This is a genomic window from Pseudomonas sp. NMI760_13 (assembly GCF_021283245.1).
Classification (GTDB): Bacteria; Pseudomonadota; Gammaproteobacteria; order Pseudomonadales; family Pseudomonadaceae; genus Aquipseudomonas; species Aquipseudomonas peradeniyensis.
This window is the reverse complement of the sequence record NZ_JAJSRC010000038.1, coordinates 1-49202: the sequence shown is the minus strand read 5'-3', so window position 1 is coordinate 49202 and position 49202 is coordinate 1. Positions and strand designations below refer to the sequence as shown.

The 49202-nt window shown below is 60.2% G+C and carries 54 protein-coding genes and 2 tRNA genes; 54 read left to right on the top strand and 2 right to left on the bottom strand.

Going from position 1 to position 49202, the window contains the following annotated elements; translation table 11 throughout:
• The 45 genes from tuf (LU671_RS26690) to bfr all read left to right on the top strand — a co-directional run.
• The coding region (gene tuf / locus LU671_RS26690) for an elongation factor Tu (protein ID WP_232857410.1) at positions 1–1080 on the top strand (1080 nt) is incomplete at its 5' end.
• A 54-nt stretch (positions 1081–1134) separates the two neighbouring features.
• Positions 1135–1210 (top strand) — tRNA-Trp (locus LU671_RS26685).
• Between the two features lie 43 nt (positions 1211–1253).
• Positions 1254–1622, top strand: a complete 369-nt coding sequence (gene secE, locus LU671_RS26680; protein ID WP_011531879.1) for a preprotein translocase subunit SecE — start codon at positions 1254–1256, stop codon at positions 1620–1622.
• 9 nt (positions 1623–1631) lie between these two features.
• Positions 1632–2165 (top strand): transcription termination/antitermination protein NusG, encoded by a 534-nt coding sequence (gene nusG / locus LU671_RS26675; protein WP_232857408.1) that lies wholly within the window; start codon positions 1632–1634, stop codon positions 2163–2165.
• A 119-nt stretch (positions 2166–2284) separates the two neighbouring features.
• Positions 2285–2716 (top strand): 50S ribosomal protein L11, encoded by a 432-nt coding sequence (rplK, locus tag LU671_RS26670; RefSeq protein WP_028692261.1) that lies wholly within the window; start codon positions 2285–2287, stop codon positions 2714–2716.
• Entirely contained in the window at positions 2716–3411 is a 696-nt protein-coding gene (rplA, locus tag LU671_RS26665) for a 50S ribosomal protein L1 (RefSeq protein WP_023628747.1), read from the top strand. Before rplK ends, rplA begins: the two co-directional genes overlap by 1 nt.
• 197 nt (positions 3412–3608) lie before the next feature.
• On the top strand, positions 3609–4109 hold the full coding sequence (rplJ, locus tag LU671_RS26660) for a 50S ribosomal protein L10 (protein WP_008089133.1): 501 nt from the start codon (positions 3609–3611) through the stop codon (positions 4107–4109).
• Between the two features lie 78 nt (positions 4110–4187).
• On the top strand, positions 4188–4553 hold the full coding sequence (gene rplL, locus LU671_RS26655) for a 50S ribosomal protein L7/L12 (RefSeq protein WP_003255496.1): 366 nt from the start codon (positions 4188–4190) through the stop codon (positions 4551–4553).
• A 50-nt stretch (positions 4554–4603) separates the two neighbouring features.
• The gene (locus LU671_RS26650) at positions 4604–4792 is read left to right on the top strand and encodes a hypothetical protein (protein WP_203649989.1); all 189 of its coding nucleotides are present in this window, start codon (positions 4604–4606) and stop codon (positions 4790–4792) included.
• Positions 4773–8846 carry a DNA-directed RNA polymerase subunit beta gene (gene rpoB / locus LU671_RS26645; protein WP_232857407.1) on the top strand — a complete coding sequence of 1358 codons (4074 nt, stop codon included), beginning with the start codon at positions 4773–4775 and terminating at the stop codon, positions 8844–8846. The genes LU671_RS26650 and rpoB overlap by 20 nt, the downstream gene beginning before the upstream one ends.
• A 64-nt stretch (positions 8847–8910) precedes the next feature.
• On the top strand, positions 8911–13110 hold the full coding sequence (rpoC, locus tag LU671_RS26640; protein ID WP_203649994.1) for a DNA-directed RNA polymerase subunit beta': 4200 nt from the start codon (positions 8911–8913) through the stop codon (positions 13108–13110).
• 211 nt (positions 13111–13321) lie between these two features.
• Positions 13322–13693 (top strand): 30S ribosomal protein S12, encoded by a 372-nt coding sequence (gene rpsL, locus LU671_RS26635; protein WP_003255492.1) that lies wholly within the window; start codon positions 13322–13324, stop codon positions 13691–13693.
• Positions 13694–13799: 106 nt separating this feature from the next.
• Positions 13800–14270, top strand: coding sequence for a 30S ribosomal protein S7 (gene rpsG, locus LU671_RS26630; RefSeq protein WP_003246741.1), 471 nt, complete (start codon positions 13800–13802; stop codon positions 14268–14270).
• 30 nt (positions 14271–14300) lie between these two features.
• A complete protein-coding gene (fusA, locus tag LU671_RS26625) occupies positions 14301–16445 on the top strand; it encodes an elongation factor G (protein WP_232857405.1) in 2145 nt (714 codons plus the stop codon).
• A 27-nt stretch (positions 16446–16472) separates the two neighbouring features.
• A complete protein-coding gene (gene tuf, locus LU671_RS26620; protein ID WP_003255489.1) occupies positions 16473–17666 on the top strand; it encodes an elongation factor Tu in 1194 nt (397 codons plus the stop codon).
• A 141-nt stretch (positions 17667–17807) separates the two neighbouring features.
• Entirely contained in the window at positions 17808–18119 is a 312-nt protein-coding gene (gene rpsJ / locus LU671_RS26615; RefSeq protein ID WP_003186070.1) for a 30S ribosomal protein S10, read from the top strand.
• 80 nt (positions 18120–18199) lie between these two features.
• Entirely contained in the window at positions 18200–18835 is a 636-nt protein-coding gene (gene rplC / locus LU671_RS26610) for a 50S ribosomal protein L3 (RefSeq protein ID WP_011531887.1), read from the top strand.
• 12 nt (positions 18836–18847) lie between these two features.
• Positions 18848–19450 carry a 50S ribosomal protein L4 gene (rplD, locus tag LU671_RS26605; RefSeq protein WP_003255485.1) on the top strand — a complete coding sequence of 201 codons (603 nt, stop codon included), beginning with the start codon at positions 18848–18850 and terminating at the stop codon, positions 19448–19450.
• Positions 19447–19746, top strand: coding sequence for a 50S ribosomal protein L23 (gene rplW, locus LU671_RS26600; RefSeq protein ID WP_003255484.1), 300 nt, complete (start codon positions 19447–19449; stop codon positions 19744–19746). The genes rplD and rplW overlap by 4 nt, the downstream gene beginning before the upstream one ends.
• Before the next feature lie 14 nt (positions 19747–19760).
• Positions 19761–20585: a 50S ribosomal protein L2 gene (rplB, locus tag LU671_RS26595; RefSeq protein ID WP_027915105.1), complete on the top strand. Its 825-nt coding sequence runs from the start codon at positions 19761–19763 to the stop codon at positions 20583–20585.
• Positions 20586–20601: 16 nt separating this feature from the next.
• Positions 20602–20877 (top strand): 30S ribosomal protein S19, encoded by a 276-nt coding sequence (gene rpsS / locus LU671_RS26590; protein ID WP_003255482.1) that lies wholly within the window; start codon positions 20602–20604, stop codon positions 20875–20877.
• A gap of 11 nt (positions 20878–20888) precedes the next feature.
• Positions 20889–21221 (top strand): 50S ribosomal protein L22, encoded by a 333-nt coding sequence (gene rplV, locus LU671_RS26585; protein WP_003103908.1) that lies wholly within the window; start codon positions 20889–20891, stop codon positions 21219–21221.
• Positions 21222–21234: 13 nt separating this feature from the next.
• On the top strand, positions 21235–21921 hold the full coding sequence (gene rpsC, locus LU671_RS26580) for a 30S ribosomal protein S3 (protein WP_003255481.1): 687 nt from the start codon (positions 21235–21237) through the stop codon (positions 21919–21921).
• Positions 21922–21933: 12 nt separating this feature from the next.
• Entirely contained in the window at positions 21934–22347 is a 414-nt protein-coding gene (gene rplP / locus LU671_RS26575; protein ID WP_009397508.1) for a 50S ribosomal protein L16, read from the top strand.
• Positions 22347–22538: a 50S ribosomal protein L29 gene (gene rpmC / locus LU671_RS26570; protein WP_002555481.1), complete on the top strand. Its 192-nt coding sequence runs from the start codon at positions 22347–22349 to the stop codon at positions 22536–22538. The genes rplP and rpmC overlap by 1 nt, the downstream gene beginning before the upstream one ends.
• A 2-nt stretch (positions 22539–22540) precedes the next feature.
• Positions 22541–22807, top strand: coding sequence for a 30S ribosomal protein S17 (gene rpsQ, locus LU671_RS26565; RefSeq protein WP_003255478.1), 267 nt, complete (start codon positions 22541–22543; stop codon positions 22805–22807).
• Between the two features lie 23 nt (positions 22808–22830).
• Complete coding sequence (gene rplN / locus LU671_RS26560) at positions 22831–23199, top strand: 50S ribosomal protein L14 (protein ID WP_008089810.1); 369 nt, start codon at positions 22831–22833, stop codon at positions 23197–23199.
• 11 nt (positions 23200–23210) lie between these two features.
• Positions 23211–23525: a 50S ribosomal protein L24 gene (gene rplX / locus LU671_RS26555; RefSeq protein WP_003255476.1), complete on the top strand. Its 315-nt coding sequence runs from the start codon at positions 23211–23213 to the stop codon at positions 23523–23525.
• 20 nt (positions 23526–23545) lie between these two features.
• Positions 23546–24085 carry a 50S ribosomal protein L5 gene (rplE, locus tag LU671_RS26550; RefSeq protein ID WP_003255474.1) on the top strand — a complete coding sequence of 180 codons (540 nt, stop codon included), beginning with the start codon at positions 23546–23548 and terminating at the stop codon, positions 24083–24085.
• A gap of 13 nt (positions 24086–24098) precedes the next feature.
• Positions 24099–24404, top strand: coding sequence for a 30S ribosomal protein S14 (rpsN, locus tag LU671_RS26545; protein WP_011531890.1), 306 nt, complete (start codon positions 24099–24101; stop codon positions 24402–24404).
• Positions 24405–24613: 209 nt separating this feature from the next.
• The gene (rpsH, locus tag LU671_RS26540; protein WP_028690236.1) at positions 24614–25006 is read left to right on the top strand and encodes a 30S ribosomal protein S8; all 393 of its coding nucleotides are present in this window, start codon (positions 24614–24616) and stop codon (positions 25004–25006) included.
• Positions 25007–25018: 12 nt separating this feature from the next.
• Positions 25019–25552 (top strand): 50S ribosomal protein L6, encoded by a 534-nt coding sequence (rplF, locus tag LU671_RS26535; RefSeq protein WP_110739044.1) that lies wholly within the window; start codon positions 25019–25021, stop codon positions 25550–25552.
• A 10-nt stretch (positions 25553–25562) separates the two neighbouring features.
• A complete protein-coding gene (gene rplR, locus LU671_RS26530) occupies positions 25563–25913 on the top strand; it encodes a 50S ribosomal protein L18 (protein ID WP_023629183.1) in 351 nt (116 codons plus the stop codon).
• A gap of 3 nt (positions 25914–25916) precedes the next feature.
• Positions 25917–26417: a 30S ribosomal protein S5 gene (gene rpsE / locus LU671_RS26525; RefSeq protein ID WP_011531894.1), complete on the top strand. Its 501-nt coding sequence runs from the start codon at positions 25917–25919 to the stop codon at positions 26415–26417.
• Between the two features lie 2 nt (positions 26418–26419).
• The gene (gene rpmD, locus LU671_RS26520) at positions 26420–26596 is read left to right on the top strand and encodes a 50S ribosomal protein L30 (RefSeq protein ID WP_011531895.1); all 177 of its coding nucleotides are present in this window, start codon (positions 26420–26422) and stop codon (positions 26594–26596) included.
• A 3-nt stretch (positions 26597–26599) separates the two neighbouring features.
• Positions 26600–27034 (top strand): 50S ribosomal protein L15, encoded by a 435-nt coding sequence (gene rplO, locus LU671_RS26515; RefSeq protein ID WP_011531896.1) that lies wholly within the window; start codon positions 26600–26602, stop codon positions 27032–27034.
• On the top strand, positions 27035–28366 hold the full coding sequence (gene secY, locus LU671_RS26510; protein ID WP_003255459.1) for a preprotein translocase subunit SecY: 1332 nt from the start codon (positions 27035–27037) through the stop codon (positions 28364–28366).
• A 30-nt stretch (positions 28367–28396) separates the two neighbouring features.
• Positions 28397–28513 (top strand): 50S ribosomal protein L36, encoded by a 117-nt coding sequence (rpmJ, locus tag LU671_RS26505; RefSeq protein ID WP_002555468.1) that lies wholly within the window; start codon positions 28397–28399, stop codon positions 28511–28513.
• 131 nt (positions 28514–28644) lie between these two features.
• On the top strand, positions 28645–29001 hold the full coding sequence (rpsM, locus tag LU671_RS26500) for a 30S ribosomal protein S13 (RefSeq protein WP_003255457.1): 357 nt from the start codon (positions 28645–28647) through the stop codon (positions 28999–29001).
• A gap of 18 nt (positions 29002–29019) precedes the next feature.
• Positions 29020–29409 (top strand): 30S ribosomal protein S11, encoded by a 390-nt coding sequence (rpsK, locus tag LU671_RS26495; protein WP_003255454.1) that lies wholly within the window; start codon positions 29020–29022, stop codon positions 29407–29409.
• A 15-nt stretch (positions 29410–29424) separates the two neighbouring features.
• Entirely contained in the window at positions 29425–30045 is a 621-nt protein-coding gene (rpsD, locus tag LU671_RS26490; protein WP_023629185.1) for a 30S ribosomal protein S4, read from the top strand.
• Positions 30046–30067: 22 nt separating this feature from the next.
• Positions 30068–31069: a DNA-directed RNA polymerase subunit alpha gene (locus tag LU671_RS26485; protein ID WP_003255452.1), complete on the top strand. Its 1002-nt coding sequence runs from the start codon at positions 30068–30070 to the stop codon at positions 31067–31069.
• A 42-nt stretch (positions 31070–31111) separates the two neighbouring features.
• A complete protein-coding gene (rplQ, locus tag LU671_RS26480; protein ID WP_003255451.1) occupies positions 31112–31498 on the top strand; it encodes a 50S ribosomal protein L17 in 387 nt (128 codons plus the stop codon).
• Between the two features lie 170 nt (positions 31499–31668).
• A complete protein-coding gene (locus LU671_RS26475) occupies positions 31669–33108 on the top strand; it encodes a catalase (RefSeq protein WP_203650001.1) in 1440 nt (479 codons plus the stop codon).
• A gap of 163 nt (positions 33109–33271) precedes the next feature.
• Positions 33272–33736 carry a bacterioferritin gene (bfr, locus tag LU671_RS26470; protein WP_050703558.1) on the top strand — a complete coding sequence of 155 codons (465 nt, stop codon included), beginning with the start codon at positions 33272–33274 and terminating at the stop codon, positions 33734–33736.
• Between the two features lie 135 nt (positions 33737–33871).
• On the opposite strand, the gene uvrA is transcribed toward bfr, so the two are convergent.
• Positions 33872–36706 (bottom strand): excinuclease ABC subunit UvrA, encoded by a 2835-nt coding sequence (gene uvrA, locus LU671_RS26465; protein WP_232857404.1) that lies wholly within the window; start codon positions 36704–36706, stop codon positions 33872–33874.
• Between the two features lie 129 nt (positions 36707–36835).
• Here uvrA and LU671_RS26460 point away from each other — a divergent pair, with 129 nt between their 5' ends.
• Both LU671_RS26460 and LU671_RS26455 read left to right on the top strand, forming a co-directional pair.
• A complete protein-coding gene (locus LU671_RS26460; protein WP_232857403.1) occupies positions 36836–38230 on the top strand; it encodes an MFS transporter in 1395 nt (464 codons plus the stop codon).
• A gap of 9 nt (positions 38231–38239) precedes the next feature.
• Positions 38240–38788, top strand: coding sequence for a single-stranded DNA-binding protein (locus LU671_RS26455; protein ID WP_203650014.1), 549 nt, complete (start codon positions 38240–38242; stop codon positions 38786–38788).
• Between the two features lie 115 nt (positions 38789–38903).
• On the opposite strand, the gene LU671_RS26450 is transcribed toward LU671_RS26455, so the two are convergent.
• A complete protein-coding gene (locus tag LU671_RS26450; protein ID WP_203650017.1) occupies positions 38904–39401 on the bottom strand; it encodes a GlcG/HbpS family heme-binding protein in 498 nt (165 codons plus the stop codon).
• A 254-nt stretch (positions 39402–39655) separates the two neighbouring features.
• On the opposite strand from LU671_RS26450, the gene fdnG reads away from it, so the two are divergent.
• The 7 genes from fdnG to LU671_RS26415 all read left to right on the top strand — a co-directional run bounded on the left by fdnG (position 39656) and on the right by LU671_RS26415 (position 48863).
• Complete coding sequence (fdnG, locus tag LU671_RS26445; RefSeq protein WP_232857402.1) at positions 39656–42724, top strand: formate dehydrogenase-N subunit alpha; 3069 nt, start codon at positions 39656–39658, stop codon at positions 42722–42724.
• Positions 42724–43674: a formate dehydrogenase subunit beta gene (fdxH, locus tag LU671_RS26440; protein ID WP_203650021.1), complete on the top strand. Its 951-nt coding sequence runs from the start codon at positions 42724–42726 to the stop codon at positions 43672–43674. Before fdnG ends, fdxH begins: the two co-directional genes overlap by 1 nt.
• A complete protein-coding gene (locus tag LU671_RS26435; RefSeq protein ID WP_232857401.1) occupies positions 43671–44327 on the top strand; it encodes a formate dehydrogenase subunit gamma in 657 nt (218 codons plus the stop codon). Before fdxH ends, LU671_RS26435 begins: the two co-directional genes overlap by 4 nt.
• Positions 44328–44331: 4 nt before the next feature.
• Positions 44332–45252, top strand: coding sequence for a formate dehydrogenase accessory protein FdhE (fdhE, locus tag LU671_RS26430; RefSeq protein WP_232857400.1), 921 nt, complete (start codon positions 44332–44334; stop codon positions 45250–45252).
• Positions 45253–45414: 162 nt separating this feature from the next.
• A complete protein-coding gene (gene selA, locus LU671_RS26425; RefSeq protein ID WP_232857399.1) occupies positions 45415–46842 on the top strand; it encodes an L-seryl-tRNA(Sec) selenium transferase in 1428 nt (475 codons plus the stop codon).
• Positions 46839–48761, top strand: a complete 1923-nt coding sequence (gene selB / locus LU671_RS26420) for a selenocysteine-specific translation elongation factor (RefSeq protein ID WP_232857412.1) — start codon at positions 46839–46841, stop codon at positions 48759–48761. The genes selA and selB overlap by 4 nt, the downstream gene beginning before the upstream one ends.
• A gap of 6 nt (positions 48762–48767) precedes the next feature.
• Positions 48768–48863, top strand: a tRNA-Sec gene (locus LU671_RS26415).
• Positions 48864–49202 lie beyond the last annotated feature (339 nt).

Sequence of the window (49202 nt, the reverse complement as noted above, 5' to 3'; positions counted from 1 at the left end):
GTTTTCGGTTCGGCAATCGTTGAGTTCGACAAGATCGACTCGGCTCCGGAAGAAAAAGCACGCGGTATCACCATCAACACCGCTCACGTTGAGTACAACTCGACCATTCGTCACTACGCTCACGTTGACTGCCCAGGTCACGCTGACTACGTGAAGAACATGATCACCGGTGCTGCCCAGATGGACGGCGCGATCCTGGTTTGCTCGGCCGCCGATGGTCCGATGCCACAAACCCGTGAGCACATCCTGCTGTCCCGTCAGGTTGGCGTTCCGTACATCGTGGTCTTCCTGAACAAGGCTGACCTGGTAGACGACGCCGAGCTGCTGGAACTGGTCGAGATGGAAGTTCGCGACCTGCTGTCCACCTACGACTTCCCAGGCGACGACACTCCGATCATCATCGGTTCCGCTCGTATGGCCCTGGAAGGCAAAGACGACAACGAAATGGGCACTACCGCTGTCAAGAAGCTGGTAGAGACTCTGGACAGCTACATTCCTGAGCCAGTTCGTGCCATCGACCAGCCGTTCCTGATGCCGATCGAAGACGTATTCTCGATCTCGGGTCGTGGTACCGTTGTTACCGGTCGTATCGAGCGTGGTATCGTCCGCGTTCAGGATCCGCTGGAAATCGTTGGTCTGCGTGACACCACCACCACCACCTGCACCGGTGTTGAGATGTTCCGCAAGCTGCTGGACGAAGGTCGTGCTGGCGAGAACTGCGGCGTTCTGCTGCGTGGTACCAAGCGTGACGACGTTGAGCGTGGCCAGGTTCTGGTCAAGCCAGGTTCGGTCAAGCCGCACACCAAGTTCACCGCAGAAGTCTACGTCCTGTCGAAGGAAGAAGGCGGCCGTCACACTCCGTTCTTCAAAGGCTACCGTCCTCAGTTCTACTTCCGTACCACTGACGTGACCGGTAACTGCGAACTGCCGGAAGGCGTTGAGATGGTAATGCCAGGTGACAACATCCAGATGACTGTCACCCTGATCAAGACCATCGCGATGGAAGACGGTCTGCGCTTCGCCATCCGTGAAGGCGGTCGTACCGTCGGCGCCGGCGTCGTAGCGAAAATTATTGAATAAGTAGTTGATTTACTTGATCAGGCCGGTATAATGGCCGGCCTGATACAGCGTTATAGGTCAGTAGCTCAATTGGCAGAGCGACGGTCTCCAAAACCGTAGGTTGGGGGTTCGATTCCCTCCTGACCTGCCATTCACCTCGGTGTGATGGCTTTCTTCTCACAGGATCCTCCTCGATGACTCCCAAAACTGAAGCCCAAGAATCGCGTTTTGATCTGTTCAAGTGGCTCGCTGTTGTCGCATTGGTAGTCGTTGGTGTCGTGGGTAATCAGTATTACTCCGCTTCTCCGATCCTGTATCGCGTACTTGTCCTGCTTGCCCTGGCTGCTGTCGCTGGCTTCGTTGCCCTGCAGACCGCCAAAGGCAAGTCGTTCTTTGCGCTGGCGAAGGAAGCTCGTACCGAGATCCGTAAAGTCGTGTGGCCGACCCGCCAAGAAACCACTCAGACCACGCTGATTGTCGTGGCTGTAGTTCTGGTCATGGCGTTGCTGTTGTGGGGTCTTGATTCCCTGCTCGGCTGGTTGGTCTCCTTGATCGTTGGCTAAGGGTGTCTCGTGGCTAAGCGTTGGTATGTTGTGCATGCTTACTCGGGTTACGAGAAGCATGTAATGCGCTCCCTGATCGAGCGCGTCAAGCTGGCTGGCATGGAAGACGAATTCGGCGAGATCCTGGTCCCGACCGAAGAAGTCGTCGAAATGCGCAATGGCCAGAAGCGCAAGAGCGAGCGTAAGTTTTTCCCTGGCTATGTATTGGTCCAGATGGAAATGAACGAAGGGACTTGGCACCTTGTCAAGGATACCCCTCGAGTCATGGGTTTCATTGGTGGTACCGCAGACAAGCCTGCGCCGATCACCGATAAAGAAGCTGAGGCCATCCTGCGTCGCGTTGCCGACGGCAGTGACAAGCCGAAGCCGAAGACGCTGTTCGAGCCGGGTGAAGTGGTTCGCGTCATTGACGGTCCATTTGCCGACTTCAATGGCAGTGTCGAAGAAGTTAACTACGAGAAGAGCCGCCTGCAGGTTGCAGTGCTCATTTTCGGTCGCTCCGCCCCGGTGGAGCTCGAGTTCAGCCAGGTCGAAAAGGTCTAGCGGAACGCAGTATCCCATACCCCGCAGCCCTATGTGCTGCGGGGTTTTGTCGTCACTGGGATAAAACGCAAGTCATACGGGGAGCCATCAGGCGTTCGTACCCGAATTTGGAGTAGCTCATGGCTAAGAAGATTCAGGCTTACATCAAGCTGCAAGTAAAGGCCGGCCAGGCCAACCCAAGCCCACCCGTTGGTCCAGCACTGGGTCAACACGGTGTGAACATCATGGAATTCTGCAAGGCCTTCAACGCCCGTACCCAGGGTCAAGAGCCAGGTCTGCCGACTCCAGTGATCATCACTGTCTACAGTGACCGTAGCTTCACCTTCGAGACCAAGAGCACCCCTGCCTCGGTTCTGCTGAAGAAAGCTGCTGGCCTGACCAGCGGTTCGGCTCGTCCGAACACCGTCAAGGTCGGTACCGTTACCCGTGCTCAGCTGGAAGAGATCGCCAAGGCCAAGCAGGCCGATCTGACCGCCGCTGACATGGACGCTGCTGTACGCACCATCGCCGGCTCCGCCCGCAGCATGGGCCTGAACGTGGAGGGTGTGTAATGGCTAAGCTGACCAAGCGCCAAAAGGCTATCGCCGAAAAAATCGAAGCAGGCAAGGCCTACAACTTCGAAGAGGCCGCAACCCTGCTGGCTTCGCTGCCGGCCGCCAAGTTCGTCGAGTCGTACGACATCGCCGTTAACCTCGGTGTAGACCCGCGTAAATCCGACCAGGTCGTTCGTAGCGCTACTGTGCTGCCACACGGCACTGGCAAGACCGTACGTGTTGCCGTCTTCACCCAGGGTCCAGCTGCTGAAGCCGCTCTGGCTGCCGGCGCTGATCGCGTAGGTATGGACGACCTGGCTGCCGAAATGAAAGGCGGCGACCTGAACTATGACGTCGTCATCGCATCGCCTGATGCCATGCGCGTTGTGGGTCAGCTGGGTCAGGTTCTGGGTCCTCGCGGCCTGATGCCTAACCCGAAAGTTGGTACCGTGACCCCAGACGTAGCCACTGCCGTGAAGAACGCCAAGGCTGGTCAGGTTCGCTACCGTACCGACAAGAACGGTATCATCCATACCTCCGTTGGCAAGATCGGCTTCGAAGCCGGCAAGCTGAAGGAAAACGTTGAAGCCCTGATCGCTGATCTGAAGCGTATCAAGCCGGCTTCCTCGAAAGGTATCTACGTCAAGCGCGTTACCCTGAGCACCACCATGGGCCCAGGTCTGATCATCGATCAGAGCTCGCTGGACGTGTAATGCTCGGTCGGTGCGACCTGGTCGCACCGACTATTAAATTGGGGTCCCTGCCTGGCGGGGGCTATCCAAGACCGTAGGCGGCGCAAGCCTTAAACCTAAAGCCTACGCAGATGGTGCTCCCGATTCGTTCGCGAATCAGACACCAAAACGACATCCGGCCCCGGCCAGATGAAACGGTAGAAACCAGGAGTAAACCCGTGGCAATTAAACTCGAAGACAAGAAGGCCATCGTCGCTGAAGTCAACGAGGCTGCCAAAGTCGCTCTGTCCGCTGTCGTGGCTGATGCCCGTGGTGTGACTGTAAGCGCAATGACCGGACTCCGTAAAGAGGCCCGCGAGGCTGGCGTTTACGTGCGTGTCGTACGTAATACCCTGCTCAAGCGCGCTGTTGAAGGCACCGAATTCTCGATCCTCAACGACGCGTTCAAAGGCCCGACCCTGATTGCTTTCTCCAACGAACACCCGGGCGCTGCTGCTCGTCTGTTCAAAGAGTTCGCCAAGGGTCAGGACAAGTTCGAGATCAAGGCAGCTGCGTTTGACGGCAATTTCATTGCCGCCAACCAGATCGATGTACTGGCTACCTTGCCGACCCGTGACGAAGCTATCGCACGTCTGATGAGCGTTATTCAAGGCGCCACCAGCAAGCTGGCTCGTACTCTGGCGGCCGTTCGCGACCAGAAAGAAGCTGCTGCTGCCTAAGGCCGCGTAACCTCTTTCAAAATCATATGTTTAATTTGATGGCTGCGTAGGCTGTCACCCCAATACAGGATTTAAGTCATGTCCCTGACTAACGAGCAAATCATCGAAGCAATCGGCCAGAAAACCGTTCTGGAAGTTGTTGAGCTGATCAAAGCCATGGAAGAAACCTTCGGCGTTACCGCTGCTGTTGCCGCTGCTGGCCCAGCTGCTGCTGCTGCCGTTGTTGAAGAGCAGACCGAGTTCAACGTTGTTCTGGTTGAAGCCGGCGACAAGAAAGTGAACGTGATCAAGGCCGTTCGCGAGCTGACCGGTCTGGGCCTGAAAGAAGCCAAAGAGAAAGTCGATGGCGCTCCTCAGGTTGTAGCTGAAGGCGTTTCGAAAGAAGCCGCTGAAGACGCTAAGAAGAAGCTGGAAGAAGCAGGCGCCAAAGTCGAGCTGAAGTAATTTCGACTTTGCGACTCCAGTCCGAGCGTTAAGCGAAGGGCTGATGGCTGGTGGCTTATGCCACCGGCCTTTTTCCGTTATTGGCGGCCGATCAGGTCGGCCCCGATAGCGAAGTGGCAACCACCATATCGGTGGCGCAAACCATGGGGTTTGCACGATTTTCTGGCTGCTCCCGCCGGGAGATGCCAAACAAGCAGGTGACCAAGCTGGGGAATGCTGATGGCTTACTCATACACTGAGAAAAAACGTATCCGCAAGGACTTTAGCAAGTTGCCGGACGTCATGGATGTGCCTTACCTCCTGGCCATCCAGCTGGATTCGTATCGCGAATTCCTGCAGGCGGGAGCATCCAAGGATCAGTTCCGCGACGTCGGCCTGCATGCGGCCTTCAAATCGGTATTCCCGATCATCAGCTACTCCGGCAATGCTGCCCTGGAGTACGTCGGCTATCGCCTGGGCGAGCCGGCGTTCGATGTGAAGGAATGTGTCCTGCGTGGTGTGACCTTCGCGGTCCCGCTGCGGGTGAAGGTGCGCCTGATCATCTTCGACAAGGAATCGTCGAACAAAGCGATCAAGGACATCAAAGAGCAAGAAGTCTACATGGGTGAAATCCCCCTGATGACTGAGAACGGTACCTTCGTAATCAACGGTACCGAGCGTGTGATCGTGTCTCAGCTGCACCGCTCGCCGGGTGTGTTCTTCGACCACGACCGTGGCAAGACCCACAGCTCGGGCAAGCTGCTTTACTCCGCGCGCATCATCCCTTACCGCGGTTCCTGGCTGGACTTCGAGTTCGACCCGAAGGACTGCGTGTTTGTGCGTATCGACCGTCGCCGCAAACTGCCGGCCTCGGTACTGCTGCGCGCGCTAGGCTACAGCACCGAAGAAGTACTCAACACCTTCTACACCACCAACGTGTTCCACCTGTCCGGCGAGAAACTGAGCCTGGAGCTGGTGCCTCAGCGTCTGCGTGGTGAAGTTGCGGTCATGGACATCCATGACGGCAGCGGCAAGGTCATCGTCGAGCAAGGCCGCCGTATCACTGCGCGCCACATCAACCAGCTGGAAAAGGCTGGCGTGAAAGAGCTGGACGTGCCGCTGGAGTACGTACTGGGTCGCACCACCGCCAAGGCGATCGTGCATCCTGCCACCGGCGAGATCATCGCCGAGTGCAACACCGAGCTGACCACCGACCTGCTGGTGAAGATCGCCAAGGCCCAGGTTGTCCGCATCGAGACCCTGTACACCAACGACATCGACTGCGGTCCGTTCATCTCGGACACCCTGAAGATCGACACCACCAGCAACCAACTGGAAGCGCTGGTCGAGATCTACCGCATGATGCGTCCAGGCGAGCCGCCAACCAAGGACGCCGCCGAGACCCTGTTCAACAACCTGTTCTTCAGCGCCGAGCGTTACGACCTGTCGGCCGTTGGTCGCATGAAGTTCAACCGTCGTATCGGTCGCACCGAGATCGAAGGTTCGGGCGTACTGAGCAAGGAAGACATCGTCGAGGTCCTCAAGACCCTGGTCGACATCCGTAACGGCAAGGGCATCGTCGACGACATCGACCACCTGGGTAACCGTCGCGTCCGTTGTGTCGGCGAGATGGCTGAGAACCAGTTCCGCGTTGGCCTGGTGCGCGTCGAGCGCGCGGTCAAAGAGCGTCTGTCGATGGCTGAAAGCGAAGGCCTGATGCCGCAGGACCTGATCAACGCCAAGCCGGTTGCGGCGGCGGTGAAAGAGTTCTTCGGTTCCAGCCAGCTCTCGCAGTTCATGGACCAGAACAACCCGCTCTCCGAGATCACCCACAAGCGCCGTGTCTCCGCACTCGGCCCTGGTGGTCTGACCCGTGAGCGCGCCGGCTTCGAAGTCCGTGACGTACACCCGACCCACTACGGCCGTGTGTGCCCGATCGAGACCCCTGAAGGTCCGAACATCGGTCTGATCAACTCCCTGGCGGCCTATGCCCGCACCAACCAGTACGGCTTCCTGGAAAGCCCGTACCGCGTGGTGAAAGAGGGTGTGGTCAGCGAAGACATCGTGTTCCTGTCGGCGATCGAAGAAGCCGATCACGTCATCGCCCAGGCTTCGGCCGCGATGAACGAGAAGAAGCAGCTGATCGACGAGCTGGTAGCCGTTCGTCACCTGAACGAATTCACCGTCAAGGCGCCGGAAGACGTCACCCTGATGGACGTTTCGCCGAAGCAGGTAGTTTCGGTCGCAGCGTCGCTGATTCCGTTCCTCGAGCACGACGACGCCAACCGTGCGTTGATGGGTTCGAACATGCAGCGTCAGGCTGTACCGACCCTGCGTGCCGACAAGCCGCTGGTAGGTACCGGCATGGAGCGCAACGTCGCCCGTGACTCCGGTGTCTGCGTGGTTGCTCGCCGCGGTGGTGTGATCGACTCGGTCGACGCCAGCCGTATCGTTGTTCGCGTGAACGATGATGAAGTCGAGACCGGTGAAGCAGGTGTGGATATCTACAACCTGACCAAGTACACCCGCTCCAACCAGAACACCTGCATCAACCAGCGTCCGCTGGTCAGCAAAGGTGACAAGGTTCAGCGTAGCGACATCATGGCCGATGGTCCGTCCACCGACATGGGTGAGCTGGCACTGGGTCAGAACATGCGCATCGCGTTCATGGCGTGGAACGGCTTCAACTTCGAAGACTCCATCTGCCTGTCCGAGCGTGTGGTCCAGGAAGACCGCTTCACCACGATCCACATCCAGGAACTGACCTGTGTGGCCCGTGACACCAAGCTTGGCCCAGAGGAAATCACCGCGGACATCCCGAACGTGGGTGAGGCTGCGCTGAACAAGCTGGACGAAGCCGGTATCGTCTACGTGGGTGCCGAAGTCGGCGCTGGCGACATCCTGGTCGGCAAAGTCACTCCGAAAGGCGAGACCCAGCTGACGCCGGAAGAAAAACTGCTGCGTGCGATCTTCGGCGAGAAGGCCAGCGACGTCAAAGACACCTCCCTGCGCGTGCCGACCGGCACCAAGGGTACCGTCATCGACGTCCAGGTCTTCACCCGTGACGGTGTCGAGCGCGACAGCCGCGCCCTGGCCATCGAGAAGATGCAGCTGGACGAGATCCGCAAGGACCTCAACGAAGAGTTCCGCATCGTCGAAGGCGCGACCTTCGAGCGTCTGCGTTCTGCCCTGAACGGCCAGGTGGTCGACGGTGGCGCGGGCCTGAAGAAAGGCACCGTGATCACCGACGACGTGCTGAACGGTCTGGAGCACGGCCAGTGGTTCAAACTGCGCATGGCCGAAGATGCACTGAACGAGCAGCTGGAAAAGGCTCAGCAGTACATCGTCGATCGCCGTCGCCTGCTGGACGACAAGTTCGAAGACAAGAAGCGCAAGCTGCAGCAAGGCGATGACCTGGCTCCGGGCGTACTGAAGATCGTCAAGGTCTACCTGGCAATCCGTCGTCGCATCCAGCCGGGCGACAAGATGGCCGGCCGTCACGGTAACAAAGGTGTGGTCTCGGTGATCATGCCGGTCGAAGACATGCCGCATGATGCCAACGGTACTCCGGTCGACGTCGTTCTGAACCCGTTGGGCGTACCTTCGCGTATGAACGTCGGTCAGATCCTCGAAACCCACCTGGGCCTCGCGGCCAAGGGTCTGGGCGAGAAGATCGACCGCATGATCGAAGAGCAGCGTAAAGCCGCTGAACTGCGCACCTTCCTCACCGAGATCTACAACGAGATCGGTGGTCGTCAGGAGAACCTGGAAGAGTTCACCGACGAAGAGATCCTCGCCCTGGCGAACAACCTGAAGAAAGGCGTGCCGATGGCCACCCCAGTCTTCGACGGTGCCAAGGAGCGTGAGATCAAGGCCATGCTGAAACTGGCAGACCTGCCAGAAAGCGGCCAGATGGTGCTGTTCGATGGCCGTACCGGCAACAAGTTCGAGCGTCCTGTGACCGTGGGTTACATGTACATGCTCAAGCTGAACCACTTGGTGGACGACAAGATGCACGCGCGTTCCACTGGTTCCTACAGCCTGGTTACCCAGCAGCCGCTGGGTGGTAAGGCGCAGTTCGGTGGTCAGCGTTTCGGGGAGATGGAAGTGTGGGCGCTGGAAGCATACGGCGCGGCATACACCCTGCAAGAAATGCTCACAGTGAAGTCGGACGACGTGAACGGCCGTACCAAGATGTACAAGAACATCGTGGATGGCGATCACCGTATGGAGCCGGGCATGCCCGAGTCCTTCAACGTGTTGATCAAAGAGATCCGTTCGCTCGGTATCGACATCGATCTGGAAACCGAATAACACGTGACGCGAAGGGGAGTGGGGCAGGCAATGCCCGCTCCCTGCTCCGCCAGGAGGAAAGGCCTTGAAAGACCTACTGAATTTGCTGAAAAACCAGGGTCAAGTCGAAGAGTTCGACGCCATCCGCATCGGTCTGGCGTCGCCTGAGATGATCCGTTCGTGGTCGTTCGGTGAAGTTAAGAAGCCGGAAACCATCAACTACCGTACGTTCAAGCCTGAGCGTGACGGCCTGTTCTGCGCCAAGATCTTTGGCCCAGTCAAGGACTACGAGTGCCTGTGCGGTAAGTACAAGCGCCTGAAACACCGTGGTGTGATCTGCGAGAAGTGCGGCGTCGAAGTCGCCCTGGCCAAGGTTCGTCGTGAGCGCATGGCGCACATCGAACTGGCTTCGCCAGTTGCCCACATCTGGTTCCTGAAGTCGCTGCCGTCCCGTATCGGCCTGCTGATGGACATGACCCTGCGTGACATCGAGCGCGTGCTCTACTTCGAGAGCTACGTCGTAATCGACCCGGGCATGACCACCCTCGAGAAGGGTCAGCTGCTCAACGACGAGCAGTACTTCGAAGCGCTGGAAGAGTTCGGTGACGACTTCGACGCCCGTATGGGTGCCGAGGCTGTCCGCGAGCTGCTGCACGCTATCGACCTGGAGCACGAGATCGGCCGCCTGCGCGAAGAGATTCCGCAGACCAACTCGGAAACCAAGATCAAGAAGCTGTCCAAGCGCCTGAAGCTGATGGAAGCTTTCCAGGGCTCGGGCAACCTGCCTGAGTGGATGGTCCTGACCGTCCTGCCAGTACTGCCGCCGGACCTGCGTCCGCTGGTGCCGCTGGATGGCGGCCGCTTCGCGACCTCCGACCTGAACGACCTGTATCGTCGGGTGATCAACCGTAACAACCGTCTGAAGCGCCTGCTCGATCTGTCGGCGCCGGACATCATCGTGCGCAACGAAAAGCGCATGCTGCAGGAAGCGGTCGACGCCCTGCTCGACAACGGCCGTCGCGGTCGCGCCATCACTGGCTCGAACAAGCGTCCGCTGAAGTCCCTGGCCGACATGATCAAAGGTAAGCAAGGTCGCTTCCGTCAGAACTTGCTCGGCAAGCGCGTGGACTACTCCGGCCGTTCGGTAATTACCGTAGGTCCGACCCTGCGTCTGCACCAGTGCGGTCTGCCGAAGAAAATGGCCCTCGAGCTGTTCAAGCCGTTCATTTTCGGCAAGCTGGAAATGCGTGGTCTGGCGACCACCATCAAGGCCGCCAAGAAAATGGTCGAGCGCGAGCTGCCAGAGGTGTGGGACGTTCTCGCCGAAGTGATTCGCGAACACCCCGTACTGCTCAACCGTGCACCGACCCTTCACCGTCTGGGTATCCAGGCGTTCGAGCCTGTGCTCATCGAAGGTAAGGCGATTCAGCTGCACCCGCTGGTCTGCGCCGCGTACAACGCCGACTTCGACGGTGACCAGATGGCCGTTCACGTGCCGCTGACCCTGGAAGCCCAGCTCGAAGCGCGCGCGCTGATGATGTCGACCAACAACATCCTGTCGCCAGCCAACGGTGAGCCAATCATCGTTCCGTCGCAGGACGTTGTACTGGGTCTGTACTACATGACCCGCGAAGCCATCAACGCCAAGGGCGAAGGTCGCGTGTTCGCCGACCTGCAGGAAGTCGACCGCGTATTCCGCGCCGGCGAAGCCGCCCTGCACGCGAAAATCAAGGTCCGTATCAACGAGACCGTGAAAGATCGTGATGGCAGCATCACCAAGAACACCCGTATCGTCGACACCACTGTCGGCCGTGCGCTGCTGTTCCAGGTTGTGCCTGCCGGCCTGCCGTTCGACGTGGTCAACCAGTCGATGAAGAAGAAGGCGATCTCCAAGCTGATCAACCAGTGCTACCGCGTGGTTGGTCTGAAAGAGACCGTGATCTTCGCCGACCAGCTGATGTACACCGGTTTTGCCTACTCGACCATTTCCGGCGTTTCGATCGGTGTTAACGACTTCGTTATCCCGGATGAAAAAGCCCGCATCATCGGTACCGCCACCGACGAAGTGAAGGAAATCGAGAGCCAGTACGCCTCCGGCCTGGTCACCCAGGGCGAGAAGTACAACAAGGTCATCGACTTGTGGTCCAAGGCGAACGACGAAGTGTCCAAGGCGATGATGGCCAACCTCTCGAAAGAGAAGGTCATCGACCGCGAGGGCAAGGAAGTCGAGCAAGAGTCCTTCAACTCGATGTACATGATGGCCGACTCCGGTGCGCGTGGTTCGGCTGCGCAGATCCGTCAGCTGGCCGGTATGCGTGGCCTGATGGCCAAGCCGGACGGCTCGATCATCGAGACGCCGATCACTGCGAACTTCCGTGAAGGTCTGAGCGTACTCCAGTACTTCATCTCGACCCACGGTGCTCGTAAGGGTCTGGCGGATACCGCACTGAAGACCGCTAACTCCGGTTACCTGACTCGCCGTCTGGTAGACGTTGCCCAGGATCTGGTAGTTACCGAGATCGACTGCGGCACCGACCAGGGCCTGCTGATGACTCCGCACATCGAAGGCGGCGACGTTGTCGAGCCGCTGGGTGAGCGCGTACTGGGTCGTGTCATCGCCCGTGACGTGTTCAAGCCGGGCACCGAGGACGTCATCGTTCCTGCCGGTACCCTGGTGGATGAGCAGTGGGTCGAGTTCATCGAGCTGAACAGCATCGACGAAGTGATCGTGCGTTCGCCGATCAACTGCGAAACCCGCTACGGCATCTGCGCCAAGTGCTACGGTCGTGACCTGGCTCGCGGTCACCAGGTGAACATCGGTGAAGCTGTCGGCGTTATCGCTGCGCAGTCGATCGGTGAGCCGGGTACCCAGCTGACCATGCGTACGTTCCACATCGGTGGTGCTGCAAGCCGTACCTCGGCTGCCGACAGCGTCCAGGTGAAGAATGGCGGCATGGTGCGTCTGCACAACCTCAAGCAGGTCGTGCGTGCCGATGGCAACCTGGTTGCCGTATCGCGTTCGGGTGAGTTGGCCATTGCCGACGAATTCGGCCGTGAGCGCGAGCGCTACAAGCTGCCTTACGGTGCGGTGATTTCGGTCAAGGAAGGTGAGAAGGTCGAAGCTGGCGCCATTGTCGCCAAGTGGGACCCGCACACCCACCCGATCGTTACCGAGCTGAAAGGTACCGTGACCTTCGTGGGCATGGAAGAAAACATCACCATCAAGCGCCAGACCGACGAACTGACCGGCCTGACCAACATCGAGGTCCTGGACGTCAAGGATCGCCCTGCCGCAGGCAAGGAAATCCGTCCGGCAATCAAGATGGTCGACGCCAATGGCAAGGACCTGTACCTGCCAGGTACCGACGTACCTGCCCAGTACTTCCTGCCGGCCAACGCCCTCGTCGGTGTGGCTGACGGTGCCCAGATCGGTGTCGGTGACGTTATCGCGCGTATCCCGCAAGAAACGTCGAAGACCCGTGACATCACCGGTGGTCTGCCGCGCGTTGCCGACCTGTTCGAAGCGCGCCGTCCGAAGGAAGCTTCGATCCTGGCTGAAGTCAGCGGCACCATCGCGTTCGGTAAAGAGACCAAGGGCAAGCGTCGTCTGGTCATCACTCCGACCGACGGTAGTGATCCGTACGAAGAGCTGATTCCGAAGTGGCGCCACCTGAACGTCTTCGAAGGCGAACAGGTCAACCGCGGCGAAGTCATCTCCGACGGTCCGAGCGATCCGCACGACATCCTGCGTCTGCTGGGTGTGAGCGCGCTGGCGAAGTACATCGTCAACGAGATCCAGGACGTTTACCGTCTGCAAGGCGTGAAGATCAACGACAAGCACATCGAGACCATCCTGCGTCAGATGCTGCGCAAGGTCGAGATCTCCGAGTCGGGCGATTCCAGCTTCATCAAGGGCGACCAGATGGAACTGACTCACGTACTGGTCGAGAACGAGCGTCTCGCCGGCGAGGACAAGTTCATCTCGAAGTTCACCCGCGTGCTGCTGGGTATCACCAAGGCCTCGCTGTCCACCGAATCGTTCATCTCGGCGGCTTCCTTCCAGGAAACCACCCGCGTACTGACCGAAGCGGCGGTAACCGGCAAGCGCGATTACCTGCGCGGCCTGAAAGAGAACGTGGTCGTGGGTCGTCTGATCCCGGCCGGTACTGGTCTGGCCTACCACAGCGAGCGCAAGCGTCGCCGTGATGCCGACAAACCGCTGCGCGTAAGTGCCAGTGAGGTGGAAGCCGCACTGACCGAAGCGCTGAATTCCAGCGGTAACTAAGTACAGGGCAGGGCCCCGGCTGGCCTCGAGCGATCATCGGTGACATGAATTGTTGCCGATGATCGGGCGAGGAGGGCCGGGGCCTCGTCTTGACTGGGTGCAAGATCCTCCGTAGACTTTTGTACCCTTAAATTTGGTGAGGCTCCGTCTCGCCAATTTTTGGCTTTCTTGCAAGACAATAGAGTCGCAAGACAATCAGTGGAGCTAGTAGATGGCAACTATCAACCAGCTGGTACGTCAGCCGCGCAAGCGTTCGGTCGAGAAGTCCGACGTTCCTGCGCTGCAGAACTGCCCGCAGCGTCGTGGCGTGTGCACCCGTGTGTACACCACCACGCCGAAAAAACCTAACTCGGCACTGCGTAAAGTATGCCGTGTGCGTCTGACCAACGGTTTCGAGGTTTCCTCGTACATCGGCGGTGAAGGCCACAACCTGCAAGAGCACAGCGTCGTCCTGATCCGTGGCGGCCGTGTAAAAGACTTGCCAGGTGTTCGTTACCACACCGTTCGCGGCTCTCTGGATACTTCGGGCGTCAAAGGCCGTAACCAGGGTCGTTCGAAGTACGGTACCAAGCGTCCGAAGTAATCGGCCGTTTGCAGACATCCATTTTTTTGAGTCGATAAGAGTAAGGTCGGGCAGGGGTCGAAGACCCACGTCCCGGGCTAACCTGAAGACCGTTTGAGGGCTTATCATGCCAAGACGTCGTGTAGCAGCAAAACGTGAGATCCTTGACGATCCGAAGTACGGATCCCAGATCCTCGCCAAGTTCATGAACCACGTGATGGAAAGCGGCAAGAAGGCCGTAGCCGAGCGCATCGTTTACGGTGCCCTGGATACCGTCAAAGCACGCAAGAACAGCGACCCCCTGGAAATCTTCGAGAAAGCTCTCGACGCCATCGCTCCGCTGGTCGAAGTAAAGTCCCGCCGTGTCGGCGGTGCCACTTACCAGGTCCCGGTTGAAGTTCGTCCATCCCGTCGTAACGCTCTGGCAATGCGCTGGCTCGTAGACTACGCCCGCAAGCGCGGCGAGAAGTCGATGGCTCTGCGCCTGGCTGGCGAGCTGCTGGATGCTGCTGAAGGCAAAGGTGCTGCAGTCAAGAAGCGTGAAGACGTTCACCGTATGGCTGAAGCCAACAAAGCGTTCTCGCACTACCGCTTCTAATTCAAGCATCAATCATTTTGCGAGGGCTTTATGGCTCGTACTACAGCAATTAACCGCTACCGTAACATTGGTATTTGCGCGCACGTTGACGCGGGCAAGACCACCACTACCGAGCGGATCCTGTTCTACACAGGTCTGAGCCACAAGATGGGCGAGGTGCATGACGGCGCCGCGACCACCGACTGGATGGTGCAGGAGCAGGAGCGCGGTATCACCATTACCTCCGCTGCCGTTACCACCTTCTGGAAAGGTTCCGTTGGTCAGTACGACAACTACCGCGTAAACGTCATCGATACCCCCGGCCACGTTGACTTCACCATTGAAGTAGAGCGTTCGCTGCGTGTACTCGACGGCGCGGTCGTTGTGTTCTGCGGTACCTCCGGCGTTGAGCCGCAGTCCGAAACCGTATGGCGTCAGGCCAACAAGTACGGCGTTCCACGTGTTGTCTACGTGAACAAGATGGACCGTGCCGGTGCCAACTTCCTGCGTGTTGTTGGTCAGATCAAGAATCGCCTGGGTCACACCCCGGTCCCGATTCAGCTGGCCATCGGTTCGGAAGATAACTTCCAGGGTCAGGTCGACCTGATCAAGATGAAGGCTATCTACTGGAACGACGACGACAAAGGCACCACCTACCGCGAGGAAGAAATTCCTGCGGACATGCTCGAGCTGGCCGAAGAGTGGCGCGCGAACATGGTGGAGGCTGCTGCTGAAGCCAACGAAGAGCTGATGAACAAGTACCTTGAAGAAGGTGAGCTGACCGTCGAAGAGATCAAGGCAGGCCTGCGCGCGCGCACCCTGGCCAGCGAGATCGTTCCGGCTGTCTGCGGTTCGTCGTTCAAGAACAAGGGCGTTCCCCTGGTTCTCGACGCCGTTATCGAGTTCCTGCCTGCTCCGACCGAGATCCCTGCAATCCAGGGTATCAACCCGGACGACAAGGACCTGGATAAAGAAGATCCGGCTGTTCGTAAAGACGAGCGTCACGCAGACGACAACGAGCCGTTCTCGGCTCTGGCCTTCAAGATCGCGACCGACCCGTTCGTAGGTACTCTGACCTTCGTTCGCGTCTACTCGGGTGTTCTGAAGTCCGGTGACTCCGTGATCAACTCGGTCAAGGGCAAGAAAGAGCGCGTTGGTCGTATGGTGCAGATGCACGCCAACCAGCGTGAAGAGATCAAGGAAGTGCTCGCTGGCGACATCGCGGCGCTGATCGGCATGAAAGATGTGACCACCGGCGAAACCCTGTGCGACATCGACAAGCCAATCATCCTTGAGCGTATGGACTTCCCTGAGCCGGTTATTTCGCTCTCCGTCGAGCCGAAAACCAAGGCTGACCAGGAGAAGATGGGTATCGCTCTGGGCAAGCTGGCCCAGGAAGACCCGTCGTTCCGCGTCAAGACCGACGAAGAGACTGGCCAGACCATCATCTCGGGCATGGGTGAGCTGCACCTGGACATCCTCGTTGACCGCATGAAGCGCGAGTTCAACGTCGAAGCCAACATCGGCAAGCCTCAGGTTTCGTACCGCGAGAAGATCACCAAGTCCAACGTCGAGATCGAAGGCAAGTTCGTCCGTCAGTCGGGTGGTCGTGGTCAGTTCGGTCACTGCTGGATCCGTTTCTCGGAGCCGGATCAGGACGACAAGGGCAACATCACCGAAGGTCTGGTGTTCTCCAACGAAGTCGTTGGTGGTGTGATTCCTAAGGAATTCATTGCCCCGATCCAGAAGGGTATCGAAGAACAGATGAAAAACGGCGTTGTTGCCGGTTATCCTCTGATCGGCCTGAAGGCCGCGGTATTCGACGGTTCGTACCACGACGTCGACTCCAACGAAATGGCGTTCAAGATCGCTGCTTCGATGGCAACCAAGCAACTGGCCCAGAAGGGCGGTGGCGTGGTCCTCGAGCCGATCATGAAGGTCGAAGTTGTAACCCCGGAAGACTACCTGGGTGACGTGATGGGTGACCTGAACCGTCGTCGTGGTCTGGTCCAGGGTATGGATGAGTCGGTCTCCGGCCGCGTCGTCCGTGCTGAAGTTCCGCTCGGAGAGATGTTCGGTTATGCGACCGACGTTCGTTCCATGTCTCAGGGTCGCGCAAGCTACTCCATGGAATTCTCCAAATACGCCGAAGCTCCGTCGAACATCGTCGAAGCACTCGTTAAAAAACAAGGCTAATCCCCTTTAGGCAAGAGGTTCACTGTCGTGGCTAAAGAAAAATTTGATCGTTCCCTTCCGCACGTTAACGTTGGCACCATCGGCCACGTTGACCACGGTAAGACCACTCTGACCGCAGCTCTGACTCGCGTTTGCTCCGAAGTTTTCGGTTCGGCAATCGTTGAGTTCGACAAGATCGACTCGGCTCCGGAAGAAAAAGCACGCGGTATCACCATCAACACCGCTCACGTTGAGTACAACTCGACCATTCGTCACTACGCTCACGTTGACTGCCCAGGTCACGCTGACTACGTGAAGAACATGATCACCGGTGCTGCCCAGATGGACGGCGCGATCCTGGTTTGCTCGGCCGCCGATGGTCCGATGCCACAAACCCGTGAGCACATCCTGCTGTCCCGTCAGGTTGGCGTTCCGTACATCGTGGTCTTCCTGAACAAGGCTGACCTGGTAGACGACGCCGAGCTGCTGGAACTGGTCGAGATGGAAGTTCGCGACCTGCTGTCCACCTACGACTTCCCAGGCGACGACACTCCGATCATCATCGGTTCCGCTCGTATGGCCCTGGAAGGCAAAGACGACAACGAAATGGGCACTACCGCTGTCAAGAAGCTGGTAGAGACTCTGGACAGCTACATTCCTGAGCCAGTTCGTGCCATCGACCAGCCGTTCCTGATGCCGATCGAAGACGTATTCTCGATCTCGGGTCGTGGTACCGTTGTTACCGGTCGTATCGAGCGTGGTATCGTCCGCGTTCAGGATCCGCTGGAAATCGTTGGTCTGCGTGACACCACCACCACCACCTGCACCGGTGTTGAGATGTTCCGCAAGCTGCTGGACGAAGGTCGTGCTGGCGAGAACTGCGGCGTTCTGCTGCGTGGTACCAAGCGTGACGACGTTGAGCGTGGCCAGGTTCTGGTCAAGCCAGGTTCGGTCAAGCCGCACACCAAGTTCACCGCAGAAGTCTACGTCCTGTCGAAGGAAGAAGGCGGCCGTCACACTCCGTTCTTCAAAGGCTACCGTCCTCAGTTCTACTTCCGTACCACTGACGTGACCGGTAACTGCGAACTGCCGGAAGGCGTTGAGATGGTAATGCCAGGTGACAACATCCAGATGACTGTCACCCTGATCAAGACCATCGCGATGGAAGACGGTCTGCGCTTCGCCATCCGTGAAGGCGGTCGTACCGTCGGCGCCGGCGTCGTAGCCAAAATCATCGAGTAATCACTCGACCGATTGAAAAAACCCCCGCTCAGCGGGGGTTTTTTTTATTGGGTTGACACTAAATTGGGGCGTCTATAGAATCACGCCTCCTTTTAGCGGGCGTAGTGCGTCCGTTGGGAACAGCCTGGAGTCTGAAATCCAATGCAAAATCAGCAAATCCGTATCAGGTTGAAGGCTTTCGACCATCGCCTGATCGACCAATCCACCCAGGAAATCGTGGAAACCGCGAAACGTACTGGTGCACAAGTGCGTGGTCCAATTCCACTGCCTACCCGCAAAGAGCGTTTCACCGTTCTGGTCTCCCCGCACGTCAACAAAGACGCGCGTGATCAGTACGAGATTCGCACTCATAAGCGTGTTCTGGACATCGTCCAGCCAACGGATAAAACCGTTGACGCGCTGATGAAGCTTGATCTGGCGGCCGGCGTGGAAGTGCAGATCAGCCTCGGCTAAGACTTCGGTCTGGTCGTGTAACGCTCTGAAATGGGCGGCCATAGCGGGTGAAAGCCCCGTACACTCATGAGGTTTACAACATGACTATTGGTGTAGTCGGTCGAAAAGCGGGTATGACCCGTATTTTCACCGAAGAAGGTGTCTCCATTCCGGTCACGGTCATTGAGATCGAGCCGAATCGCGTCACCCAGTTCAAAACCGAAGAAACTGATGGCTACCGTGCAGTGCAAGTCACTGTCGGCGAGCGTCGTGCTTCGCGCGTGACCGCCGCTCAGGCAGGCCACTTTGCCAAGGCCAACGTTGCCGCTGGTCGCGGTGTCTGGGAGTTCCGTCTTGAAGAAGGCGATTTCCAGGCTGGCGATCTGATCAAAGCTGAACTCTTCACTGCAGGCCAGCTGGTAGACGTAACCGGTCAGTCCAAAGGTAAAGGCTTCGCCGGTACCATCAAGCGTTGGAACTTCCGTGGTCAAGATAACACCCACGGTAACTCCGTATCGCACCGTGTCCCTGGCTCCATCGGCCAGTGCCAGACTCCTGGTCGTGTATTCAAGGGCAAGAAAATGTCCGGTCACATGGGCGCCGAGCGCGTGACTGTTCAGTCCCTGGAAGTAGTACGCGTAGACGCTGAACGCAACCTGCTGCTGATCAAGGGTGCCGTTCCAGGCGCTACTGGCGGCGACGTGGTCGTGCGTCCGGCTGTCAAGGCTCGCGGGTAAGGGGAAACTGACATGCAACTTAATGTAAATGACGCTCAGGCGATCGAAGTTTCCGAACTGACTTTCGGTGGCGAATTCAACGAGACGCTGGTTCACCAGGCAGTCGTAGCCTACATGGCTGGCGGTCGTCAGGGCACCAAGCAGCAGAAGACCCGTTCTGACGTGGCCGGTGGCGGTAAGCGCCCATGGCGTCAGAAAGGTACTGGCCGTGCTCGTGCCGGTACTACCCGTGGTCCGATCTGGCGTGGCGGTGGTGTAACCTTCGCAGCTCGTCCTCAAGATCACTCGCAGAAGCTCAACAAGAAGATGTACCGCGCAGCCCTGCGCTCCATCCTCGCTGAGCTGGTGCGTAGCGACCGTCTGGTCGTGGTTCAGGACTTCGCTGTCGAAGCACCGAAAACCAAGGATCTGCTGAACAAGCTGAACGGCATGGGTCTGAGCGACGTTCTGATCGTTTCCGACGCTGTTGATCAGAACCTGTACCTGGCTGCTCGCAACCTGCCGCACGTCGACGTACGTGACGTTCAAGGTTCCGACCCGGTCAGTCTGATCGCATACGAGAAAGTGTTGATCACTGTCTCGGCCGTGAAGAAATTCGAGGAGCTGCTGGGATGAACCAGGAACGCGTATTCAAAGTCCTCCTTGGCCCGCACGTTTCCGAGAAGGCTACCGTTCTGGCTGAGAAAAAAGGCCAGTTCGTATTCAAGGTTGCTACCGATGCGACCAAGCTGGAAATCAAGAAAGCTGTCGAAGGCCTGTTCAACGTAAAAGTTGAAAACGTGTCGACTGTCAACGTTCTGGGTAAAACCAAGCGTACCGCACGTGGTCTGGGCAAGCGTAATGACTGGAAGAAGGCGATCGTCTCCCTTCAGCCAGGCCAAGATCTCGATTTCAGCAGCAGTGCTGAGTAAGGAAGGGGTGCATCATGGCAATCGTTAAATGCAAACCGACTTCCCCTGGCCGCCGTTTTGTGGTCAAGGTGGTCAACAAGGAGCTGCACAAAGGCGCTCCTCACGCACCGCTGCTCGAGAAAAAATCGAAGTCTGGTGGTCGTAACAACAATGGCCGCATCACCACTCGTCACGTTGGTGGTGGTCATAAGCAGCATTACCGTCTGGTCGACTTCCGTCGCAACGATAAAGATGGCATTCCAGCCACTGTCGAGCGTATCGAATACGATCCGAACCGTACTGCTCACATCGCCCTGCTGTGCTACGCAGACGGCGAGCGTCGCTACATCATCGCCCCTAAAGGCGTGAGTGCTGGCGACCAGCTGATCGCAGGTGCCCTGGCCCCAATCAAGGCCGGTAACTCCCTGCAACTGCGCAACATCCCAGTAGGTAGCACCATTCACGGCATCGAACTGAAGCCGGGTAAAGGTGCTCAGATCGCTCGTTCCGCTGGTGCTTCCGCTCAGCTGATCGCGCGTGAAGGCGTCTACGTGACTCTGCGTCTTCGCTCTGGCGAAATGCGTAAAGTACTGGCTGAGTGCCGTGCGACCCTGGGCGAAGTCTCGAACTCCGAGCACAGCCTGCGTTCGCTGGGTAAAGCTGGTGCCAAACGCTGGCGCGGCGTTCGCCCAACCGTTCGTGGTGTTGCCATGAACCCGGTTGACCACCCGCATGGTGGTGGTGAAGGTCGTACCTCCGGTGGTCGTCATCCGGTATCGCCATGGGGCTTCCCAACCAAGGGTGCTAAAACCCGTGGTAATAAGCGTACCGACAACATGATCGTCCGTCGTCGCAAGTAACTAGAGGGATACGACAGTGCCACGTTCTCTGAAAAAAGGTCCTTTTATCGATCTTCACCTGCTGAAGAAGGTCGAAGTGGCGGTGGAGAAGAATGATCGCAAGCCAGTTAAAACCTGGTCGCGTCGTTCGATGATCCTGCCACAAATGGTCGGTCTGACCATCGCCGTACACAACGGTCGTCAACATGTCCCAGTTCTCGTGAACGAAGACATGGTCGGCCACAAACTGGGCGAGTTCGCCGGTACCCGCACCTACCGCGGGCACGTGGCTGACAAGAAAGCCAAGCGTTAAGGGGTAAGGAAATGGAAGTAGCCGCTAAGTTGTCGGGCGCTCGCATCTCCGCCCAGAAAGCCCGCTTGGTCGCCGACCAGATCCGCGGGAAGAAGGTGGGCGAAGCGCTCAACCTGTTGGCCTTCAGCAGCAAAAAAGCCGCTGAAATCATGAAGAAAGTCCTCGAGTCGGCCGTTGCCAACGCCGAACACAACGAAGGCGCAGACGTTGATGACCTGAAGGTCTCCACCGTCTTCGTCAACGAAGGGCGTTCGCTGAAGCGCATCATGCCACGTGCCAAAGGCCGTGCTGATCGCATCGTCAAGCGGTCTTGCCATATCACTGTCAAGGTTGCGGACAAGTAACGGAGTCGATCAGATGGGTCAGAAAGTACATCCCACTGGCATTCGCCTGGGAATCGTCAAGGAGCACACCTCCGTCTGGTATGCAGACGGCGCTACTTACGCAGATTACCTGTTGAAGGATCTGAAAACGCGTGAGTACCTCCAAGACAAACTAAAAAGCGCGTCCGTAAGCCGTATCGATATTCATCGCCCGGCTCAAACTGCACGCATCACCATCCACACCGCTCGTCCCGGTATCGTTATCGGCAAGAAAGGTGAAGATGTTGAGAAACTGCGTCAGGACCTGACCAAGCAGATGGGTGTGCCTGTGCACATCAACATCGAAGAGATCCGCAAGCCGGAACTCGACGCCATGCTGGTTGCTCAGAGCGTTGCCCAGCAGCTGGAGCGCCGCGTTATGTTCCGTCGCGCCATGAAGCGCGCCGTGCAGAACGCCATGCGTATTGGTGCCAAGGGCATCAAGATCCAGGTGAGCGGTCGTCTCGGCGGTGCCGAGATCGCACGTACCGAGTGGTATCGCGAAGGTCGTGTGCCTCTGCACACCCTGCGTGCCGATATCGACTACAACACCTACGAAGCTCACACCACCTACGGTGTGATCGGTGTGAAGGTTTGGATCTTCAAAGGCGAAGTAATTGGTGGTCGCCAGGAAGAGCTGAAGCCTCAAGCACCAGCGCCTCGTAAAAAAGCTGCTAAGTAAGGGGTACGCCAAATGTTGCAACCAAAGCGTACAAAATTCCGCAAGCAGATGACCGGCCACAACCGTGGTCTGGCACTGCGCGGTAGCAAGGTCAGCTTCGGCGAGTTCGCTCTGAAAGCTGTTGCTCGCGGTCGCCTCACCGCCCGCCAGATCGAGTCGGCACGTCGTGCCCTGACCCGTCACGTAAAACGTGGCGGCAAGATCTGGATCCGTGTCTTCCCGGACAAGCCGGTTACCAAGAAGCCTCTCGAGGTTCGTATGGGTAAAGGTAAAGGTTCCGTGGAATACTGGGTTGCCCAGATTCAGCCAGGCAAAGTCCTGTACGAAATCGAGGGTGTTTCTGAAGAGCTGGCGCGCGAAGCTTTCGCCCTGGCCGCTGCAAAGCTGCCTCTCGCCACCTCCTTTGTTAAGCGGACGGTGATGTGATGAAAGCGAATGAACTTCGTGAAAAATCCGCACAGCAACTGAATGAGCAACTGCTCGGCTTGCTGCGCGACCAGTTCAATCTGCGCATGCAGAAAGCAACTGGCCAGTTGGGGCAGTCGCACCTGCTCTCGCAAGTTAAGCGTGACATCGCTCGCGTGAAAACTGTGCTCAACCAGCAGGCAGGTAAGTGATCATGGCTGAAGCTGAAAAAACCGTCCGTACGCTGACTGGCCGTGTCGTCAGCGACAAAATGGACAAGACCATCACCGTTCTGATCGAGCGTCGCGTAAAGCACCCGATCTACGGTAAATACGTTAAGCGTTCGACTAAGCTGCACGCGCACGACGAAGCCAACCAGTGCAAGATCGGCGACAAGGTTTCCATCCGTGAAACCCGTCCGCTGGCCAAGACCAAGTCCTGGGCACTGGTTGAAGTCCTCGAACGCGCTGTTGAAGTCTAAGGGCTAGGGGTCGGAGAAATTTTATGATTCAGACTCAATCCATGCTCGATGTGGCCGATAACAGCGGCGCTCGTCGCGTCATGTGCATCAAGGTGCTCGGCGGTTCCCACCGTCGTTACGCCGGCATCGGTGACATCATCAAAGTAACCGTCAAGGAAGCAATTCCGCGCGGCAAGGTCAAAAAAGGCCAGGTGATGACCGCTGTTGTCGTCCGTACCCGTCACGGTGTACGTCGCGCTGACGGTTCCATCATTCGTTTCGACGGCAACGCTGCTGTTCTGCTGAACACCAAGCAAGAGCCGATCGGCACTCGCATCTTCGGGCCAGTGACCCGTGAACTTCGTACCGAGAAGTTCATGAAGATCGTCTCGCTCGCCCCAGAAGTGCTCTAAGGAGATCCGACATGCAAAAGATTCGTCGTGACGACGAGATCATCGTGATCGCCGGCAAAGACAAAGGTAAGCGCGGTAAGGTGCTGAAGGTTCTGGCTGATGACCGCCTGGTCATCGGTGGTGTGAACCTGGTCAAGCGTCATACCAAGCCTAACCCGATGGCGGGCGTCCAGGGCGGTATCGTCGAGAAAGAAGCGCCTCTGCACGCTTCCAACGTTGCCATCTTCAACGGCGAAACCAACAAGGCTGACCGCGTTGGTTTCAAAGTAGAAGACGGTAAGAAAATTCGTGTCTTCAAGTCGACCCAAAAAGCGGTTGATGCTTGAACACTGCTAGGTAGAAGACCATGGCACGACTGAAAGAGATTTACCGGAACGAAATCGCTCCTAAGCTTAAGGAAGAACTTAAGCTGTCGAACGTGATGGAAGTTCCGCGCGTTACCAAAATCACCCTGAACATGGGTCTGGGCGAAGCGATCGGCGACAAGAAAGTCATCGAGCACGCTGTTGCCGACCTGGAAAAGATCACCGGTCAAAAGCCGGTCGTGACTTTCGCTCGTAAATCCATCGCGGGCTTCAAAGTCCGTGAGGGCTGGCCGATCGGCGTCAAGGTGACCCTGCGTAGCGACAAGATGTACGAATTCCTGGACCGCCTGCTGGCGATCTCCCTGCCTCGGGTTCGCGACTTCCGCGGCCTGAATGCCAAGTCCTTCGATGGCCGTGGCAACTACAGCATGGGCGTGAAAGAGCAGATCATCTTCCCGGAAATCGACTACGACAAGATCGATGCTCTGCGCGGTTTGGACATCACCCTGACCACCACTGCTCGTTCGGACGACGAAGGCCGCGCTCTGCTGCGTGCTTTCAAGTTCCCGTTCCGCAACTGATTGGAGTAGGAAAATGGCCAAGAAGAGCATGAAAAACCGCGAGCTGAAGCGTCAGCTCACGGTAGCCAAGTTCGCTAAAAAGCGCGCTGAGCTGAAAGCGACCATCGTCAACCTGAACGCCTCTCCAGAAGAGCGTTTCGCTGCCGTTGTCGCTCTGCAGAAGCAACCACGTGACGCCAGCGCCTCGCGCCTGCGTAACCGTTGCCGCCTGACCGGTCGTCCGCACGGTGTATACCGTAAGTTCGGCCTGGGCCGTAACAAGCTGCGCGAAGCCGCCATGCGCGGTGACGTGCCAGGTCTGGTCAAGGCCAGCTGGTAATCCCGGTTGGCGTGACGCCGGCGCGAGGGGAGCAATCTTCCGACCGTCGGTGACCTCGCAACGAAACAAGCCCCTATATGGGGCTTGTTTCGTTTCTGCCTTGTGTCTAGAATGACCGGCTCACCTGAGCCTGGGTTTTTTGCCCTGCCTGCTCGGGTGGTTGTGATAGCCGCAAGGCTAATAATTCTTGTATCAGGAGCATCTAGCCCATGAGTATGCAGGACCCGTTAGCGGACATGCTAACTCGCATCCGTAATGCCCAGATGGCTGAAAAGTCTGTCGTAAGCATGCCTTCTTCCACCCTGAAGGTCGCGGTTGCCAAAGTACTGAAAGACGAAGGCTACATCGCCAGCTACGAAGTGACCGGCGAAGCCAAGCCTTCCCTGTCGATCGAGCTGAAGTACTTCGAAGGCCGTCCGGTCATCGAAGAGCTGAAGCGTACCAGCCGTCCTGGCCTGCGCCAGTACAAGGCCGTTACCGAGCTGCCGAAAGTACGTGGCGGCCTGGGCGTGTCTATCGTCTCCACCAACAAAGGTGTGATGACTGACCGCGCTGCGCGCGCTGCCGGTGTCGGCGGCGAAGTTCTGTGCACAGTGTTCTAAGGGGAGATAGGCATGTCTCGCGTCGCTAAGAACCCCGTTAAGCTGCCAGCAGGCGTCGAAGTCAAATTCGCCGGCCAGCAGCTTTCGGTGAAGGGTGCCAAGGGCACTCTCGAACTGAACGTTCACTCGTCTGTTGAAGTTACCGAAGAAGCTGGTGAGCTGCGTTTCGTTGCTCGCAACGGTGACCAGCAAGCTCGCGCCATGGCCGGTACTACCCGCGCCCTGGTGAACAACATGGTCCAAGGCGTAAGCCAAGGCTTCGAGCGCAAGCTCCAGCTGGTCGGTGTTGGTTACAAGGCTCAGGCTAAAGGCACCGTCCTGAACCTGGCTCTGGGCTTCTCGCACCCAGTGGATTACGAACTGCCAGCCGGTATCACCGCTGAAACCCCAAGCCAGACCGACATCCTGATCAAGGGTATCGACAAGCAGCTGGTGGGTCAGGTGGCCGCTGAAGTCCGCGGTTTCCGTCCGCCAGAGCCTTACAAGGGCAAGGGTGTGCGTTACGCGGATGAAGTAGTCCGTCGTAAAGAAGCCAAGAAGAAGTAGGGCCTAGCAAATGACCGACAAAAAAGTTATTCGACTGCGTCGCGCTCGCAAAGCACGCCTGAAAATGCACGAGCTCGAAGCCGTGCGTCTGTGCGTGTTCCGCTCCTCGCAGCACATCTATGCCCAGGTCATCTCGGCCGACGGCAGCAAGGTTCTGGCAAGCGCCTCGACCTTGGACAAAGAACTGCGTGATGGCGCCACCGGCAACATCGACGCGGCCACTAAGGTTGGCAAGCTGGTAGCTGAGCGTGCGAAAGCCGCCGGTGTATCTCAAGTTGCCTTTGACCGTTCCGGCTTCAAGTACCACGGCCGCGTCAAGGCGCTGGCTGATGCTGCTCGTGAAGGCGGGCTGGAGTTCTAAGTTATGGCAAATAACGATCAAAAGCGCGACGAAGGCTACATCGAGAAGCTGGTTCAAGTTAACCGCGTAGCCAAAACCGTTAAAGGCGGCCGTATCTTCACCTTCACCGCGCTGACCGTGGTAGGTGATGGCAAGGGTCGTGTTGGCTTTGGCCGTGGCAAATCGCGCGAAGTACCTGCCGCGATCCAGAAAGCCATGGAAGCTGCTCGTCGCAACATGATTCAGGTTGACCTGAAGGGCACCACCCTGCAGTACGCCACCAAGGCCGCCCACGGCGCCTCGAAGGTCTACATGCAGCCTGCCTCGGAAGGTACCGGTATCATCGCCGGTGGCGCAATGCGTGCCGTCCTGGAAGTTGCTGGCGTTCAGAACGTCCTGGCCAAGTGCTACGGTTCGACCAACCCGGTGAACGTGGTTCACGCCACCTTCAAGGGTCTGAAAGCCATGCAATCCCCTGAGTCCATTGCTGCCAAGCGCGGCAAGACTGTCGAGGAGATCTTCTGATCATGGCAACCGTAAAAGTAACGCTGATCAAGAGCGTCTCGGGCCGTATCCCTAACCACAAGCTGTGCGTCAAGGGTCTGGGTCTGCGTCGCATCGGTCACACTGTAGAAGTCCAGGATACTCCCGAAAACCGCGGGATGATCAACAAGGCCTACTACATGCTGAAGGTCGAGGGTTAATCGATGAAACTCAATGATCTGAGTCCAGCGCCGGGTTCCCGTCGCGAGAAGCACCGTCCGGGCCGTGGTATCGGTAGCGGTCTGGGTAAGACCGGTGGCCGTGGCCACAAGGGTCAGACCTCCCGTTCCGGTGGCTCCATCGCTCCAGGCTTCGAAGGCGGTCAACAGCCGCTGCACCGTCGCCTGCCGAAGTTCGGCTTCGTTTCCCTGAAAGCCATGGACCGCGCAGAAGTGCGTCTGTCCGAGCTGGCCAAGGTGGAAGGCGATCTGATCACCGTTCAGTCCCTCAAGGACGCCAACGTGATCGGCCAGCACGTACAGCGCGTGAAAATCATGCTGTCGGGCGAAGTCACTCGCGCAGTCACCCTCAAGGGTATCGCCGTCACCAAAGGTGCACGTGCGGCTATCGAAGCAGCTGGCGGCAAGTTCGAGGAATAAATGGCTAAGCAAGGTGCTCTCTCTTCGCTCGGTAAGGGCGGGATGTCGGAACTCTGGGCTCGTCTGCGTTTTCTGTTCATGGCGATCATCGTCTATCGGATTGGCGCGCACATCCCAGTGCCAGGCATTAACCCGGACCGTCTCGCGGATCTGTTCCGGCAGAATGAGGGGACCATTCTTAGCTTGTTCAACATGTTTTCCGGCGGCGCGCTGGAGCGCATGAGCATCTTTGCACTGGGGATCATGCCGTACATCTCGGCATCGATCATCATGCAGCTCATGACCGCTGTCAGCCCGCAACTGGAGCAGTTGAAGAAGGAAGGTGAAGCTGGCCGTCGCAAGATCAGCCAGTACACCCGCTACGGCACCGTTATCCTGGCGCTGGTTCAAGCCATTGGCATGTCCATTGGCCTGGCCAACCAGGGCGTGGCGTTTTCTGCGGGCCTGGGCTTCCATGTCGTCGCTGTCTCCACCTTCGTGGCGGGCGCGATGTTCATGATGTGGCTCGGCGAGCAGATTACCGAGCGCGGTGTGGGCAACGGTATCTCGATGTTGATCTTCGCGGGTATCGTTGCCGGTCTTCCGAGAGCAATCGGGCAGTCTTTCGAGTCTGCACGCACAGGCGATATCAACATCTTCGCCCTGGTCGCAATCGGTTTGCTGGCAGTAGCGATTATCGGTTTCGTGGTGTTCATTGAGCGTGGTCAGCGTCGTATCGCCGTTCACTACGCCAAGCGTCAGCAGGGCCGCAAGGTCTTCGCTGCGCAGACCAGCCACCTGCCGCTGAAGGTGAACATGGCGGGCGTAATTCCGGCCATTTTCGCGAGCAGCATCTTGCTGTTCCCGGCTTCGCTGGGTGCCTGGTTCGGTCAGTCCGAAGGTATGGGCTGGCTGCAGGACATCTCGCAGTCGATCGCTCCTGGTCAGCCGTTGAACATTTTGCTGTTTAGTGCAGGGATCATTTTCTTCTGCTTCTTCTACACAGCGTTGATGTTCAACCCGAAAGACGTAGCGGAAAACCTGAAGAAGTCCGGTGCCTTTATTCCGGGCATCCGTCCTGGTGAGCAGTCGGCGCGCTACATTGATGGCGTCCTGACCCGTCTGACCATGTTCGGTGCTCTTTACATGATGGCCGTCTGCCTTCTGCCCCAGTTCCTGGTGGTGGCAGCAAACGTGCCGTTCTACCTTGGCGGGACCTCGTTGCTGATTGTGGTAGTGGTTGTGATGGACTTCATGTCCCAAGTACAATCGCACCTCGTTTCGCACCAGTACGAATCCCTGATGAAGAAAGCCAACCTGAAAGGCTACGGCGGCAGCGGTCTGCTGCGCTGATTTAGCCCCCTAAGGTTCGAGGAGTCGGTAATGAAAGTTCGTGCATCGGTGAAAAAGCTGTGCCGCAACTGCAAGATCATTCGACGCGAAGGCGTCGTGCGCGTGATCTGCAGCGCGGAACCGCGTCACAAGCAGCGCCAAGGCTGAGTGTGATCCGCGCTTCAAACCCAGCAGCTAGTGTGCTGCTGGGTTGATTATTCGTTTCTACAGCGATATTATCTCGCGCCCTATTTCTTGGCTTCCGGGGCGTAGGTAGCTGTCAATTGGAGTCCCACTGAATGGCCCGTATTGCAGGCGTCAACATTCCAGATAACAAGCATACTGTTATCTCGCTGACCTACATCTATGGTGTCGGTCGCACTACCGCGCAGAAAATCTGTGCGGACGCTGGTGTGAATCCAGCCGCAAAGATCAAGGATCTGAGCGACGAGCAAATCGAAACCCTGCGTGGCGAAGTTGCGAAGTTCACCACCGAAGGTGACCTGCGTCGTGACATCAACATGAAGATCAAGCGCTTGATGGACCTGGGTTGCTACCGCGGCCTGCGTCATCGTAAAGGTCTGCCGGTTCGCGGTCAGCGCACCAAGACCAACGCACGCACCCGTAAGGGCCCGCGTAAGCCGATCCGCAAGTAATCGCCCAGGAATATAGACATGGCAAAACCTGCTGCTCGTCCTCGTAAAAAAGTCAAAAAGACAGTGGTTGATGGCATCGCCCACATCCATGCGTCTTTCAACAACACCATCGTGACCATCACCGACCGTCAGGGCAACGCACTGTCCTGGGCTACTTCCGGTGGTTCGGGTTTCCGTGGTTCGCGCAAATCCACCCCGTTCGCAGCCCAGATCGCTGCTGAGCGTGCTGGTCAAGCTGCGCTGGAATATGGTCTGAAGAACCTCGACGTCAACGTCAAGGGTCCAGGTCCAGGTCGTGAATCCGCCGTTCGTGCACTGAACAGCTGCGGCTACAAGATCGCCAGCATCACCGACGTGACGCCAATCCCGCATAACGGGTGCCGTCCGCCGAAGAAGCGTCGCGTGTAATCAGGAGACAGATAAATGGCACGTTACATTGGTCCAAAATGCAAACTGTCTCGCCGTGAAGGCACTGACCTGTTCCTGAAGAGCGGCGTTCGCGCTCTGGAATCGAAGTGCAACATCGAAGCAGCCCCAGGTATCCACGGCCAGCGCCGTGGCCGTCAGTCCGACTACGGTACCCAGCTGCGCGAGAAACAAAAAGTTCGTCGTATCTACGGTGTTCTGGAGCGTCAGTTCCGCGGTTACTACCAGGCTGCAGCCTCGAAAAAAGGCGCAACCGGTGAGAACCTGCTGCAACTGCTCGAGTGCCGTCTGGATAACGTCGTCTACCGTATGGGCTTCGGCTCGACTCGTTCCGAGTCGCGTCAGCTGGTTTCGCACAAAGCGATCAGCGTCAACGGTAAGACTGTGAACATTCCATCCTACCAAGTTCGTCCGGGTGACGTGGTCTCGGTTCGCGAGAAGTCGCTGAACCAGCTGCGCATTGTTCAAGCCCTTGAACTGTGCGCCCAGCGTGGCCGCGTTGAGTGGGTAGACGTGGATGCTGCTAAAAAGTCGGGCGTTTTCAAGAACGTTCCTGCTCGCAGCGACCTGTCCGCCGACATCAACGAAAACCTGATTGTCGAGCTCTACTCCAAGTAAGGGCTAGAAAATAGGTGCATCCATGCAGATTTCGGTAAATGAGTTTCTGACACCCCGTCACATCGACGTGCAGGTTGTCAGTCCAACCCGCGCCAAGATCACGCTCGAGCCTCTCGAGCGTGGCTTCGGCCATACCCTGGGCAACGCGCTGCGCCGCATCCTGTTGTCCTCCATGCCTGGCTGTGCAGTAGTCGAGGCCGAGATCGACGGCGTACTCCACGAGTACTCCGCGATCGAAGGTGTTCAGGAAGACGTCATTGAAATCCTGTTGAACCTGAAAGGCCTGGCTATCAAACTGCACGGTCGTGACGAAGTTACGCTGACCTTGTCGAAAAAGGGTTCGGGGGTGGTTACCGCTGCCGATATTCAGCTGGATCACGATGTCGAGATCGTCAACCCCGATCACGTAATCGCGAACCTGGCGTCCAACGGCGCCCTGAACATGAAGCTCACCGTAGCTCGTGGTCGCGGTTACGAGCCGGCCGACTCCCGTCAGACCGACGAAGACGAAAGCCGCAGCATTGGCCGTCTCCAGCTGGACGCTTCGTTCAGCCCGGTGCGTCGTATCGCCTACGTGGTCGAGAACGCCCGTGTTGAACAGCGTACCAACCTGGACAAGCTGGTCATCGATCTGGAAACCAACGGTACCCTGGATCCTGAAGAGGCTATCCGTCGTGCCGCGACCATCCTGCAACAGCAGCTGGCCGCGTTCGTCGACCTCAAAGGTGACAGCGAGCCAGTTGTGGTTGAGCAGGAAGACGAGATCGATCCGATCCTGCTGCGCCCGGTTGACGACCTGGAACTGACCGTACGTTCGGCCAACTGCCTCAAGGCGGAGAACATCTACTACATCGGCGACCTGATTCAGCGTACCGAAGTAGAGCTGTTGAAGACTCCTAACCTGGGCAAGAAGTCCCTGACTGAAATCAAGGACGTCCTGGCCTCCCGTGGTCTTTCCCTCGGCATGCGCCTCGACAACTGGCCGCCTGCAAGTCTTAAGAAAGACGACAAGGCGACTGCCTGATCGTCGTAATCACCGAACGTAGTGTTTGGTAAGGAATGAATCATGCGTCATCGTAAAAGTGGACGTCACCTGAGCCGTACCAGCTCTCACCGCAAGGCTATGTTCCAGAACATGGCAGTGTCGCTGATCGAGCACGAGCTGATCAAAACCACCCTGCCGAAAGCCAAGGAACTGCGCCGCGTTGCCGAGCCGCTGATCACCCTGGCCAAGGAAGACAGCGTTGCCAACCGTCGTCTGGCCTTCGACCGTACCCGTTCGAAGTCCGCCGTTGGCAAACTGTTCAACGACCTGGGCAAGCGTTACGCCACCCGTCAGGGCGGCTACCTGCGCATCCTGAAGTGCGGTTTCCGCGCTGGCGACAACGCGCCTATGGCGTACGTCGAGCTGGTTGATCGTCCGGTCGGTGGTGCTGTAGAAGCTGCCGAGTAAGACGTTCTGTCTGCTGCAAAGAACCGGGCCTAGGCCCGGTTTTTTGTTGCCTTATAAATTGTTATTTTCTATTGATGTAAGTCAGGTAATGAATTTGTTCTTGTAACATGGGTCGACAATACTCTCTCCAAGCCGATTAGCCGGCAGTTCAAGACCGATCAGGAGAGCCCATGAGCAAGATTCTCACCACCGCAAGCGGCGCGCCCGTAGCCGACAACCAGAATTCCCGTTCCGCAGGCCCCCGTGGCCCGCTGCTGCTCGACGATTTCCACCTGGTCGAGAAGCTCGCCCACTTCAACCGCGAGAACATCCCTGAGCGTCGCGTGCACGCCAAGGGCTCCGGCGCCTACGGGACCTTCACCGTCACCCGCGATATCACTGAACTCACCAGTGCCAAGCTGTTCGACAGCATCGGCAAGCAGACCGAGACGTTCCTGCGCTTCTCCACCGTGGGCGGCGAACGCGGCTCGGCGGACACCGAACGCGACCCGCGAGGTTTCGCGGTGAAGTTCTACACCGAGGAAGGCAACTGGGACATCGTCGGCAACAACACCCCGGTGTTCTTCATCCGTGATCCGCTGAAGTTCCCCGACTTCATCCACACCCAGAAGCGTCACCCGCAGAGCAACCTGAAGAACGCGCAGATGATGTGGGACTTCTGGTCGCATTCGCCCGAGGCGCTGCACCAGGTCACCATCCTGTTCTCTGATCGAGGCATCCCGGACGGCTACCGTCACATGCACGGTTTCGGCAGCCACACCTACAGCCTGATCAACGCCAAGGGTGAGCGCACCTGGGTCAAGTGGCACTTCAAGACCCAGCAAGGTATCAAGAACCTGGCGCCGGCCGAGGCCGCCCGCCTGGCGGGCAGCGACCCGGACTACGCCCAGCGCGACCTGTTCCAGGCCATCGAGCGTGGCGACTTCCCGCGTTGGAGCGTGTGCATCCAGGTGATGAGCGAAGCCGAGGCCGCCAGCCGTGACGAGAACCCCTTCGACGTGACCAAGACCTGGTCGCAGAAGGACTACCCGTTGATCGAGGTCGGCGTGCTGGAGCTCAACCGCAACCCGCTCAACTACTTCGCCGAAGTCGAGCAGGCGGCGTTTGGTCCCAGCAACATGGTGCCCGGGGTTGGCCTGTCGCCGGACCGCATGCTGCAGGGCCGGGTGTTTGCCTATGCCGATGCTCACCGCTACCGCGTAGGCACCAACCACCAGCACTTGCCGGTCAATGCACCACGCTGCCCAGTGCACAGCTACCAGCGCGATGGCTCCATGGCCACCGGCGCCTACGGCAGTGCTCCGAACTACGAGCCCAACAGCTACGCGGACGCGCCGAAGCAGTCGCCGCGCCATGCAGAACCGGCATTGGCCCTGAACGGTTCGGCGGACCGCTACGACCACCGCGAAGACAACGACTACTACAGCCATGCCGGCGCGCTGTTCCGCCTGATGAGCGATGAGCAGAAGGCGCTGTTGATCGGCAACATCGCCGGCACCATGGCTGGCGTCAGCGAGGATGTCGTCCAGCGTCAACTGCAGTACTTCTTCAAGGCAGATCCTGCCTACGGAGAAGGCATCGCCAAGGCCTTGGGCGTGAACCTCGCCTAAGTCGAAGTGATAACAAGAACCGCCCTCGTTTGGGCGGTTTTTCAATGAATATCACTACTGTTTAGCCGATTATTTGCTTCTAATTGCGCGTTTTTCAGTGACCGCGAACAAAACCTGGTTCACACTATGTCCCATAGACGTATTCACAGGGAGAATCAGGGCGATGCAAGGTCACCCGGACGTAATCAACTACCTCGTCACGTTGCTGAAGGGCGAACTGGCAGCACGCGATCAGTACTTCATTCACTCGCGGATGTACGAAGATTGGGGCTTGGGCAAGCTCTACGAGCGTATCAACCACGAGATGGAAGAAGAGACGCAGCACGCCGATGCCCTGATGCGCCGTATCCTCATGCTCGAAGGCACCCCGGACATGCGCGCCGATGACCTGCACGTTGGCAGCACCGTGCCGGAAATGATCGAGGCCGATCTGAAGCTCGAGTACAAGGTCCGCGCCGCGCTGTGCAAGGGCATCGAGCTGTGCGAGCTGCACAAGGACTACATCAGCCGCGATATCCTGCGTGCGCAGCTGGCCGATACTGAAGAAGATCACACCTACTGGCTGGAGAAGCAGCAGGGGCTGATCAAGGCCATTGGCCTGGAGAACTACCTGCAGTCGCAGATGTAAAAGCTTGGGGCTGCCTTGCAGCCCTTTCGCGGCACGAGGCCGCTCCTACAGGCGATCGCGTAATCTTTTGATTGACGCGTTCAAATGTAGGAGCGGCCTTGTGCCGCGAAAGGCGCGCAAAGCGCCCCCAATGCCTCAAGCCCGATCCCGCTCCAGCAGCGGCTTCAGGTAATGCCCGGTATACGACTGCTTCTTCTCGGCCAGTTCCTCCGGCGTACCGCAGGCAATGATCTGCCCACCCTTGGAGCCACCCTCAGGCCCAAGGTCCACCAGCCAGTCGGCAGTCTTGATCACATCCAGGTTGTGCTCGATCACCACCACGGTATTGCCGTGGTCACGCAGGCGGTGCAGCACGTCCAGCAGTTGCTGGATATCGGCGAAGTGCAGGCCGGTGGTCGGTTCGTCGAGGATATACAGGGTCTTGCCGGTGTCGCGCTTGGACAGCTCGCGTGACAGCTTGACCCGCTGCGCCTCGCCACCCGACAGGGTGGTCGCCGATTGTCCCAGCTTGATGTACGACAGGCCGACATCCATCAGCGTCTGCAGCTTGCGCGCCAGGGCCGGGACCGCGTCGAAGAACTCGCGGGCATCCTCGATGGTCATTTCCAGCACCTCGTGGATGTTCTTGCCCTTGTACTTGATCTCCAGGGTTTCGCGGTTGTAACGCTTGCTCTTGCACACGTCGCAGGGCACGTAGATGTCCGGCAGGAAGTGCATTTCCACCTTGATCAGGCCGTCACCCTGGCAGGCCTCGCAGCGCCCGCCCTTGACGTTGAACGAGAAGCGCCCCGGGCCGTAGCCACGGGAGCGCGACTCCGGCACGCCGGCGAACAGCTCGCGGATCGGCGTGAAGATGCCGGTGTAGGTCGCCGGGTTGGACCGAGGCGTGCGGCCGATCGGGCTCTGGTCGATATCCACGACCTTGTCCAGGTGCTGCAGGCCATCGACGCTGGCGTGCGGCGCGGCCTCCAGGCTGCTCGCGCCGTTGAGCGCGGTGGCGGCGAGGGGGAACAGGGTGTTGTTGATCAGCGTCGACTTGCCCGAGCCGGACACGCCTGTCACGCAGGTCAGCAGGCCGATCGGCACTTCCAGGTCGACGTTCTGCAGGTTGTTGCCGCGCGCGCCCTTGAGCTTGAGCGACAGCTTCTTGTTGCGCGGGGTGCGCTTGGCCGGAACGACGATCTTCTTGCGCCCGGACAGGTATTTGCCGGTCAGCGAGTCGGGGTGCGCCATGACTTCCTCGGGCGAGCCCTCGGCGACGATCTGGCCTCCATGCACGCCAGCGCCCGGGCCGATATCCACCACGTAGTCGGCCAGGCGGATGGCGTCCTCGTCGTGCTCTACCACGATCACCGTGTTGCCCAGGTCGCGCAGGTGGTTGAGGGTGGCCAGCAGGCGGTCGTTGTCCCGCTGATGAAGACCGATGGACGGTTCATCGAGGATGTACATCACTCCCACCAGGCCGGCGCCGATCTGGCTGGCCAGGCGGATACGCTGGGCCTCGCCGCCGGACAGGGTATCGGCGCTGCGGTCCAGCGTCAGGTAATCGAGGCCGACGTTGACCAGGAACTGCAGGCGCTCGCAGATCTCCTTGAGGATCTTCGCCGCGATCTCGCCACGGCGGCCGGTCAGGGTTAGGTCGCTGAAATAGTTGCTGGCTTCACCGATCGGCAGGTTGGTCACCGCCGGCAGGGTCTTCTCGCCGACCCATACATGGCGGGCCTCGCGGCGCAGGCGGGTGCCGCGGCAGTCGGGGCAGGGCTGGGTGCCGAGGAACTTGGCCAGCTCCTCGCGCACGGTGGCCGATTCGGTCTCGCGGTAGCGGCGCTCGAGGTTGGGTACGATGCCTTCGAAAGGATGCGAGCGCTTGACGATGTCGCCACGGTCGTTGAGGTACTTGAAATCGACGCTCTGCTTGCCGCTGCCCTGCAGGATGACCTTCTGGTGCTCGGCCGACAGCTCGCCGAACGGTTCCTCGAGACTGAAACCGTAGTGCGCGGCGAGTGAGCCGAGCATCTGGAAGTAATAGACGTTGCGCCGGTCCCAGCCACGTATCGCGCCTTCGGCCAGGGTCAGCTCGGCGTTGACCAGGCGCTTGGTGTCGAAGAACTGCTTCACCCCCAGGCCGTCGCAGGTCGGGCAGGCACCGGCCGGGTTGTTGAAGGAGAACAGCTTGGGCTCCAGCTCGCTGATCGCATGGCCGCAGATCGGGCAGGCAAAGCGCGCGGAAAAGATCGCCTCCTCGCCTTCCTCATCGTCCATCGGTGCGACCAGGGCAATGCCGTCGGCCAGCTTGAGGGCGGTCTCGAATGACTCGGCTAGGCGCTGCTGCAGGTCGGCGCGAACCTTGAAGCGGTCCACCACCACATCGATGCTGTGCTTCTTCTGTTTATCCAGCTTGGGCAGTTCGTCGAGCTCGTAGAGCTTGCCGTTGACCCGGGCGCGGACGAAACCCTGGGCGCGCAGCTCGTCGAACACCGCCAGATGCTCGCCCTTGCGCTCGCGGATCACCGGGGCCAGCAGCATCAGCTTGCTGCCTTCGGGCTTTTCCAGCACCAGGTCGACCATCTGGCTGATCGTTTGCGCCTCCAGTGGGATATCGTGGTCCGGGCAGCGCGGTGTGCCGACGCGGGCATAGAGCAAGCGCAGGTAGTCGTAGATCTCGGTGATGGTACCGACGGTCGAGCGCGGGTTGTGCGAGGTCGACTTCTGCTCGATGGAGATCGCTGGCGACAGACCTTCGATGGTGTCGACGTCGGGCTTTTCCATCATCGACAGGAACTGCCGGGCATAGGCCGACAGCGACTCGACGTAGCGGCGTTGGCCTTCGGCATACAGCGTGTCGAATGCCAGCGAGGACTTGCCGGATCCGGACAGGCCGGTGATCACGATCAGCTTGTCCCGAGGCAGGGTCAGGTCAATGTTCTTCAGGTTGTGGGTACGTGCCCCACGGATCAGGATCTTGTCCACTACGGCCTCGCTCGGCGGGCATAAACAAAGGAGTATACGGCGCGCTGCCATGACGCGGCAAAGCGTCGCGTATATGCCGCCAAGGCGTCGGACTGATAGAATCGCCGCCGGTTCACACGAGGTTAATCCATGCACGACACCCACAACGAGCGCATGAGTGGCAGCGAAACCCGCGCCGCCAGCGGCCTGGCCCTGGTCTTCGCCTTTCGTATGCTGGGCATGTTCATGGTACTGCCGGTGCTGGCCACCTACGGCATGGACCTGGCCGGTGCCACGCCTGCGCTGATCGGCCTGGCCATCGGCGCCTACGGCCTGACCCAGGCCGTGCTGCAGATTCCGTTCGGGGTGATTTCCGACCGCATCGGCCGCCGTCCGGTGATCTACGTGGGGTTGATCATCTTCGCCCTGGGCAGCGTGCTGGCGGCCCAGGCCGATTCCATCTGGGGCGTGATCGCCGGGCGCATCCTGCAGGGCGCGGGGGCCATTTCCGCGGCGGTGATGGCGTTGCTCTCCGACCTGACCCGCGAGCAGCACCGGACCAAGGCCATGGCCATGATCGGCATGAGCATCGGCCTGTCGTTCGCCGTGGCGATGGTGGTCGGCCCGCTGTTGACCCGCGCCTTTGGCTTGTCAGGATTGTTCCTTGCCACCGCAGGACTTGCCCTGGTCGGCATCGGCCTGATCGCCTTCGTCGTGCCCAATTCGCACAATGTGTTGGCCCATCGCGAGTCCGGTGTCGCCCGTCAGGCTCTAGGTCCGACCCTGCGCAATCCGGACCTTCTGCGCCTGGATATCAGCATCTTCGTGCTGCACGCGATCCTGATGGCCAGCTTCGTGGCGCTGCCCCTGGCCTTCGTCGAGCGCGGCGGGCTGCCCAAGGAGGAGCACTGGTGGGTGTACCTGACCGCGTTGCTGGTTTCATTTTTTGCAATGATCCCCTTCATCATCTACGGGGAAAAGAAGCGCAAGATGAAACGCGTGTTGCTCGGCGCGGTCAGTGTCCTGCTGCTGGTGGAGGTGTTCTTCTGGCAGTGGGCTGACAACTTGCGCGGACTGGTGATCGGCACCGTGGTATTCTTTACTGCATTCAACCTGCTGGAGGCATCCTTGCCTTCGCTGGTCAGCAAGGTGTCACCTGCCGGTGGCAAGGGGACGGCGATGGGGGTGTACTCCACCAGCCAGTTCCTCGGCGCCGCGCTGGGAGGCATCCTCGGTGGCTGGTTGTTCCAGCACGGTGGCTTGAGCATGGTGTTCCTGGGATGCGCGGTGTTGTGCGTCCTGTGGTTGCTCACTGCGTTGCGCATGAATGAGCCGCCGTACGTGACCAGCCTGCGCATGCCGCTGACGCCTGAAGCGGTCCGGGAAGCCGGGCTGACCGAGCGCCTGATGGCCGTGCCGGGTGTGACCGACGCCGTGGTGGTGGCAGAAGAAGCCGCCATCTATATCAAACTGGATACGAAAATTTTGGACCGTGCGACCCTCGAGCGTCTGGTGAACCCAGCCTCTGCGGCGTGCGAAGCCTAGGAGAACGTTATGGCCCGTGGGGTTAACAAAGTCATTCTGGTCGGTACCTGCGGTCAGGATCCCGAAGTCCGCTACCTGCCCAACGGTAACGCCGTGACCAACCTGAGCCTGGCCACCAGCGAGCAGTGGACCGACAAGCAGTCGGGCCAGAAGGTCGAGCGTACAGAGTGGCACCGTGTGTCGCTGTTCGGCAAGGTTGCCGAGATTGCCGGCGAGTACCTGCGCAAGGGTTCGCAGTGCTACATCGAAGGCAAGCTGCAGACCCGCGAGTGGGAAAAGGACGGTATCAAGCGCTACACCACCGAGATCATCGTCGACATCAACGGCACCATGCAGTTGCTCGGCGGGCGTCCTCAGGGTCAGCAGGGTGGTGGCGACCAATACAACCAGGGTGGTGGTAACAACTACAACCAGGGTGGCCAGCAGCAGCAGTACAACCAGGCTCCGCGCCAGCAAGCTCCGCGTCCGCAGCAGGCGCCACAGCGCCCGGCGCCGCAACAGCCGGCTCCGCAGCCAGCCGCTGACTTCGACAGCTTCGACGACGATATTCCGTTCTGATCCATTCCTGGGGCACCCATGGCGCCCTTGTGGAACGAAGTTGTAACAAGAAACCCGCTTCATGCCTGAAGCGGGTTTCTTTTTGTCTGGGCAACCAGGCAGGCGCCTGCCAGGATCAGCCCTCTTCGAGTGCCGTCCTTGCAAATTGGGCGTCCAGTTCCGGCGTCGCTCCGCTGATACCGATTCCACCGATATGCCTGCCGTTGACATCCATGATCGGCAGTCCGCCTTCCAGTAGGGTGAAGCCGGGCAGCGAGGCGTAGGGATTGGCGGGCAACGCGGCGCTGCGCTCGCCGAGCGAGCGGGACGACAGCGGGAAACGGGCGGATGTCTCGGCTTTGAGCTGCGCGACCTGGATGCTGCCGCTGCTGGTGCCATCCATGCGCTGGAAGTACTTCAGGTTGCCATGGTTGTCGACAATGCTGATGACGATGGCAAAGCCTTGGGCGCGTGCGGCACGCTCGGCGGCATCGGCCATGGCCCGTGCTCGCTCGGCGGTGATCTGCAACGCGGCGGGAGGGGCGTGATCATCGCCTGCTGTTGCCGCCATGCTGGGTTGAGCGAGTACTGGGATGCCGATCAAAAGTGTGGTCAAGAGGTGCTTGATGTTCATGCCTGCGGTCCTCCTCCATGTGTGATCCATCAACCTAACAGGCACAGAATGTGTCGGGGCGTAGTCCATTTCCGGTAGCAATGTAGGATTTGTATGGGGGAGAAGGCGATTTGCCTCGCGCCTGATCCAGATCATCGCGCTTTGCAGATTCTTGACTAGGCTTAACAGCTGGCGGTCTCTGTCCACCGCCACCGTGAAGTCCCTGAGGCGCCGGCCAAGTCCCGTGCGCCCGAGAACCTGATCAGGAGTGCACGATGGATCTCAACCGTCGGCAATTCTTCAAGGTCGCCGCCGTCGGCCTTGGAGGCTCGAGCCTCGCGGCGTTGGGCATGGCCCCGACACCCGCGTTCGCCGAGCAGGTGCGCCACTTCAAGCTGGCGCATACCAAAGAAACCCGTAACACCTGTCCTTACTGCTCGGTCGGCTGCGGCCTGATCATGTACAGCCAGGGTGACGCGGGCAAGAACGTCAAACAGAACATCATCCACATCGAGGGCGACGCGGACCATCCGGTCAACCGCGGCACCCTGTGCCCGAAAGGCGCCGGTCTGCTGGACTTTATCCACAGCCCCAGCCGCCTCAAGTACCCCGAGGTGCGCAAGCCGGGCAGCAGCGAGTGGACCCGCATCGACTGGGACGAAGCCCTCGATCGTGTCGCCGACCTGATGAAACAGGACCGCGACGCCAACTTCATCGAGAAGAATGCCCAGGGCCAGACGGTCAACCGCTGGCTCACCACGGGCTTTCTCGCCGCGTCCGCCGCTTCCAGCGAAGCGGGTTACATGACGCACAAGGTGATCCGTTCGCTGGGCATGCTGGGGTTCGATAACCAGGCGCGTGTCTGACACGGCCCGACGGTGGCAAGTCTTGCCCCGACGTATGGCCGTGGCGCGATGACCAATCACTGGTCTGATATCGCCAACGCAAACCTGGTCCTGGTGATGGGCGGCAACGCCGCTGAAGCGCACCCGTGTGGCTTCAAGTGGGTGACCGAAGCCAAGGCGCACAACAAGGCGCGGCTGATCGTGGTCGACCCGCGGTTTACCCGTACCGCCTCGGTGGCCGATTATTACGCGCCGATCCGTACCGGCAGCGACATCGCCTTCATGGGCGGGCTGATCAACTACCTGCTGAGCAACGACAAGATCCAGCACGAGTACGTGCGCAACTACACCGACGTGTCGTTCATCGTCAAAGAGAACTATGGCTTCGAGGACGGGCTGTTCAGCGGCTACGACGCGGCCAAGCGCGTGTACGCCGACAAGTCCGGCTGGGGCTACGAGCTGGGCGAGGACGGTTTCGCCAAGGTCGATCCGACCCTGCAGCACCCGCGTTGCGTATACCAGCTGATGAAGCAGCACTACAGCCGCTACACGCCGGAACTGGCGAGCATGACCTGCGGCATGCCCCAGGACCAGATGATGAAGATCTGGGAAGAGATCGCCACCTGCTCGACGCCGGGCAAGACCATGACGATTCTCTACGCCCTGGGCTGGACCCAGCACTCGATCGGCGCGCAGATCATTCGCAGCGCGGCCATGGTGCAGTTGCTGCTGGGCAACGTCGGCATGCCGGGTGGCGGGGTCAACGCCCTGCGCGGTCACTCCAACATCCAGGGCCTGACTGACCTGGGGCTGCTGTCGAACTCGCTGCCGGGTTACCTGACCCTGGCCGGTGATGCCGAGCAGGACTACACCGCCTACATCGACAAGCGCGCCTCCAAACCGCTGCGCCCGGGGCAGCTGTCGTACTGGCAGAACTACGGCAAGTTCCACGTCAGCCTGATGAAGGCCTGGTACGGCGCCAACGCCACCGTGGCCAACAACTGGGGCTACGACTGGCTGCCCAAGCTCGACGTGCCGGCCTACGACGTGCTGCGCATGTTCGAGATGATGGGCCAGGGCAAGGTCAACGGCTACATGTGCCAGGGCTTCAACCCGATCGCCGCGCTGCCGGACAAGAACCGCGTCACCGCGGCCCTGGCCAAGCTCAAATGGCTGGTCATCATGGACCCGCTGGCCACCGAGACCTCGGAGTTCTGGCGCAACGCCGGCCCGTTCAACGACGTCGACACCGCCAACATCCAGACCGAGGTGATCCGCCTGCCCACCACCTGCTTCGCCGAGGAGGACGGCTCGCTGGTCAACAGCAGCCGCTGGCTGCAGTGGCACTGGAAAGGCGCCGACGGTCCGGGCGAGACCCGTACCGACGTGCGCATCATGAGCGAGCTGTTCCTGCGCCTGCGCAAGCGCTATCAGGCCGAAGGCGGCGCCTACCCCGACCCGATGCTCAACATCAGTTGGCCGTACAAGGTGCCTGAAGAGCCTTCGCCCGAGGAGTTGGCCAAGGAGATGAACGGCTGGGCGGTCAGCGACCTCACCGACGCCACCGGTGCCACGCTCAAGGCCGGCCAGCAGCTGGCCGGCTTCGCCCAGATGAAGGACGACGGCAGCACCGCGTCCGGCTGCTGGATCTTCGCCGGCAGCTGGACCGAGCAGGGCAACCAGATGGCCCGGCGCGACAACAGCGACCCGTATGGCATGCACCAGGTACAGAACTGGGCCTGGGCCTGGCCGGCCAACCGGCGCATCCTCTACAACCGTGCCTCCAGCGACCCGCAAGGCAAGCCGTGGGACCCGGAGAAGAAGCGCCTGGTGTGGTGGAACGGCAAGGCCTGGACCGGCACCGACGTGCCGGACTTCAAGGTCGACTCGCCACCGGAAGCGGGGATGAACCCGTTCATCATGAACCCCGAGGGCGTGGCGCGGTTCTTCGCCATCGACAAGATGGCCGAGGGGCCGTTCCCCGAGCACTACGAGCCGTTCGAGACGCCGATCGGCATCAACCCGCTGCATCCGCAGAACAAGAAGGCCACCAGCAACCCGGCCGGGCGGATCTTCGATTCGGTGTGGGACACCCTCGGCACCCACGACGAGTTCCCCCATGCGGCGACCACCTACCGGCTGACCGAGCACTTCCACTTCTGGAGCAAGCATTGCCGGCTCAACGCCATCGCCCAGCCCGAGCAGTTCGTCGAGATCGGCGAGGTGCTGGCGAACGAGAAGGGCATCAAGGCTGGCGACCGGGTGCGGGTATCGAGCAAGCGCGGACATATCGATGCGGTGGCGGTGGTGACCAAGCGGATCCGTCCGCTGCAGGTCAACAACCAGACCGTGCACCAGATCGGCATCCCGTTGCACTGGGGCTTCACCGGTGCCACCCGGCATGGCTACCTGACCAACACCCTGGTGCCGTTCCTCGGTGACGGCAACACGCAGACACCGGAGTCCAAGTCGTTCCTCGTCAAAGTGGAGAAACTCTGATGGCCAGCCAAGACATCATCGCCCGCTCGGCCACCACCACCGTACCGCCCTCGGTACGCCAGCAGCAGGAAGTCGCCAAGCTGATCGACACCACCAAGTGCATCGGCTGCAAGGCCTGCCAGGTGGCGTGCTCGGAGTGGAACGAACTGCGTGACGAGGTCGGCCACAACCACGGCACCTATGACAATCCCCAGGACCTCAGCGCCGAGACCTGGACCCTGATGCGCTTTACCGAGCACGAGCGCGACGACGGCAACCTGGAGTGGCTGATCCGCAAGGACGGCTGCATGCACTGCGCGGACCCTGGCTGCCTGAAGGCCTGCCCGAGCCCGGGGGCGATCATCAAGCACGCCAACGGCATCGTCGACTTCAACCAGGACCATTGTATCGGTTGCGGCTACTGCATCACCGGCTGCCCGTTCAACATCCCGCGCATCTCGCAGAAGGACCACAAGGCGTACAAGTGCACCCTGTGCTCTGACCGCGTGAGTGTCGGCCTGGAGCCGGCTTGTGTGAAGACCTGCCCGACCGGGGCGATTGTCTTCGGCAGCAAGGAGGAGATGAAGGTGCATGCCGACGAGCGCATCGTCGACCTGAAGTCGCGGGGGTACGAGAACGCCGGGCTGTACGATCCGGACGGGGTCGGTGGCACCCATGTGATGTATGTGTTGCATCACGCCGACACGCCGCGGATCTACGCCGGCCTGCCGGACCAGCCTGTGATCAGCCCGCTGGTGGGGCTGTGGAAGGGCTTCAGCAAGCCGCTGGCGCTGCTGGCCATGGGCGCGGCGGTACTGGCCGGGTTCTTCCACTATGTGCGCGTGGGGCCGCAGCGAGTCGAGGAGGACGAGCATCCGACACCTGTGGATGACACGGTCCACCAGGTGGACCCGGCGGTGCATGTCTATGATCCGAACCGCCCGGGCGGGCAGGGGGAGCAACGGCCATGAACGACAACAAGCCTATCCTGCGCTACAACGCCAACGAACGGAGCAACCACTGGGTCGTGGCGATCCTGTTCGTGCTGGCCGGCCTTTCGGGGCTGGCGCTGTTCCACCCGGCGCTGTTCTGGCTCAGCCACCTGTTCGGCGGCGGGCCGTGGACGCGGATCCTCCATCCGTTCATCGGCGTGGCCATGTTCGTGTTCTTCCTCGGGCTGGTGCTGCGCTTCTGGCGCGCCAACTTCATCACCGCCAACGACCGCCTGTGGCTGCGCCGCATCGACCGGGTGATGCTCAACAAGGAAGAGGGCGTGCCGCCGATCGGCAAGTACAACGCCGGGCAGAAGCTGCTGTTCTGGACCTTGCTGGCCTGCATGCTGGTGCTGCTGGTCAGCGGCGTGGTGATCTGGCGCGCGTACTTCAGCCATTGGTTCGGCATCGACGTCATTCGCCTGTCCGCGCTGCTGCATGCCCTGGCGGCGTTCGTGCTGATCCTCAGCATCATCGTGCACATCTATGCCGGGATCTGGATCAAGGGCTCGATCGGCGCCATGCTGCATGGCTGGGTCAGCCGCGCCTGGGCACGCAAGCACCATGAACTGTGGTACCGGGACGTGACCGGCGACAAGACGCCGCACAACCACAGTGGAAAAGAAGGATGACCGTTTGAGCACGATTCTCGAACCCGGGCAGATCGAAGCGTCGGCAGTGATGCCGCCGTTCCTGCACCTGCCCACCGCCAACCTCTTCGAGGTGCGCGCCAACCGGCTTGAGCAGCTGGCCGAGGGCAACGCCCTAAGCGACTACCTGCGGTTGATGGCCCGGCTATGCCGGATTCAGCAGCAGCTTGTGGATAACCCACCTGCTGGGGTGCCAGTGGCCGAAGAGCGCCAGCGCCTGTGCATAAGTCATGGCCTGCCGCCGCTGACGGCCGACAGCCTGGTACGTGAAGGGCCGTGGCTGGTCTGGTTGCAGGCGTTGCTCGAGCATTTCGCCGCGGAGCCTGATGGGCCGCTGGCGGACGCGCTGGGGACGTTGCGCGGCAGCGATGAGGCGCAACGCAAAGGCTGGGGCATCGCCCTGCTCGGCGGCCAGTACGACGCGGTACCGGCGGCGCTGGTGCCCTTTATCGGCGCCGCGTTGCAGGCGGCGTGGTCCAGCTGGCTGCTGGCCTTGCCTGCGCCTGAGCTCAAACCCGCCGGCAGCCTGGCCCAGTGCCCGGCCTGCGGCTCGCCGGCGATGGCCGGGGTGGTGCGCAATCGCGGCAAGCACAATGGCCTGCGCTACCTGGCCTGCTCGCTGTGTGCCTGCGAATGGCATGTTGTGCGGGTCAAGTGCGTGTACTGCGAGTCGAGCAAGGACCTGCGCTACAGCAACCTCGAGGATGACCGCCACGCGCCAGGCAAGGCGCCGCTGCGTGCCGAGTGCTGCCCGGGGTGCCAGAACTACCTCAAGCAGTGCTACCTGGAGAACGACGCTGCGGCCGAGCCGTTGGCCGACGACCTGGCGAGCCTGGCGCTGGACATGCGCCTGGATGAGGAGGGCTTCCATCGGCTGGCGCCGAATCTGCTGTTGGCACCGGGCTAGGGGGTAATTGTCTACACTGCTACACCGAGTTGCCTTCTTCGCGGGACAAGCCCGCTCCTACAGGTACAGCGCTGGTTTCGACGCCAACGCGCTTCCTGTAGGAGCGGGCTTGCCCCGCGAAAGGGCCGGAACAGACAACGGATCAGTCAAAGGTAGTACCGAATGTCTTCAACCCTCGCCAGCGACACCCCACGCCTGCCCTCCATCGACACCCTGCTGCGCCACCCAGCCTGCGCCCCACTGATCGACCGCCACGGTCGTGACGCCACGCTGGCCGCCCTGCGCCAATTGCTCGACGACCTGCGCGAGCCTGCTCGCCTCGGCCAACTGAGTGCCGCCGAACTGACCGCCGAAGTTCTCCTGGGCCGAGCCGGCGAACGCCTGGCCATCCAGCAACGCAGCCAGGTACGTCGGGTGTTCAACCTCACCGGCACGGTGCTGCACACCAACCTCGGCCGGGCCTTGCTGCCCGAGGAAGCGGTCGACGCCATGCAGACCGCCGCCCGCTACCCGCTGAACCTGGAGTTCGACCTCAACACCGGCAAGCGCGGCGACCGCGACGACCTGATCGAAGGCCTGCTCCGTGAACTGACCGGCGCCGAGGCCGTCACGGTGGTCAACAACAACGCCGCCGCCGTGCTGCTGGCGCTCAACAGCCTGGGCGCACGCAAGGAAGGCATCATCTCCCGTGGCGAACTGATCGAGATCGGCGGCGCCTTCCGCATCCCCGACATCATGGCCCGCGCCGGCGTGAAGCTGCATGAGATCGGCACCACCAACCGCACCCACGCCCGCGACTACGAAGGCGCGATCAACCCGCGCACGGGGCTGCTGATGCGTGTGCACTGCAGCAACTACAGCATCCAGGGTTTCACTACCCAGGTGCCCACTGCGGAACTGGCGCGCATTGCCCATGCACATGAGCTGCCGCTGCTCGAAGACCTGGGCAGCGGCAGCCTGCTCGACCTGACCCGCTGGGGCCTGCCGGCCGAGCCGACCGTGCGTCAGGCCCTGACCGATGGGGCCGACATCGTCACTTTCAGTGGCGACAAGCTGCTCGGCGGGCCGCAGGCGGGGATCATCGTCGGGCGCAAGGAGCTGATCGCGAAGATCAAGAAGAACCCGCTCAAGCGTGCCCTGCGGGTGGACAAGATCACCCTCGCGGCGCTCGAAGCGGTGCTGGCGCTGTACCGCAATCCGGACCGCCTGGCCGAGCGCCTGCCGAGCCTGCGCCTGCTCACCCGGCCCCAGCCCGAAATTGCCGCCCAGGCCGAGCGCCTGGCGCCTGAACTGGCCGCGCGGCTGGGGGCGCAATGGGCAGTCAGCGTCGAACCAGCCCTGGGCATGATCGGCAGCGGCAGCCAACCTGTGGCGCGCCTGCCCAGCGCGGCCTTGTGCCTGCGTCCGCAGGTGTCGAAGAAACTGCGTGGGCGCAGCCTGCATGTACTGGAGCGGGCGCTGCGTGACCTGCCGGTGCCGGTACTGGGCCGCATCGACGACGATGCCCTGTGGCTCGACCTGCGCCAGCTGGACGACGAGGCCCAGTGGCTGGCGCAGCTGCCGAGGTTGCAACTGGGGCCAGTGCAGTGATCGTCGGTACCGCCGGCCACATCGACCACGGCAAGACCGCGCTGCTCCAGGCCCTGACCGGCCAGGCCGGCGACACGCGCCAGGAGGAGCGCGCCCGGGGCATGACCATCGACCTCGGCTACCGCTATGCCGCGCTGGCCGAAGGTGCTCCGCTGACGGGTTTCATCGATGTGCCCGGCCATGAGCGTTTTATCCACAACATGCTCGCCGGCGCCCATGGCATTGATCTGGTGCTGCTGGTGGTCGCCGCCGACGACGGGGTGATGCCGCAGACCCGCGAGCACTTGTCGATCATCGAGTTGCTGGGCATTCCCCAGGCGCTGGTAGTCATCAGCAAGTGCGACCGGGTCGAGCCGCAACGCTTGGCCGAAGTCCAGGCGCAAGTCATCACGCTGCTGGCGCCCGGGCCATACGCCGGGGTACCGCAGTTCCCGGTGTCGAGCCTGAGTGGCGAGGGTATCGACGCCTTGCGCGAAGCGTTGCTGGCCGCCGAGGCCCAGGTGCGTCGACGCAGTGTGCGGGGCGGATTCCGCCTGGCCGTGGACCGCGCCTTCGCGGTGTCCGGGGCGGGCGTGGTGGTCACCGGGACGGCCCTGGCCGGGCAGGTCAGCGCCGGTGACACGCTGTTGCTGGGCAAGGCCGGCAAGCCGGTGCGGGTGCGTGGCCTGCATGCGCAGAACCAGGCGGCGCTGGTGGCCGAGGCCGGGCAGCGGGTCGCGTTGAACATCAGCGCTGAACGGCTGGCGGCAGAGCAGGTGCACCGGGGCGACTGGCTGGTGCCGCAGTGGCTGCATGCACCGAGCGTGCGGGTCGATATCGATTTCACCTTGCTGCCGGGCGAGACCCGGACGTTCGAGCATTTCAGCGCGGTGCATGTGCACCTGGGGACCCAGGATGTCACGGCCCGTGTTGCGTTGTTGGAGGGTGAACGGCTCGGCGCCGGCCAGCGCATGTTCGCCCAGTTGCTGCTCAACGCGCCGTTGCAGGCGGTGCATGGCGATCGGCTGGTGCTGCGCGACCAGCGCGCCCAGCGCACCCTCGGCGGTGGCCGCGTGCTCGATCCCTTTGCGCCGAGCCGACAGCGACGCAGCGAGGTACGCCTGCGCCAGCTGCAGGTACTGCGTGATGTCACTGAACTGGAGCAGGCCCTGCCGGCGTTGCTCGAAACTGCACCCGGCGGGCTCGATCCGCAGCGCCTCGAGCGCCAGTTCAACCGTCTGCGCGAGACCTGGCAGTTGCCGGAGGATGTGCAGGTTATCGCCACCCGCCAGGGCCAGTTGCTGTTCTCACGCCAGCAGTGGCATTCACTCAAGCAGCAGGTGCTGGCGCGGCTGGCGCAGTTCCATGAACAGGAGCCCGACCAGCTTGGCCCGGACCGCGACCGCCTGCGCCGCTTTACCGCGATGCCGCTGGAGCGTCCGGCGTTTGTCAGCCTGCTGGATGAGCTGCTGGGCGAAGGGGGGATCAGCAGCAGTGGTCCGTGGCTGCATCTGCCTGGGCACAAGGTTCAGTTGAGCGAAGCCGATACTGCACTGTGGGAGCGCTTGCTGCCGCGCTTGCTGGCGGGTGAGTTCGATCCGCCCTGGGTGCGTACGCTGGCTGCCGAGGAGCGCTGCGAGGAGGCCGAGGTGCGCCTGCTGCTGCGCAAGCTCGCCCGCCTGGGCCTGTTGCACCAGGTGGTGCGTGACCTGTTCTACCCGGAGGTGACGCTAAGGCGCATGGCAGAGCTGTTGTTGCAGCAGGCCGAGGCATCGCCGATAGTGCAGGTTGCGGCGTTTCGCGATATGTTGGGCATCGGTCGCAAGCGCAGTGTGCAGATACTCGAGTACTTCGACCGCGTTGGCCTGACCCGGCGGGTCGGCGACCAGCGGCATATCCGCGTCGACAGCGCCCTGGCCCAGTTGCAACGCGGGCCCTGATTTCAAGGAAGGCAATCGCGCCCGGTGGCGCGGCCGGGCTTCAAACCCGGTTGGGGACGGCAGCCGTTCCCGGGCAGGTTCGACTCCCGCTGCCTTCCGCCAATTTTTTGTTTAGATCTGGTTGGCTACGATAACTTGCATGTAGTGGGATATCTTTCTTGTCCCATCTGAAGCACCTAGTATATCTGTCGACTTTGAAATCAATTCGTATCTCTTGATCTTGATCTTGCTTCTAAGTGCGCGGTAGTTCAGGCGACGCCAATTGCGACTTCAGGAGGCCGAGCGGAGTTCTTGCGGAGGGAGGTGACGGGCATGGATGCCCGTCAAGCGCTGCGCCCCAGGATGGGGCGTTCAGCGCGGTCCTCCCGGGAGCAAGAACGGAGCGAGGGAACCCCGGAGCGAAGCGTAGGGGCCGGATGAATGGAGCGAGGATTTTTTGGT

Excerpts from the sequence above, each read along its gene's own strand:
- secE (WP_011531879.1), top strand. The coding sequence starts at position 1,254 with ATGACTCCCAAAACTGAAGCCCAAGAATCGCGTTTTGATCTGTTCAAG.
- rplK (WP_028692261.1), top strand. The coding sequence starts at position 2,285 with ATGGCTAAGAAGATTCAGGCTTACATCAAGCTGCAAGTAAAGGCCGGC.
- rplA (WP_023628747.1), top strand. The coding sequence starts at position 2,716 with ATGGCTAAGCTGACCAAGCGCCAAAAGGCTATCGCCGAAAAAATCGAA.
- rplL (WP_003255496.1), top strand. The coding sequence starts at position 4,188 with ATGTCCCTGACTAACGAGCAAATCATCGAAGCAATCGGCCAGAAAACC.
- rpoB (WP_232857407.1), top strand. The coding sequence starts at position 4,773 with ATGGCTTACTCATACACTGAGAAAAAACGTATCCGCAAGGACTTTAGC.
- rpsL (WP_003255492.1), top strand. The coding sequence starts at position 13,322 with ATGGCAACTATCAACCAGCTGGTACGTCAGCCGCGCAAGCGTTCGGTC.
- rpsG (WP_003246741.1), top strand. The coding sequence starts at position 13,800 with ATGCCAAGACGTCGTGTAGCAGCAAAACGTGAGATCCTTGACGATCCG.
- fusA (WP_232857405.1), top strand. The coding sequence starts at position 14,301 with ATGGCTCGTACTACAGCAATTAACCGCTACCGTAACATTGGTATTTGC.
- rpsJ (WP_003186070.1), top strand. The coding sequence starts at position 17,808 with ATGCAAAATCAGCAAATCCGTATCAGGTTGAAGGCTTTCGACCATCGC.
- rplC (WP_011531887.1), top strand. The coding sequence starts at position 18,200 with ATGACTATTGGTGTAGTCGGTCGAAAAGCGGGTATGACCCGTATTTTC.
- rplD (WP_003255485.1), top strand. The coding sequence starts at position 18,848 with ATGCAACTTAATGTAAATGACGCTCAGGCGATCGAAGTTTCCGAACTG.
- rplW (WP_003255484.1), top strand. The coding sequence starts at position 19,447 with ATGAACCAGGAACGCGTATTCAAAGTCCTCCTTGGCCCGCACGTTTCC.
- rplB (WP_027915105.1), top strand. The coding sequence starts at position 19,761 with ATGGCAATCGTTAAATGCAAACCGACTTCCCCTGGCCGCCGTTTTGTG.
- rplV (WP_003103908.1), top strand. The coding sequence starts at position 20,889 with ATGGAAGTAGCCGCTAAGTTGTCGGGCGCTCGCATCTCCGCCCAGAAA.
- rpsC (WP_003255481.1), top strand. The coding sequence starts at position 21,235 with ATGGGTCAGAAAGTACATCCCACTGGCATTCGCCTGGGAATCGTCAAG.
- rplP (WP_009397508.1), top strand. The coding sequence starts at position 21,934 with ATGTTGCAACCAAAGCGTACAAAATTCCGCAAGCAGATGACCGGCCAC.
- rpmC (WP_002555481.1), top strand. The coding sequence starts at position 22,347 with ATGAAAGCGAATGAACTTCGTGAAAAATCCGCACAGCAACTGAATGAG.
- rpsQ (WP_003255478.1), top strand. The coding sequence starts at position 22,541 with ATGGCTGAAGCTGAAAAAACCGTCCGTACGCTGACTGGCCGTGTCGTC.
- rplN (WP_008089810.1), top strand. The coding sequence starts at position 22,831 with ATGATTCAGACTCAATCCATGCTCGATGTGGCCGATAACAGCGGCGCT.
- rplX (WP_003255476.1), top strand. The coding sequence starts at position 23,211 with ATGCAAAAGATTCGTCGTGACGACGAGATCATCGTGATCGCCGGCAAA.
- rplE (WP_003255474.1), top strand. The coding sequence starts at position 23,546 with ATGGCACGACTGAAAGAGATTTACCGGAACGAAATCGCTCCTAAGCTT.
- rpsN (WP_011531890.1), top strand. The coding sequence starts at position 24,099 with ATGGCCAAGAAGAGCATGAAAAACCGCGAGCTGAAGCGTCAGCTCACG.
- rpsH (WP_028690236.1), top strand. The coding sequence starts at position 24,614 with ATGAGTATGCAGGACCCGTTAGCGGACATGCTAACTCGCATCCGTAAT.
- rplF (WP_110739044.1), top strand. The coding sequence starts at position 25,019 with ATGTCTCGCGTCGCTAAGAACCCCGTTAAGCTGCCAGCAGGCGTCGAA.
- rplR (WP_023629183.1), top strand. The coding sequence starts at position 25,563 with ATGACCGACAAAAAAGTTATTCGACTGCGTCGCGCTCGCAAAGCACGC.
- rpsE (WP_011531894.1), top strand. The coding sequence starts at position 25,917 with ATGGCAAATAACGATCAAAAGCGCGACGAAGGCTACATCGAGAAGCTG.
- rpmD (WP_011531895.1), top strand. The coding sequence starts at position 26,420 with ATGGCAACCGTAAAAGTAACGCTGATCAAGAGCGTCTCGGGCCGTATC.
- rplO (WP_011531896.1), top strand. The coding sequence starts at position 26,600 with ATGAAACTCAATGATCTGAGTCCAGCGCCGGGTTCCCGTCGCGAGAAG.
- secY (WP_003255459.1), top strand. The coding sequence starts at position 27,035 with ATGGCTAAGCAAGGTGCTCTCTCTTCGCTCGGTAAGGGCGGGATGTCG.
- rpmJ (WP_002555468.1), top strand. The coding sequence starts at position 28,397 with ATGAAAGTTCGTGCATCGGTGAAAAAGCTGTGCCGCAACTGCAAGATC.
- rpsM (WP_003255457.1), top strand. The coding sequence starts at position 28,645 with ATGGCCCGTATTGCAGGCGTCAACATTCCAGATAACAAGCATACTGTT.
- rpsK (WP_003255454.1), top strand. The coding sequence starts at position 29,020 with ATGGCAAAACCTGCTGCTCGTCCTCGTAAAAAAGTCAAAAAGACAGTG.
- rpsD (WP_023629185.1), top strand. The coding sequence starts at position 29,425 with ATGGCACGTTACATTGGTCCAAAATGCAAACTGTCTCGCCGTGAAGGC.
- LU671_RS26485 (WP_003255452.1), top strand. The coding sequence starts at position 30,068 with ATGCAGATTTCGGTAAATGAGTTTCTGACACCCCGTCACATCGACGTG.
- rplQ (WP_003255451.1), top strand. The coding sequence starts at position 31,112 with ATGCGTCATCGTAAAAGTGGACGTCACCTGAGCCGTACCAGCTCTCAC.
- LU671_RS26475 (WP_203650001.1), top strand. The coding sequence starts at position 31,669 with ATGAGCAAGATTCTCACCACCGCAAGCGGCGCGCCCGTAGCCGACAAC.
- bfr (WP_050703558.1), top strand. The coding sequence starts at position 33,272 with ATGCAAGGTCACCCGGACGTAATCAACTACCTCGTCACGTTGCTGAAG.
- LU671_RS26460 (WP_232857403.1), top strand. The coding sequence starts at position 36,836 with ATGCACGACACCCACAACGAGCGCATGAGTGGCAGCGAAACCCGCGCC.
- LU671_RS26455 (WP_203650014.1), top strand. The coding sequence starts at position 38,240 with ATGGCCCGTGGGGTTAACAAAGTCATTCTGGTCGGTACCTGCGGTCAG.
- LU671_RS26450 (WP_203650017.1), bottom strand. The coding sequence starts at position 39,401 with ATGAACATCAAGCACCTCTTGACCACACTTTTGATCGGCATCCCAGTA.
- fdxH (WP_203650021.1), top strand. The coding sequence starts at position 42,724 with ATGGCCAGCCAAGACATCATCGCCCGCTCGGCCACCACCACCGTACCG.
- LU671_RS26435 (WP_232857401.1), top strand. The coding sequence starts at position 43,671 with ATGAACGACAACAAGCCTATCCTGCGCTACAACGCCAACGAACGGAGC.
- selA (WP_232857399.1), top strand. The coding sequence starts at position 45,415 with ATGTCTTCAACCCTCGCCAGCGACACCCCACGCCTGCCCTCCATCGAC.